55 protein-coding genes, 1 tRNA gene and 1 pseudogene (2 of these 57 only partly in view) are annotated in these 56,528 nt (G+C 60.2%); 23 read left to right on the forward strand and 34 right to left on the reverse strand.

The genetic code is table 11. The annotated features are described in order from the left end of the window. Window positions 1-238 carry the 3' end of a phosphate ABC transporter permease PstA gene (gene pstA, locus C0058_RS25425; protein WP_003209837.1) on the forward strand. 635 nt of this gene lie to the left of the window's left edge, so only the last 238 of its 873 coding nucleotides appear in the window; the start codon falls outside the window, past its left edge; it ends in the stop codon at window positions 236-238. Beyond that, window positions 238-1,017 (forward strand): phosphate ABC transporter ATP-binding protein PstB, encoded by a 780-nt coding sequence (gene pstB, locus C0058_RS25430; protein WP_003209835.1) that lies wholly within the window; start codon window positions 238-240, stop codon window positions 1,015-1,017. Before pstA ends, pstB begins: the two co-directional genes overlap by 1 nt. 118 nt (window positions 1,018-1,135) lie before the next feature. Here pstB and C0058_RS25435 read toward each other — a convergent pair. The 18 genes from C0058_RS25435 to C0058_RS25525 form a co-directional block, all read right to left on the reverse strand. Then, window positions 1,136-1,211: transfer RNA gene (locus tag C0058_RS25435), tRNA-Lys, on the reverse strand. Between the two features lie 63 nt (window positions 1,212-1,274). Continuing rightward, window positions 1,275-1,952: a 7-cyano-7-deazaguanine synthase QueC gene (queC, locus tag C0058_RS25440; RefSeq protein ID WP_043225928.1), complete on the reverse strand. Its 678-nt coding sequence runs from the start codon at window positions 1,950-1,952 to the stop codon at window positions 1,275-1,277. Window position 1,953: 1 nt separating this feature from the next. Then, the gene (queE, locus tag C0058_RS25445) at window positions 1,954-2,601 is read right to left on the reverse strand and encodes a 7-carboxy-7-deazaguanine synthase QueE (protein WP_102369782.1); all 648 of its coding nucleotides are present in this window, start codon (window positions 2,599-2,601) and stop codon (window positions 1,954-1,956) included. A 164-nt stretch (window positions 2,602-2,765) separates the two neighbouring features. Continuing rightward, window positions 2,766-3,599 (reverse strand): tol-pal system protein YbgF, encoded by an 834-nt coding sequence (gene ybgF, locus C0058_RS25450; protein ID WP_023659229.1) that lies wholly within the window; start codon window positions 3,597-3,599, stop codon window positions 2,766-2,768. Between the two features lie 6 nt (window positions 3,600-3,605). Then, complete coding sequence (pal, locus tag C0058_RS25455; protein ID WP_003209827.1) at window positions 3,606-4,106, reverse strand: peptidoglycan-associated lipoprotein Pal; 501 nt, start codon at window positions 4,104-4,106, stop codon at window positions 3,606-3,608. Between the two features lie 55 nt (window positions 4,107-4,161). Continuing rightward, on the reverse strand, window positions 4,162-5,442 hold the full coding sequence (gene tolB / locus C0058_RS25460) for a Tol-Pal system beta propeller repeat protein TolB (protein WP_032868196.1): 1,281 nt from the start codon (window positions 5,440-5,442) through the stop codon (window positions 4,162-4,164). Window positions 5,443-5,459: 17 nt separating this feature from the next. After that, entirely contained in the window at window positions 5,460-6,533 is a 1,074-nt protein-coding gene (gene tolA / locus C0058_RS25465) for a cell envelope integrity protein TolA (RefSeq protein ID WP_003209823.1), read from the reverse strand. Beyond that, window positions 6,533-6,985 (reverse strand): protein TolR, encoded by a 453-nt coding sequence (gene tolR, locus C0058_RS25470; RefSeq protein WP_161635741.1) that lies wholly within the window; start codon window positions 6,983-6,985, stop codon window positions 6,533-6,535. The genes tolA and tolR overlap by 1 nt, the downstream gene beginning before the upstream one ends. A gap of 23 nt (window positions 6,986-7,008) precedes the next feature. After that, a complete protein-coding gene (gene tolQ, locus C0058_RS25475) occupies window positions 7,009-7,704 on the reverse strand; it encodes a protein TolQ (protein WP_003209819.1) in 696 nt (231 codons plus the stop codon). A 1-nt stretch (window position 7,705) separates the two neighbouring features. Next, window positions 7,706-8,161, reverse strand: a complete 456-nt coding sequence (ybgC, locus tag C0058_RS25480; RefSeq protein WP_008432379.1) for a tol-pal system-associated acyl-CoA thioesterase — start codon at window positions 8,159-8,161, stop codon at window positions 7,706-7,708. A 138-nt stretch (window positions 8,162-8,299) separates the two neighbouring features. Further along, window positions 8,300-9,358, reverse strand: coding sequence for a Holliday junction branch migration DNA helicase RuvB (gene ruvB / locus C0058_RS25485; RefSeq protein ID WP_003209815.1), 1,059 nt, complete (start codon window positions 9,356-9,358; stop codon window positions 8,300-8,302). Further along, the gene (ruvA, locus tag C0058_RS25490) at window positions 9,359-9,970 is read right to left on the reverse strand and encodes a Holliday junction branch migration protein RuvA (RefSeq protein WP_003209814.1); all 612 of its coding nucleotides are present in this window, start codon (window positions 9,968-9,970) and stop codon (window positions 9,359-9,361) included. It abuts the gene before it with no gap. Between the two features lie 115 nt (window positions 9,971-10,085). After that, window positions 10,086-10,610: a crossover junction endodeoxyribonuclease RuvC gene (gene ruvC, locus C0058_RS25495; RefSeq protein ID WP_003209812.1), complete on the reverse strand. Its 525-nt coding sequence runs from the start codon at window positions 10,608-10,610 to the stop codon at window positions 10,086-10,088. Window positions 10,611-10,765: 155 nt separating this feature from the next. Beyond that, window positions 10,766-11,512, reverse strand: a complete 747-nt coding sequence (locus C0058_RS25505; protein ID WP_003209810.1) for a YebC/PmpR family DNA-binding transcriptional regulator — start codon at window positions 11,510-11,512, stop codon at window positions 10,766-10,768. Window positions 11,513-11,663: 151 nt separating this feature from the next. After that, the gene (gene aspS, locus C0058_RS25510; RefSeq protein WP_003209808.1) at window positions 11,664-13,439 is read right to left on the reverse strand and encodes an aspartate--tRNA ligase; all 1,776 of its coding nucleotides are present in this window, start codon (window positions 13,437-13,439) and stop codon (window positions 11,664-11,666) included. A gap of 108 nt (window positions 13,440-13,547) precedes the next feature. Then, the gene (locus C0058_RS25515; protein WP_003209804.1) at window positions 13,548-13,769 is read right to left on the reverse strand and encodes an FmdB family zinc ribbon protein; all 222 of its coding nucleotides are present in this window, start codon (window positions 13,767-13,769) and stop codon (window positions 13,548-13,550) included. Between the two features lie 218 nt (window positions 13,770-13,987). Then, on the reverse strand, window positions 13,988-14,341 hold the full coding sequence (locus C0058_RS25520; RefSeq protein WP_102369783.1) for a ribbon-helix-helix domain-containing protein: 354 nt from the start codon (window positions 14,339-14,341) through the stop codon (window positions 13,988-13,990). Between the two features lie 209 nt (window positions 14,342-14,550). After that, complete coding sequence (locus tag C0058_RS25525) at window positions 14,551-15,024, reverse strand: Dps family protein (protein WP_003209800.1); 474 nt, start codon at window positions 15,022-15,024, stop codon at window positions 14,551-14,553. A 428-nt stretch (window positions 15,025-15,452) separates the two neighbouring features. Here C0058_RS25525 and C0058_RS33170 point away from each other — a divergent pair, with 428 nt between their 5' ends. Further along, on the forward strand, window positions 15,453-16,055 hold the full coding sequence (locus C0058_RS33170; RefSeq protein ID WP_003209798.1) for a cold-shock protein: 603 nt from the start codon (window positions 15,453-15,455) through the stop codon (window positions 16,053-16,055). Window positions 16,056-16,140: 85 nt separating this feature from the next. Here C0058_RS33170 and C0058_RS25535 read toward each other — a convergent pair whose 3' ends face one another. Continuing rightward, window positions 16,141-16,347 carry a SlyX family protein gene (locus tag C0058_RS25535; RefSeq protein WP_003209796.1) on the reverse strand — a complete coding sequence of 69 codons (207 nt, stop codon included), beginning with the start codon at window positions 16,345-16,347 and terminating at the stop codon, window positions 16,141-16,143. Window positions 16,348-16,350: 3 nt separating this feature from the next. Continuing rightward, the gene (locus C0058_RS25540) at window positions 16,351-16,776 is read right to left on the reverse strand and encodes an HIT domain-containing protein (protein WP_102369784.1); all 426 of its coding nucleotides are present in this window, start codon (window positions 16,774-16,776) and stop codon (window positions 16,351-16,353) included. Window positions 16,777-17,659: 883 nt separating this feature from the next. On the opposite strand from C0058_RS25540, the gene C0058_RS25545 reads away from it, so the two are divergent. Then, complete coding sequence (locus C0058_RS25545; protein ID WP_003209790.1) at window positions 17,660-18,931, forward strand: OprD family porin; 1,272 nt, start codon at window positions 17,660-17,662, stop codon at window positions 18,929-18,931. A gap of 191 nt (window positions 18,932-19,122) precedes the next feature. Here C0058_RS25545 and C0058_RS25550 read toward each other — a convergent pair whose 3' ends face one another. Together C0058_RS25550 and C0058_RS25555 are read right to left on the reverse strand one after the other, a co-directional pair. Further along, window positions 19,123-19,965, reverse strand: coding sequence for a mechanosensitive ion channel family protein (locus tag C0058_RS25550; RefSeq protein ID WP_003209787.1), 843 nt, complete (start codon window positions 19,963-19,965; stop codon window positions 19,123-19,125). 134 nt (window positions 19,966-20,099) lie between these two features. Beyond that, the gene (locus tag C0058_RS25555; protein ID WP_003209785.1) at window positions 20,100-20,585 is read right to left on the reverse strand and encodes a YajQ family cyclic di-GMP-binding protein; all 486 of its coding nucleotides are present in this window, start codon (window positions 20,583-20,585) and stop codon (window positions 20,100-20,102) included. Between the two features lie 126 nt (window positions 20,586-20,711). Between C0058_RS25555 and C0058_RS25560 the strand changes: the two genes are divergently transcribed. Genes C0058_RS25560 through C0058_RS25570 form a run of 3 tightly spaced genes read left to right on the forward strand, consistent with a single transcriptional unit; the run spans window position 20,712 to window position 24,293 of the window. Beyond that, window positions 20,712-21,629, forward strand: a complete 918-nt coding sequence (locus C0058_RS25560; protein WP_102369785.1) for a putative 2-dehydropantoate 2-reductase — start codon at window positions 20,712-20,714, stop codon at window positions 21,627-21,629. Between the two features lie 46 nt (window positions 21,630-21,675). Further along, window positions 21,676-23,712: an ATP-binding protein gene (locus tag C0058_RS25565; RefSeq protein ID WP_102369786.1), complete on the forward strand. Its 2,037-nt coding sequence runs from the start codon at window positions 21,676-21,678 to the stop codon at window positions 23,710-23,712. A gap of 2 nt (window positions 23,713-23,714) precedes the next feature. Then, window positions 23,715-24,293: a cob(I)yrinic acid a,c-diamide adenosyltransferase gene (locus tag C0058_RS25570; RefSeq protein WP_008432363.1), complete on the forward strand. Its 579-nt coding sequence runs from the start codon at window positions 23,715-23,717 to the stop codon at window positions 24,291-24,293. A 148-nt stretch (window positions 24,294-24,441) separates the two neighbouring features. Here C0058_RS25570 and C0058_RS25575 read toward each other — a convergent pair whose 3' ends face one another. The 3 genes from C0058_RS25575 to secA form a co-directional block, all read right to left on the reverse strand. Beyond that, the gene (locus C0058_RS25575; protein WP_102369787.1) at window positions 24,442-25,386 is read right to left on the reverse strand and encodes a Nudix family hydrolase; all 945 of its coding nucleotides are present in this window, start codon (window positions 25,384-25,386) and stop codon (window positions 24,442-24,444) included. 41 nt (window positions 25,387-25,427) lie between these two features. Then, a complete protein-coding gene (argJ, locus tag C0058_RS25580; protein WP_102369788.1) occupies window positions 25,428-26,645 on the reverse strand; it encodes a bifunctional glutamate N-acetyltransferase/amino-acid acetyltransferase ArgJ in 1,218 nt (405 codons plus the stop codon). A 122-nt stretch (window positions 26,646-26,767) separates the two neighbouring features. Then, window positions 26,768-29,503: a preprotein translocase subunit SecA gene (gene secA, locus C0058_RS25585; RefSeq protein WP_003209775.1), complete on the reverse strand. Its 2,736-nt coding sequence runs from the start codon at window positions 29,501-29,503 to the stop codon at window positions 26,768-26,770. A gap of 305 nt (window positions 29,504-29,808) precedes the next feature. On the opposite strand from secA, the gene C0058_RS25590 reads away from it, so the two are divergent. Further along, window positions 29,809-30,264, forward strand: coding sequence for a DUF721 domain-containing protein (locus tag C0058_RS25590; RefSeq protein WP_008432358.1), 456 nt, complete (start codon window positions 29,809-29,811; stop codon window positions 30,262-30,264). A gap of 122 nt (window positions 30,265-30,386) precedes the next feature. On the opposite strand, the gene C0058_RS25600 is transcribed toward C0058_RS25590, so the two are convergent. Continuing rightward, window positions 30,387-31,865 (reverse strand): helicase HerA-like domain-containing protein, encoded by a 1,479-nt coding sequence (locus tag C0058_RS25600; protein WP_008432355.1) that lies wholly within the window; start codon window positions 31,863-31,865, stop codon window positions 30,387-30,389. Window positions 31,866-32,061: 196 nt separating this feature from the next. Between C0058_RS25600 and C0058_RS33315 the strand changes: the two are divergent. Both C0058_RS33315 and C0058_RS33320 read left to right on the forward strand, forming a co-directional pair. Further along, window positions 32,062-33,093 (forward strand): annotated as a pseudogene (locus C0058_RS33315) (cache domain-containing protein); the annotation flags it as partial. A 93-nt stretch (window positions 33,094-33,186) separates the two neighbouring features. Further along, window positions 33,187-33,951: a methyl-accepting chemotaxis protein gene (locus C0058_RS33320; RefSeq protein WP_371132408.1), complete on the forward strand. Its 765-nt coding sequence runs from the start codon at window positions 33,187-33,189 to the stop codon at window positions 33,949-33,951. A 10-nt stretch (window positions 33,952-33,961) separates the two neighbouring features. Here the strand turns inward: C0058_RS33320 and C0058_RS25610 are convergent, their stop codons facing one another. Beyond that, window positions 33,962-34,162 (reverse strand): hypothetical protein, encoded by a 201-nt coding sequence (locus C0058_RS25610; protein WP_102370299.1) that lies wholly within the window; start codon window positions 34,160-34,162, stop codon window positions 33,962-33,964. An 84-nt stretch (window positions 34,163-34,246) separates the two neighbouring features. Further along, window positions 34,247-35,095, reverse strand: coding sequence for a formyltetrahydrofolate deformylase (purU, locus tag C0058_RS25615; RefSeq protein WP_003209762.1), 849 nt, complete (start codon window positions 35,093-35,095; stop codon window positions 34,247-34,249). A gap of 349 nt (window positions 35,096-35,444) precedes the next feature. Between purU and mvaT the strand changes: the two genes are divergently transcribed. Then, a complete protein-coding gene (gene mvaT / locus C0058_RS25620) occupies window positions 35,445-35,819 on the forward strand; it encodes a histone-like nucleoid-structuring protein MvaT (RefSeq protein WP_003209760.1) in 375 nt (124 codons plus the stop codon). Between the two features lie 90 nt (window positions 35,820-35,909). Here the strand turns inward: mvaT and sbcB are convergent, their stop codons facing one another. Beyond that, window positions 35,910-37,337, reverse strand: coding sequence for an exodeoxyribonuclease I (gene sbcB / locus C0058_RS25625; protein ID WP_003214166.1), 1,428 nt, complete (start codon window positions 37,335-37,337; stop codon window positions 35,910-35,912). 189 nt (window positions 37,338-37,526) lie between these two features. Here sbcB and C0058_RS25630 point away from each other — a divergent pair, with 189 nt between their 5' ends. Genes C0058_RS25630 through C0058_RS25655 form a run of 6 tightly spaced genes read left to right on the forward strand, consistent with a single transcriptional unit; the run spans window position 37,527 to window position 44,182 of the window. Further along, complete coding sequence (locus tag C0058_RS25630; RefSeq protein WP_003214165.1) at window positions 37,527-38,219, forward strand: RDD family protein; 693 nt, start codon at window positions 37,527-37,529, stop codon at window positions 38,217-38,219. Beyond that, on the forward strand, window positions 38,216-39,196 hold the full coding sequence (locus C0058_RS25635; RefSeq protein ID WP_087694641.1) for a stage II sporulation protein M: 981 nt from the start codon (window positions 38,216-38,218) through the stop codon (window positions 39,194-39,196). Before C0058_RS25630 ends, C0058_RS25635 begins: the two co-directional genes overlap by 4 nt. Beyond that, on the forward strand, window positions 39,183-40,712 hold the full coding sequence (locus C0058_RS25640; RefSeq protein WP_102369790.1) for a DUF4129 domain-containing protein: 1,530 nt from the start codon (window positions 39,183-39,185) through the stop codon (window positions 40,710-40,712). Before C0058_RS25635 ends, C0058_RS25640 begins: the two co-directional genes overlap by 14 nt. Beyond that, complete coding sequence (locus C0058_RS25645) at window positions 40,709-41,866, forward strand: DUF4350 domain-containing protein (RefSeq protein ID WP_102369791.1); 1,158 nt, start codon at window positions 40,709-40,711, stop codon at window positions 41,864-41,866. The genes C0058_RS25640 and C0058_RS25645 overlap by 4 nt, the downstream gene beginning before the upstream one ends. Beyond that, on the forward strand, window positions 41,863-42,843 hold the full coding sequence (locus C0058_RS25650) for a MoxR family ATPase (protein WP_102369792.1): 981 nt from the start codon (window positions 41,863-41,865) through the stop codon (window positions 42,841-42,843). Before C0058_RS25645 ends, C0058_RS25650 begins: the two co-directional genes overlap by 4 nt. Before the next feature lie 7 nt (window positions 42,844-42,850). Further along, a complete protein-coding gene (locus C0058_RS25655; protein ID WP_102369793.1) occupies window positions 42,851-44,182 on the forward strand; it encodes a DUF58 domain-containing protein in 1,332 nt (443 codons plus the stop codon). 16 nt (window positions 44,183-44,198) lie between these two features. On the opposite strand, the gene C0058_RS25660 is transcribed toward C0058_RS25655, so the two are convergent. Then, complete coding sequence (locus C0058_RS25660; protein ID WP_008432342.1) at window positions 44,199-44,558, reverse strand: PilZ domain-containing protein; 360 nt, start codon at window positions 44,556-44,558, stop codon at window positions 44,199-44,201. Window positions 44,559-44,784: 226 nt separating this feature from the next. After that, window positions 44,785-45,159, reverse strand: a complete 375-nt coding sequence (locus tag C0058_RS25665) for a tol-pal system YbgF family protein (RefSeq protein WP_003214151.1) — start codon at window positions 45,157-45,159, stop codon at window positions 44,785-44,787. A 175-nt stretch (window positions 45,160-45,334) separates the two neighbouring features. Here C0058_RS25665 and pyk point away from each other — a divergent pair, with 175 nt between their 5' ends. After that, window positions 45,335-46,786 carry a pyruvate kinase gene (gene pyk, locus C0058_RS25670; RefSeq protein WP_003214149.1) on the forward strand — a complete coding sequence of 484 codons (1,452 nt, stop codon included), beginning with the start codon at window positions 45,335-45,337 and terminating at the stop codon, window positions 46,784-46,786. 199 nt (window positions 46,787-46,985) lie between these two features. Here pyk and C0058_RS25680 read toward each other — a convergent pair whose 3' ends face one another. Continuing rightward, complete coding sequence (locus tag C0058_RS25680) at window positions 46,986-47,735, reverse strand: enoyl-CoA hydratase-related protein (protein ID WP_003214147.1); 750 nt, start codon at window positions 47,733-47,735, stop codon at window positions 46,986-46,988. Window positions 47,736-47,765: 30 nt separating this feature from the next. Then, entirely contained in the window at window positions 47,766-48,698 is a 933-nt protein-coding gene (locus C0058_RS25685; protein ID WP_102369795.1) for an iron-sulfur-binding ferredoxin reductase, read from the reverse strand. A gap of 216 nt (window positions 48,699-48,914) precedes the next feature. Here C0058_RS25685 and C0058_RS25690 point away from each other — a divergent pair, with 216 nt between their 5' ends. The 4 genes from C0058_RS25690 to C0058_RS25710 all read left to right on the forward strand — a co-directional run bounded on the left by C0058_RS25690 (window position 48,915) and on the right by C0058_RS25710 (window position 55,350). After that, the gene (locus C0058_RS25690; RefSeq protein ID WP_003214142.1) at window positions 48,915-50,438 is read left to right on the forward strand and encodes a fumarate hydratase; all 1,524 of its coding nucleotides are present in this window, start codon (window positions 48,915-48,917) and stop codon (window positions 50,436-50,438) included. Window positions 50,439-50,655: 217 nt separating this feature from the next. Beyond that, on the forward strand, window positions 50,656-52,422 hold the full coding sequence (locus C0058_RS25695) for an ATP-binding protein (protein ID WP_003214141.1): 1,767 nt from the start codon (window positions 50,656-50,658) through the stop codon (window positions 52,420-52,422). After that, on the forward strand, window positions 52,416-53,741 hold the full coding sequence (locus C0058_RS25700) for a sigma-54 dependent transcriptional regulator (protein ID WP_102369796.1): 1,326 nt from the start codon (window positions 52,416-52,418) through the stop codon (window positions 53,739-53,741). The genes C0058_RS25695 and C0058_RS25700 overlap by 7 nt, the downstream gene beginning before the upstream one ends. 289 nt (window positions 53,742-54,030) lie before the next feature. Further along, window positions 54,031-55,350, forward strand: coding sequence for an MFS transporter (locus tag C0058_RS25710; protein WP_010169987.1), 1,320 nt, complete (start codon window positions 54,031-54,033; stop codon window positions 55,348-55,350). Between the two features lie 62 nt (window positions 55,351-55,412). Here the strand turns inward: C0058_RS25710 and C0058_RS25715 are convergent, their stop codons facing one another. Next, on the reverse strand, window positions 55,413-56,168 hold the full coding sequence (locus C0058_RS25715; RefSeq protein ID WP_102369798.1) for a hypothetical protein: 756 nt from the start codon (window positions 56,166-56,168) through the stop codon (window positions 55,413-55,415). 195 nt (window positions 56,169-56,363) lie between these two features. Here C0058_RS25715 and C0058_RS25720 point away from each other — a divergent pair, with 195 nt between their 5' ends. Then, on the forward strand, window positions 56,364-56,528 hold the 5' portion of the coding sequence (locus C0058_RS25720) for a flavin reductase family protein (RefSeq protein ID WP_102369799.1). Its footprint extends 468 nt past the window's final position; 165 of the gene's 633 nt are visible here — the first part of the coding sequence; its start codon is at window positions 56,364-56,366; the stop codon falls past the right edge of the window.

Consider the following 56,528-nt stretch of genomic DNA (forward strand, 5'->3'; position numbering starts at 1 on the left):
GGCGCGGATTACCGGGGAAACCGCGCCGCTGCTGTTCACCGCCTTCGGCAACCAGTTCTGGAGCAGCAACCTGCTCAAGCCGATTGCCAGCGTGCCGGTGGTTATTTTCCAGTACGCCATGAGCCCCTTCGATGACTGGCACTCCCTCGCATGGGCAGGCGCCTTGGTACTGACGATGTTCGTGCTGGTGCTGAGCTTGCTGTCTCGCCTGATTCTTTTGCGCAATAGGTCCCACTGATGCAATCGACCCGCCTTGATCCTGAAAAAACCAAAATCCGTGTCCGTGGGTTGGAGTTTTTCTACAACAACCAACGTTCGCTGAAATCCATCGACATCGACATTCCGGAAAAACGCATCACCGCGATCATCGGCCCATCGGGCTGCGGCAAGTCGACCTTGCTACGGGTGTTCAACCGTATCTACTCGATGTACCCGAAGCAGGAAGCCCGCGGTGAAGTGCTGCTCAATGGCGAAAACATCCTCGCCCCCGGCTATTCGATGAACCGCCTGCGCAGCCACGTCGGAATGGTCTTCCAGAAGCCGGTACCGTTCCCGATGTCGATCTACGACAACATCGCCTATGCCGTGCGTCACCACGAAAAGCTGTCGCGCCGGGAAATGGATGATCGAGTCGAGCAAGCCTTGCGCGGCGGCGCGCTGTGGGATGAGGTGAAGGACAAACTCAAACAAAGCGCCCAGAGTCTTTCCGGCGGACAACAGCAACGGCTGTGCATCGCCCGCACCATTGCGCTGCGCCCGCAAGTATTGTTGCTGGATGAACCGACCTCGGCGCTCGACCCGATTTCCACCGGGCGCATCGAGCAGTTGATCACCGAGCTGAAAGAGCAATACACGGTGATCATCGTGACCCACAACATGCAGCAGGCCGCCCGGGTGTCGGACAGCACGGCGTTCATGTTCATGGGCGAACTGATTGAGCATGGCAATACGGATGAGATCTTCACCAAGCCGAAGATGAAACAGACCGAGGACTACATCACCGGGCGGTTTGGCTAGCTTTAACAAAAAAGTCGATCACTCTCTGTCGCGAGAGTGATCGGCTTTTTACTGGGCAAAAAAAAACCCGGAAATCCTCACTTGCGTGGGCCTTCCGGATTTTCTAAACCGCCAAAAATGGTGGGTCGTGTGGGATTCGAACCTACGACCAATTGGTTAAAAGCCAACTGCTCTACCAACTGAGCTAACGACCCGCTGTGTGGTGGCGCGTATAATACTGATTTCTAAGGATTATTCAACACCTTATTTAAAATAAATCAGAAATAACGCGTTGGGTCAGTAATTCCGGCCGCTTGGAAGCCCTCTGCACGCAGTCTGCAGCTGTCGCATTTCCCACAAGCGCGACCATCAGTGTCTGCCTGATAGCAGGAAACAGTCAGCGAGTAATCGACGCCAAGTCCTACGCCTGCCTTCACGATATCGGCCTTGCTACGGTTCTGCAGTGGCGCCAGGATGCGAAAGCCCTGCCCTTCTACACCGGCCTTGGTCGCCAGGTTGGCCATGCGCTCGAACGACTCGATGTACTCGGGGCGGCAGTCCGGGTATCCGGCGTAGTCCAGGGCGTTGACGCCGATGAAGATGTCGCGGGCATTGAGCACCTCGGCCCAGCCGAGGGCCAGGGACAGGAAGACCGTGTTGCGTGCCGGCACGTAGGTCACCGGAATGCCTTCGCTGGGGCCTTGCGGCACGTCTATGGAGCTGTCGGTCAGCGCCGAGCCACCCATGCCGTCGAGATTCAGGCCGATCACCTTGTGCTCAACCGCGCCCAGGTCTCGGGCGACACGGGCGGCAGCGTTCAGTTCGGCACGGTGACGCTGGCCGTAGTCGAAGCTCATGGTGTAGCAGCTGTAGCCTTCTGCACGGGCCATGGCGACCACGGTCGCGGAGTCGAGGCCGCCGGACAGCAGGATCACCGCACGTTTTTGATCAGTCATCTCAGCGCCCCGGCTCATCGTTCCACAGGTACTTGTGCAGCTGCAGTTGCAGACGCACCGGAAGGTTGTCTGCAACGACCCAGTCGGCCAGGTCGCGAGCATTCAGGTCATGATGGCTGGGGGAAAACAGCACTTCGCCGGCCCGGCGGTCCAGGCCATACTGGATCAGCTTGGAGGTCGCCCAGTCGTAGTCTTCACGGGAACAGATGACGAACTTGACCTGATCGTTGGCCGTCAGCAGCTCAATGTTCTCGTAGCGGTTGCGGTGCACTTCCTTGGAGCCTGGGGTCTTGAGGTCGACGACTCGGCTGACCCGAGGGTCGACTGCAGAGATATCGAGGGCGCCGCTGGTTTCCAGGGACACCTCGTAACCGGCATCGCACAACTGCTTGAGCAAGGGAATGGCATTGGGCTGTGCCAGTGGCTCGCCACCCGTGACGCAGACATAACGCGGCTGGTAACCGGCCACCTGCTCAAGGATGTCTTCAAGGGTGCGCACGGTGCCGCCGCTGAAGGCGTAGGCGCTGTCGCAGTACTGGCAACGCAGCGGGCAACCGGTGAGGCGCACAAATACAGTGGGCAGCCCGGCAGTGCGCGTTTCACCCTGCAACGAGTAAAAAACTTCGGTGATACGTAATGTGTCTTGCATAGTCGCCACGGGCGTAACAGCTAAACAGGCTGTCCGCCTCCGTCAGGCACTTCAAGGAATTGCGCCAACGCGTAAACCCCAGGAAGCGTGTTTCATAAAAGGGCGTGGATTCTAACGAAAAAACCCGCGCAGGGCGCGGGTTTCTTCTGAACGGGTTGCGACGCTTACATGCGTTGCAGATCCCGCTGAGCCAACTGGGCCGCAGAGGTACCCGGATACTGGGCCACCACCTGCTGCAGAATGCCTTTGACCTTGTCGGTATGACCCAGGCGGCGTTCTACGTCAGCCAGTTTGTACAGCGAATCCGGCACCTTGGCGTGCTTGGGGTACAGCTGGCTGACCTTGGCAAATGCCTGGCCTGCGCCCTGCAGATCACCCTTGGCCAGGTTCACCTCACCCAACCAGTACTGGGCGTTGCCCGCGTACTGGCTGTTCGGGTATTTGCGCAGGAATGCGGTAAAAGCCTGGCTGGCCTTATCGAAATCCTTGGCTTTGATCAGGTCGAAGGCTGCATCGTAATACAGCTTTTCCTTCGCCGGATCACCCGGTTCGCTGCTGGCGGCAGGGGCTTGGCTGGCAGCCGCGGCCCCTGCCGCTGCACCACCGGCGGCGCTTGCGGCGCCACCGGCAGAAGAATTATCAGGAGTAGCGGCTGGTGTAACGCCGGCTCCAATGCGTCGATCAAGATCCTGGTAACGCTCCAGGCCTTCTTGCTTCAGCTGGTTCACTTGATTCTGCAGAACCTCAATCGTGCCTTGTTGCTGCGACAATTGATCCTGCATGCGTTGCAGCTGGTTGAACAGTTCGCCCTGTGCCGAAGGCGCGGCAGTTGCCGCGCCCCCGGCATAGGCGCCGTTCGTGCCATAACCCGCTGGCGGATAACTGCTCCCGCTATTGTTATAGCCAGAGTTGCTATCTTCCACAGGAACCGCAGCCCACACCGCAAGCGGTGCCAGGCTGAGAGCCAATACAGTTAGAGCACGACGGCACGTTCGCATGACGAATTACTTACGCAGTTCGACGCGACGGTTTTGAGCCCAGGACTGCTCGTCGTGGCCAGTAGCAACTGGACGCTCTTTACCGTAGGAAACCAGTTCCAGTTGGCCTGGAGCAACACCTTGCAGAACCAGGTAGCGCTGAACGGCTTTCGCACGACGCTCGCCCAGTGCCATGTTGTACTCACGAGTACCACGTTCGTCGGTGTTACCTTCCAGAACAACGCGAGCGCCGTTAGCTTTCAGGTCCTTCGCGTGAACGTCCAGAGCGCGCATGGCTTCTGGTTTCAGGTCCGAACTGTCGTATTCGAAGTAGAAAGTGGTGATAGCGCGCAGAGCAGCTTCTTCGCTCAGGGAGCCGTCAACTGCACCAGTGTTAGCGCCGTAACCAGCGTTTGGATCAACAGCTGCGCCTTCACCGGCATTGTCGCCGCCTTTAGACGAGCAACCAACGGCTACGGACAGAGCCAGAGCCAGAGCAGCAAACTTACCAAACTTCAGCATTTCCATCGTGAAACTCCTAATGAACCCCAGTGTGTTAAGTACTTCTTTTTGTAGCGCCGCGTCAGTTCAGGTAAGGGGACCAGGACGGTTCTCTGACTTCGCCTTGAGCGGTAGGAAGCGGGAGCCTTACGCGTCCATTAATGGACACGAGCATCAAGACTCCCCGGCCCTGCTGGCGGGTGGCGTAGATTACCATGGTGCCGTTGGGCGCAACAGTAGCTGACTCATCAAGGTTGGTATCTGTAAGGATTTTTACGGTTCCACGCTGCAAATCCTGGGCCGCAACCCGGAAATTAGTGAAACCATCCTGACGGTGAATCATCACCAACGTCTTTTCATCAGCCGAAAGCTTCGGTGCAGCGTTGTAGTTACCAATAAAGGTCACTCGTTCGGCGCCGCCGCCGTTGACGCTGGTTTTGTAGACTTGCGGCTTGCCGCCACGGTCGGAGGTGAAGTAGATGGTCGAGCCATCCTTGCCCCAGAACGGTTCGGTGTTGATGCCCGGGCCGCTGGTAACACGGCTCAGTTGGCGCGAAGCCATGTTCATCACGTAGATGTCCGGGTTGCCATCCTTGGACAATACGAATGCCAGGCGTGAACCGTCCGGCGACCAGGCTGGCGCGCCATTCAGGCCTTCGAAGTTGGTGATCTGCTCACGGCGACCGGTATCGATGTGCTGGACGAAGATCCGTGGACGCTTCTGTTCAAAGGACACGTAGGCGATACGCTTGCCATCTGGCGCGAAACGCGGCGACAGGATCGGCTCACGGGATTGCAGCAACGTCACTGCACGCGCGCCGTCATAGTCGGAACGCTGCAAAGTGTAACGAGTGTTGTCTACCGAAAAACGCTCGGCCGTTACATAGAGCAAGCGCGTGGAGAAGGCACCCTTGATCCCGGTCAGTTTTTCAAACGACTGGTCGGAGATGTAGTGCGCCATGTCCCGCAGCTGATCCGTGGTGCCCGACACGCTGCCGGTCAGCACTTGCTGCTCGGTCGCGACGTTGAACAGGGTGTACTGGATCTGCAGGCGACCGCCGGCGGGCGTGATGCTGCCCACCATCAGGTACTGGGCGTTCAGCGCTTTCCAGTCACGGAAGATGACTTCGCTGGCCTGGGTCGGCTGGCTGATCATGTTGCCTTTGTCGATCGGTGCGTAGTAGCCGGAGTTGCGCAGGTCATCGCTGATGATCTGCGACATGTCGTCCGGCAGCACGCTGCCGCCCTGCCAGCCAAACGGCACAACGGCGATCGGGGTGGCCCGATCGCTACCGCTGGTGACCAGGATGTTCTTTTCATCCGCCGCCGCTATCCCTGCCATGCAGCAAATAACGACAAGCATTCCTCGAAGAAGGTTTCTCACAAGGCTAGATCCTCAGGTGTGAATGTCATCTTGAATGAACGGTAGGGAGCGAAGTCGCTTGGTTTCATTCCCTGCATCTCGGTCAACCGGCCAATGTTCTTGACCGCTGCTACCGCCGAACTGTCGAACGAACCGTCGCCACTGGACTTGGCCACGCTGACCGAAGTCACCGTACCGTCCGGCAACATGCCGATCTGCAGCACTACTGTCATGCCTTTACGTGCCGAAGGAGGACGGGTCCACCCTTCCGCTGCCCGTGAACGAATCAGGTCGTCGAAACTGCCCGCGACTTCATCACCACGTTCATCGGCCAAGGCTTGCTGGCGCTGCGGCGTGTCGGAAAGCAAATCGGCCAAGGCCTGGGCCTTTTTGTCTTCGGTCGATTTACGCGCTGCTTCCTGGGCCTTTTTCTTGGAGGCATCGGCAGCAGCTTTCTTCTTCGCATCGTCGGCGATCTTCTTCTTCGCCTCGTCAGCTTCAGCTTTCTTCTTGGCGTCGTCCGCGGCTTTCTTCTTCGCGTCTTCGACTATCTTTTTCTTCGCGTCTTCAGCGGCCTTTTTCTTGGCCTCTTCTTCGGCAGCCTTCTTGGCTTCTTCTTCAGATTTCTTCTTGGCTATATCAGCCAATTGTTTCTCTTCAGCCTTCTTGGCTTCGGCAGCTTTATCGGCTTTCTTGGCTTCATCAGCCTTTTGCGCCTCTGCAGCTTTCTTCGCCTCGTCAGCCTTTTTCGATTCCTCGGCCTTTTGAGCCGCCTCTTCTTTCTTTTGTTCCGCAGCAGCCTTCACCGCTTCCTGCTCGACCTTCTTCTGTTCCATCTGCTCGACTTCAGTCTGGCGCGCAGCCGACTTCTGGGCCTCACCCGCAATCTTCTGATTGGTCTGGGTGGTGGCCTGGCTTTTCGATTTCAGCTGATACAGGGTCGCCTGCACGATCGGCTTGGCTGGCGGCAGGTCCGGGGTCATGGCAAAGCTGACGAACAGCATGCCAAACACCAGGACGTGCAGGGCAATTGCCCAGACGCTAGGCCAGAAGTAGCTTTCCGAGGCGGACGGCTCTCGCTGTTGGTGCATCAGGGCGCCTCGGTAATCAAGCCAACATTACCGACCCCGGCCTTCTGCAGCCCGCCCATGGCGCCCATGACGGAGCCGTAGTCGACGACCTTGTCGCCGCGAATGAACACCTGGGTGTGCTTGCCACCTTCGTTGCCGGCGCGAATGATCTTGGTCACGGCATCAGTCATCTGCGGCAAGGTCATGGCCTTGTCCTGCTGTTTCTGAGTGTCGACTTCGCTGCCAAGGTTCCAGTAATAGGTCTTGTCAGCCTTGATCGAAATGGTCAGGACCTGGGTGTTGTTGTCCTGCGGCAAGGCTTCGCTGGAAACCTTGGGCAGATCAACCTTCACGCCCTGATTGAGCATCGGCGCGGTCACCATGAAGATAACCAGCAGCACCAGCATCACGTCGATGTAAGGCACTACGTTCATCTCGGCGACCGGCTTGCGCTTTTTGCGAGCTCGAGCGATTAAAGCCATTGGGAATTACCTGCTTATTCTTCGCTGGTGTGCACTTTACGGTGCAGGATCGCCTGGAATTCATCGGCGAAGGTGTAGTAACGGCTGATCAAGGTTTCGCCACGAGCGGCAAAACGGTTGTAGGCGATTACTGCGGGAATAGCTGCGAACAGACCGATGGCGGTGGCGATCAGCGCTTCGGCGATACCCGGGGCCACGGTGGCCAGGGTCGCTTGCTGGGCCTGGGCCAGGCCGCGGAAGGAGTTCATGATCCCCCATACGGTACCGAACAGGCCGATATACGGGCTGACGGAACCTACGGTGGCGAGGAACGGCAGGCTTTGCTCAAGCTTTTCTTCTTCGCGGGAGATGGCGACGCGCATGGCACGGGCCACGCCTTCCATGACCGCTTCCGGGTCAACGCCTGGCTGCTGGCGCAGACGGGAGAATTCCTTGAAGCCGGCGCGGAAGATCTGCTCGACGCCCGAATCCGGGTCCGGGTTGCTGCCCGCCTGGCGGTACAGCTTGGACAGGTCGATACCCGACCAGAAGCGCTCTTCGAAGCTCTCCAGGGCACGTCGACCAGCACGCAGCAGGTTGCTGCGCTGAAAAATCATGACCCAAGAGGTAACCGATGCGGCTACCAGGACCAGCATCACCAGTTGAACCACGACACTGGCATTGCTGACCAGGCTCCACATGGAGGAATGGTCGACGACGGTAGGTTCCACGCTAAATCTCCTGCTCTGAATGTTTACCCGCGCCGCTCACGCCGGCAAAGGCCGCGCGTAGAGTTTCGGGAATGGCCCGGGGTTTCAAACTATTGGTGCGAACACAGGCCACCAGGAACTGCCCCTCACAGAGCAGCGTTGCATCCGTAGCCCGCCTGACCTGCTGTTTAAAGCGCAGGCTGGCACGGTTCAATTCGGTTATTTCTGCGCTGACCAGCAGCTCGTCGTCCAGTCGCGCCGGCGCGTGGTAACGCGCCTCGCTGGAATGCACGACAAACAACAGGTCCTCCCCTGCCAGCTGGGATTGGGCAAAGCCCAGCTCCCGTAGCCGCTCGGTTCGAGCCCGCTCCATGAACTTTAGGTAATTGACGTAATAAACGATGCCGCCAGCATCGGTGTCCTCGTAATAAACGCGACAGCGATGTGCGAACGACTGATCCCCGTTTTGCGCGCGCATACTCTAGTGCTTACTCCTCAGGTTGCCAATCCGGCCAGGCAACTGTTTTTCATTCTGTGGCACATTTCTAACGAAAGAATGACGACGCCAGCCACTAGGACAGCACAAACTCCGAATAAATCGAATCGCCAAGCGTTTTTAATCGTCTACTGCATCGAGGAATTCGTCTACTACGGGCATCTCGCCCAATCGTGACGGAATGTTTAACCCAAAGTGCAGATACGCATGCCGGGTGACCACACGCCCCCTTGGCGTGCGCATGATGTAGCCCTGCTGAATCAGATACGGCTCCAGTACATCCTCAATCGTATGCCGCTCTTCGCTGATGGCGGCGGCGAGGCTGTCCACGCCCACCGGGCCGCCGTCGAACTTCTCGATCATGGTCAACAGCAGGCGCCGGTCCTGGTGATCAAAGCCATGCTCATCCACATCCAACAGGTTCAGCGCCAGGTCTGCCACGGGCTTGGTGATATGCCCCTTGGCCCGCACTTCGGCAAAGTCGCGCACCCGGCGCAGCAGACGGTTGGCAATCCGCGGGGTACCACGGGCGCGGCGGGCGATTTCAAAGGCGCCTTCCGGGTCCAGGGGCAAGCCAAGGATGCTCGCCGAACGGCTGACGATGGTGGCCAGATCCGCCGTGCTATAGAACTCTAGACGTTGAACAATCCCGAAACGGTCTCGCAGCGGGTTGGTCAGCATGCCCGCACGGGTGGTCGCACCCACCAGCGTGAACGGTGGCAGGTCGAGCTTGATCGAGCGCGCCGCCGGGCCTTCACCGATCATGATGTCCAGCTGGAAGTCTTCCATGGCCGGGTACAGTACTTCCTCGACGATGGGTGAAAGCCGGTGGATCTCGTCGATAAACAGTACGTCGTGGGGCTCCAGGTTGGTCAGCAGCGCCGCCAGGTCGCCCGGGCGCTCCAGCACGGGGCCGGAGGTGGACTTGATCGACACGCCCATTTCCTGGGCGATGATGTTGGCCAGGGTGGTCTTGCCGAGCCCGGGCGGGCCGAAGATCAACGTGTGGTCCAGGGACTCGCTGCGCCCGCGCGCGGCCTGGATGAACAGCTCCATCTGCTCGCGCACGGTGGGCTGGCCGATGTATTCGGCAAGGCTCAGGGGGCGAATCGCCCGGTCCTGGATTTCTTCACGATCACGAGGCCCGGTGGCCGCGATCAGACGATCAGCTTCAATCACTTAAATCATTCCCTTCAGGGCGCGGCGGATCATGTCTTCGCTGCTCAGGTTCTTGTCCTTGATGGCTGACACGGCCTTGCTCGCCTCTTGCGGCTTGTAGCCCAGGGAGATCAGCGCGCTGACCGCATCGCTTTCAGCGCTGGCCACCGGCACACCCGGCGCATCAGGCTGGTTGGGCACCAGGGCAAACATGCTCGGCACAACCTCCCAGGCCTTGAAGCGGTCTTTGAGCTCCACCAGCAGGCGCTCGGCGGTTTTCTTGCCAACGCCCGGTACCTTGGTCAGCGCGGACGTGTCCTGGGCCGACACACAGCGCACCAATTCATCCACTTCCAGGCTCGACATCAGCGCCAGCGCCAGCTTCGGCCCCACGCCGTTGAGGCGGATCAGCTCACGGAAAAAATCCCGGTCACGCTTGCCAACGAACCCATAGAGCAATTGCGCGTCTTCGCGCACCACCAGGTGAGTGTGCAGGGTCAGCGGTTCACCGACCGACGGTAAGCGGTAGAGGGTGGTCATGGGCACTTCAAGCTCATAACCCAGCCCGTTTACATCCAGAATCAGGTGCGGTGGCTGTTTCTCAGCCAGGGTGCCGCGCAAGCGTCCAATCACGTTCGAATCCTTAAGAATCGGCTCAAATCAAGGCCTGGCCGGTAATAACGCGGGCATGCCGGCCGACAGCACAGGCCGTTCATGCACCCCACGCAGAATGAATGCGCTGATGCTATCAGAGACGCAGCCGGCCGCCACGACTGCGTGCGGTCCCCAAGCCATGGGGCATCAGGCTGGAACGGGTATGGGCATGGCAAATGGCAATGGCCAGGGCGTCGGAGGCATCGATTTGCGGTTTGGCGGTGAGTTTGAGCATGTGCATGACCATCATCATCACCTGCTCTTTATTGGCAGCACCGGTACCGACCACGGCTTGCTTGACCTGGGTCGCGGTGTATTCAGCGATCTCCATGCCCTCCTCGGCTCCGGCCACGATGGCCGCACCGCGGGCCTGGCCGAGCTTCAGGGCGGAGTCGGCGTTTTTCGCCATGAACACTTTTTCGATGCCCATGGTCACCGGCCCATAGGTCTGGATCACTTCACGCACGCCGCGATACACGATCTGCAAGCGTTCGGCCAACTCGCCGGCGCCGGTACGGATACAGCCCGACGCCACGTACACGCAGCCTCGCGGGGTCTGTTGGACCACGCCAAAGCCGGTGATTCGCGAACCGGGGTCGATACCTAGGATTAGAGTCATAACGCCTGCAGTTGGATAAAAAATTCTTGATATAGCCAAGATCAAAATGTGGGAGCGGGCTTGCTCGCGAAGGCGGTGTATCAGTCACCGTATCGACTGACTGACACGCCGCCTTCGCGAGCAAGCCCGCTCCCACATTAGATCTGCATCATCCTTCAGCCTAGCTGTTCAGCCACCGATTCCGGAATATCGGCATTGGAATAGACGTTCTGCACGTCATCCAGGTCTTCAAGCATGTCGAGCATCTTGAGTACCTTCTGCGCCCCGTCCAGGTCCAGCTCGGCGCTGGTGGTCGGCAGCATCACGATTTCCGCGTCGGTGCCTTTGAAACCAGCCGCTTCCAGGGCGTTACGCACCGAATAGAAGCCCGCGAACGAGGTGAACACGTCGATGGAACCGTCTTCGTTGGTCACCACGTCGTCGGCATCGGCCTCCATTGCCGCCTCAATCAGCGCATCTTCATCCACGCCAGGCGCGAAGGAAATCTGCCCCTTGCGCTCAAACAGGTAGGCCACCGAACCGTCAGTGCCGAGGTTGCCGCCACATTTGCTGAACGCATGGCGCACGGCAGCCGCGGTACGGTTGCGGTTGTCGGTCATGCACTCGACCATCACCGCCACGCCACCCGGGCCGTAGCCTTCGTAGCTCAACTCGACCATGTCGTCTGTATCGGCCGCACCGGCACCACGGGCCACGGCGCGGTCGATGATGTCGCGGCTCATGTTGGCGCCGAGGGCCTTGTCCAGGGCCAGGCGCAGGCGCGGGTTGGAACCCGGGTCACCGCCACCCTGGCGCGCGGCAACGGTCAGCTCGCGAATCCACTTGGTGAAGATCTTGCCTTTCTTGGCATCCTGACGCTCTTTGCGGTGCTTGATGTTCGCCCACTTGGAATGGCCAGCCATAACACAACTCCGAAATTCTGTAGAAACCTGTCGATCCCGCCCCAGGCGGGACTTCCCTCTTTAACGTGCAGCCCTTGTAACGCAAAGGCGCATCCGAAGATGCGCCCTTAGCTGACAATGTAAAACCTTATCGCGCTTTCACGCTGCGGCCTTACTCAGCCTTTGGTGTCTCGCGCAGACGGATATGCAGCTCGCGCAGTGCCTTGGCATCCACCACACCCGGCGCTTGCGTCATGACGTCGGCAGCACTTTGGGTTTTCGGGAAGGCAATCACTTCACGGATCGACTGGGCACCGGTCATCAGCATCACCAGACGGTCCAGGCCGAAGGCCAGGCCGCCATGGGGTGGCGCGCCGTATTTCAGGGCGTCAAGCAGGAAGCCGAACTTCTCTTGCTGCTCATCTTCGTTGATGCCCAGCAGGCGGAAGACCGATTGCTGCATTTCCTTGCGGTGGATACGGATCGAACCGCCACCCAGCTCGGTGCCGTTGAGCACCATGTCGTAGGCACGGGACAGAGCGCCAGCCGGGTTGGCTTCCAGCTCTTGCGGCGTGCACTTCGGCGCGGTGAACGGGTGGTGCAGTGCGCTGAAGCTGCCGTCGTCGTTTTCTTCGAACATCGGGAAGTCGACAACCCACATCGGCGCCCACTGGCAGGTCAGCAGGTTCAGGTCGTTGCCGACCTTGATCCGCAGTGCACCCAGCGCTTCGCTGACGATCTTCGACTTGTCGGCACCGAAGAACACGATGTCGCCGTCAACTGCGCCAACACGATCCAGGATCACATTGAGGTTGGCTTCAGGGATGTTCTTGACGATTGGCGACTGCAGGCCTTCAACGCCCTTGGCGCGCTCGTTGACCTTGATGTACGCCAGGCCCTTGGCACCGTAGATGCCAACGAACTTGGTGTAGTCGTCGATCTGCTTGCGCGGCATGCTCGCAGCGCCAGGCACGCGCAGTGCGGCGATACGGCATTTCGGGTCGTTGGCCGGGCCGCTGAACACCTTGAAGTCGACATCTTTCAGTTGGTCTTCAACGTCAACCAGTTCCAGCGGGTTACGCAGGTCTGGCTTGTCGGAACCGTAACGACGCATGGCTTCTTCGAAGGTCATGTGCGGGAATTCGCCGAACTCCAGGTTCAGCACTTCCTTGAACAGGTTGCGGATCATCTGCTCGGTGATGCCCATGATCTCTTTTTCATCGAGGAAACTGGTCTCGATGTCGATCTGGGTGAATTCCGGCTGGCGGTCGGCCCGCAGGTCTTCGTCACGGAAGCACTTGGCGATCTGGTAGTAACGGTCGAAGCCGGCGACCATCAGCAGTTGCTTGAACAGCTGTGGCGATTGCGGCAAGGCGAAGAAGGAACCGGCGTGGGTACGGCTCGGCACCAGGTAGTCGCGAGCGCCTTCCGGGGTAGCACGGGTCAGGATCGGCGTCTCGACGTCGAGGAAGCCGTTCTCGTCCAGGAAACGGCGGATGCTGGTGGTCATGCGCGAACGCAGGCGCAGCTTCTCGGCCATTTCCGGGCGACGCAGGTCCAGGAAGCGATACCGCAGGCGGGTTTCTTCGCCAACGTCGGAGAACTCGTTCAGTGGGAACGGCGGGGTTTCCGACTCGTTCAGCACTTCCAGTTCGTAACCCAGCACTTCGATCATGCCCGACGCCATGTTGGCGTTGGTGGCACCGGCCGGACGCAGGCGAACCTTGCCGGTGATCTTCACGACGTACTCGCTGCGCACGCGATCGGCGGCGGCGAAGCTCTCGGCGCGGTCCGGATCGAACACCACCTGGGCCAGACCATCACGATCACGGATATCGAGGAAGATCACCCCGCCATGGTCGCGGCGACGGTGAACCCATCCGCAAAGGGTGATTTCCTGACCTTCCAGGGTCTCGTTCAGTTGGCCGCAATAGTGGCTGCGCATCATGATAGTGGTTTCGCTTCTCGTAATTCGAAATTCGGTGGAGGTCTGCCTCATCACCGTACAGCTAAGTCAGGTGACGGATAATGCAGGAGCCTGCGCGTAGAGTTCAACTCAGTCTGCTTTGTCGCCGCCGGCCAGATTCTTCTTCGAACCGGTCTTGAAATCGGTCTCGTACCAACCGTTGCCACTCAGGCGAAAGCCCGGCATGGACAACATCTTCTTGAGCTCCGGAGCCTGGCAGGCAGGGCAATCGACCAGCGGCGCGGCGCTGATCTTTTGAATGGCTTCCAACTGATGACCACAGGAAGCGCATTGATAGTCGTACATGGGCATGGAGATGTCTCGGCGATCAGATCATTACTGCGCCACGCCCTGCCCTGGCTCTATCCTGTGGGAAAGTCCCGGCATGCGCAGCAAAGCCCGGGATTATATCTGGTAAATCGAGGCTGTGCAGCCGTAGCGGCGCGCTGCTCTTTATATAGATGACTGCAGCAGGCTTCTGCCGGGCGCCCGACCCGGGGCAATCCCGGGACGGGCGCCCGGCACAAGGTTCATACAGGGTCCGGCTGGACACTGGGCGCGACAAGCCGCCCTTTCAATACATGCACCACGCAAACTACCCTGACCAGACCGCTGAAGTTCTTTACACCGCCATAACGCAAGTGCACTTCCCGGTCCACGTAAGACAGCAGCGCACTGACCGAACACGTATTAATCCTGGCGATCTCCGCGAGGATATTCCAATACACCTCTTCGAGCCGCAAACACGTCGAAAAACCATTAAGCCGAACTGATCGGGACAATGGCCTGGCCAAGTTCATATCGAACCCCTTGGCAAAGGGATCTACCTTTATCTTGTGCAATCCGCACGTTTCCATAACTCCATTACCTGCTCCGCGTGACATACACTTGACACTCCATTGCCTGACGGCCACTCATGTTCTCGTTGGCCGTTGAGCTATAAAACATCAAGACGACAAGTGCAGCCAGAAGACAGGGAGCCGATCACCGTAGGACAAGCCAACGCGCGTATCAGGAAGCTCGCGGAATCGCGGAAATCGCCGGAAAGCAGGCATGCGAGGGGCGTCAGCTCGACGCCCTCCCGCCACCGGTGTTATTTGTTTTCGAGCAGGGAACGCAACATCCATGCGGTCTTTTCATGCACTTGCATACGCTGGGTCAGCAAGTCCGCCGTCGGTTCATCACTGACTTTATCCAACAACGGGAAGATACCCCGGGCTGTGCGAGTCACCGCTTCCTGGCCTTCGACCAGTTGCTTGATCATGTCTTCAGCGCTTGGCACACCCTCTTCTTCCTTGATCGAAGAAAGTCGCGCATACACCGAGTAGGCACCCGGTGCGGGAAAGCCCAGGGCACGAATACGCTCTGCGATTGAATCCACCGCCAGCGCCAGTTCGTTGTACTGCTCTTCAAACATCAAGTGCAGTGTACGAAACATGGGCCCCGTTACGTTCCAATGGAAGTTGTGGGTCTTCAGGTAAAGTACATAGGTATCGGAAAGCAGTCGCGAAAGTCCATCAACGATTGATTTACGGTCTTCTTCACTGATACCAATATCGATTGCCATGTGTTTCCCCTTCAATTGATAAAAATTCATTGATCAGGTGCAGGACCACTCTAGCAAGAGTGCCGGCCGTGCGCAGCCTGGCTGACCCTTTCGAGGTGCGGCAAATCGCCCCTTGCAGAGCGGGCTTGCCCGACAGGCAAGGCTTCAACAGCTACCGGAAAAATTACCCAGCGCCTGCGAAAAAGCCTGCACCTGTCTAGGACAAGTGTTTGACGCAGAAATGCCGTGCCCCTTGTAACAGCCTGAAATGCTTGATTTGAGTAGGCACAGGCTTTGCTGTTAAATAGGCAGCGTGTCGCCGCCGATATTTTTCGCGGCAAGCGGCATAGGCTGATACCCGTGCACGTGCCCAACGCCTCCCATTGTTCAGAAGCGAACCGTGCCCGTCAGCTCTTCCTTGTGATCCGTCTTAACGTGAGTTAATCAAAATGTTGAAAATCGTCCACCTGCTAACGGGCGCTGCAGCTTTGCTGCTGTCCTTTATCCCCAGCCTGCGATCAGAGACCCTGCCTTACCTGCAGCAACCTGACGCTCTCTACCTGACCTTCTTTGGTCTTCTTAACCTGACACTGGCTCCAGTCATTCCATACTGGAACAAAGGCCCGCGTCATCAACTGCAAAACCTGGTCAGCGCCCTGCTGGTCCTGGCTGTTGTCGTGCAAACCCTCACCCTGCTGGCGCCTATGCCTGAAGTGGGTGGCCACCCGGCCGTCCTGCTCAGCCTGGCAATCGCACTGGTCGCCATCGTTCTTCATCTGGCCATCAGTTTTTACCGCTCCTCCCCGGCCGCTGCGTCGCAAAGCTACGACATGACCAACCGGGATACCGGGACCGTCAAGTGGTTCAACACCTCCAAGGGCTTCGGCTTTATTTCCCGGGATTCGGGCGACGATATCTTCGTCCACTTCCGGGCGATTCGCGGCGAAGGCCATCGCGTACTGGTGGAAGGCCAGCGCGTGGAGTTCTCCGTCATGAACCGTGACAAGGGGCTGCAAGCTGAAGATGTGATCGCCGCATTGCCGCGTCGCTGATTCCAGCACCCCGAAAAAAAGAAACCGCGATGCAGCCTGGCTGCATCGCGGTTTTTTTATGCCCGGGGGTTCAACCCCTGCCTTATTAATAATGAGGCGGCGGCGCCTCTTCCTCGGACGACTCGAACTGGCCGCCCATTTCTTCCTGGCGCTTGAGCAACGCAGTCATCTGCAACTGCAGGCGTTCCACGGCACGCTGCTGGGTGACCAGGATGTCATTCAGGGTCTCGATGGTGTCGTCCTGAAAGGCCAGGCGGCTTTCCAGGTCGGTCACGCGGGCTTGAAGATCCATGGCTCAAGCCTCCAGGAACGTGAAGTCGGCCGGCAGGATCTCGCGCAGGCGCGTACGAAGTGCCACCACTTGCTCGTCACTGTAGGGCCTCGCCGGGTGCTTGCCCCAGACCGGCGCAGGCCAGGCCGCGTCGTCGCGCTTGCGTACGATCACATGCACGTGCAGTTGGCTGACCACATTACCCAAGGCACCGATATTCATTTTGTCGGCGCCGAACCCTTCGTTCAGCCACTGTGCCAGTGCCGTGCTTTCCTGCCACACCCGCTGCTGGTCGGCGACATCCAGTTGAAACACTTCGCTGATACCGTCAATGCGCGGCACCAGGATGAACCAGGGGTAATTCGAGTCATTGGAAAGCAGCAGCCGACACAGGGGGAAATCCCCGATAGGCAAGGTGTCTTGTTGAAGACGTGGATCTAAGGCGAACACAGCAGTCACTCCCGTTCGGCGGGTCAGGTTTCAGGCGCCCAGCATACCTGCGAATGCCAGTCGCTTCACGGCGAATGCGCGTGGCCGAATACGCGCCCAAACAGGACGCCACGAAAAAAAGCGCACCATTTCGAGACAGGCCAATATTTCAGCTACGCTAAATGACCAATGTATCCAATTCTGGTCAAAGTCGGGACGCGGAACATGCTTCAAGACCTTGAGCCAGACGGCTTTCAAAAGGCGAAGGCTGAACGGGAGCAGAAACGCAGTCAGTAAAGCACTGCACCAAAATGACCCATTTGTGCTTCAAAGGGATCCGCCAACTACCCACCGAACGGGGTGAACCGGTAACGTTTTGCTCTGGTACAGGTTTTATGCGCCACCGAACCGGAGTGCGGCAGGCGCGTCAAGGCCAAACCAAACGGCGTAAAAAGCCCGTGCTTATGCGGTTTTTACAGGCCGTTGACACTTTTCACGAAAAAATCACATTCGGTTACGGGTTTGTGCACGCTTGTTGCATTCACACCCATATCGTCGACAACGGCACCGGCGGGAAGCAGGTGTTTCGCGACGGAAAATAACAGCGGTTCAATGCCTGACAGGGATGAGTTGAAACTTTCAGGGGTGACTTTTCCACCCCGCTTCCAAGGTTTTAAAACAGCATTGAAGTTGTCAGTCCGGTTACAAGTGGACTGTGAATTTGCGACATGGAGCTAGCAATTTACGACAGGCCCGTAAAGAAGCTGAAAGGATAGATGTGCAAGTATCGTCAATAATGTCTGCGTGATATAACTTTGCGCCGACACAAAAAAGAAAGAGCCGCCCAGACAAAAATATAGGTGGGACGGCAGTACTCTTCCTAAAACCAAAGGAGCAAATCACGATGCGCGTGATGAAGTGGAGCATGATCGCCCTGGCTGTTTCAGCAGGCACCTCGCAGTTCGCAATGGCGTCCTCCCAGGACGATTCCAAGGGCTTTGTTGAAGACAGTACTTTCAGCATCAACACTCGCCTCCTGAACTTTAGCCGCGACTTCCGTAACAATGACACCGGCAAGAGCCGCGTCGACGAAACCGGTCTGGGCTTCAACGGCCTGTACCAGTCGGGCTTCACCCAAGGCACCATCGGTGTGGGTGTCGACGTCATCGGTCTGTTGGGCGTCAAACTGGACAGCGGCAAGGGTCGTTCCGGCACTGGCCTGTTTCCAACTGGCTCCGACGGTCGCGCTCAGGATGATTACTCCAAGGGCGGCGGCGCAGTTAAGTTCCGTATCTCCGATACGGTCCTGAAAATCGGCGACCAGTACACCACCGCGCCTGTATTCGCTTCCGATGACAGCCGTCTGCTGCCTGAATTGCCACAGGGTATCTCGCTGACCAGCAACGAGATCAAAGGCCTGAAACTTGAAGGCGGTCACTTCACTTCGAGCGTGGCACAAGCCCAGACCTACCGCGACAGCCTGGGCCTGACAAAAACCGACTTCATCGGTGGTGTCTACGCCCTGACTCCAGAAGTCAGCGCCAGCCTCTACTACGCGAAGACCGAAGACTACTGGAAAAAAACCTACGCCAACCTGAACTGGACCCATGCGCTCAGCAATGAGCAGTCCCTGGCGGTCGACTTCAACATCTACAGCACCAAAAGTGATGGCGCTGGCCTGCAACGGGCTGAGAAAGACGGCACCACCAAACTGGACAACCGTGCCTACAGCTTGCAAGGCGCGTACACCATCCAGGCTCACACCTTTACCCTGGCCTACCAGAAGGTCAGCGGTGACGGTGACTACGGCTACGGCGTAGACGGCGGCGGCACGATCTTCCTTGCCAACTCCATCGCTCGTTCCGACTTCAACGCTGAAGACGAGAAGTCGTTCCAGGCTCGCTACGACCTGAACATGGCGACTTTCGGCGTACCAGGCCTGAGCTTCATGACTCGCTACGTCAAAGGTACCGGCGCCAACACCGCCGACACCTCGAACGGCAAAGAGTGGGAACGTGACATCGAAGCCAAGTACGTGATCCAGAGCGGCCCGGCAAAAGACCTGAGCCTGCGCGTGCGTCAAGCCACTTATCGCTCCAGCGATGGTGTGTACTACGGTTCGGCGTCCATCGACGAACTGCGTCTGATCGCGCAATACCCGCTGAACATCTTGTAATTGGCAGTTTGATTACAACGATGACTTAGGGTTTCGGCCCTAACTAAAAAGCCGCTCACTTGTTCGCAAGTGAGCGGCTTTTTTATTGCAACTTAATCTCAACAACCCGATAACTAGCAAGCTAACTATCTAGTTTAATCCTGCGTAACAAACCTGACACATCGGCCAGGTTTAATCATCCAGTCACACTATTACTTCCCAGCACTTTCCTGCATGACGCGAATAACCCGTTGTGGAAACGGAATATCAATCCCCGCCGCTTTCAAACGGTCACGTGCCAGTTCATTGAACATGAACATCACATCCCAGTAATCCGAAGTCTTGGTCCAGACTCGCAGGGATACCGTGATCGAACTGTCGCCCAAGGTCGAAACTACCGCTGCCGGCGCAGGATCAGCCAATACACGTGGATCCTTGGCCAGTTCCAGCAGCACTTCACGTGCTTTCTGCAGGTCGGCTTCATAGTCGACCCCCACGTCAAACACCACCTTGCGGGTCGGCTGACGGTTGGTGTTGGTGATGAGGCCGTTGGACAGGCTGCCGTTCGGGATGATCACCGTCTTGTTGTCGCCGGTGCGCAACACGGTGTGGAAGATCTGGATGCTGTCGACGGTACCGGAAGTGCCCTGGGCTTCGATCCAGTCACCGATGCGGAACGGACGGAACAACAGAATCAGCACGCCGCCGGCGAAGTTCGCCAGGCTGCCTTGCAAGGCCAGGCCGATGGCCAGGGTGGCGGCGCCGATCGCGGCAACGAACGAGGTGGTTGCGACGCCGATCATCGAGGCCACGTTGACCACCAGCATGACCTTGAGCGCAATGTTCGCAAGGCTGGTAATGAAGTGTTGCAGCGCCAGGTCAGCATTACGCAATGCCAGCAAACGCCCTACCCGGTGGGTCAAGACGTTGATCAGCCACCAACCGATGGCCAGGGTGACCACTGCCAGCAAAAATCGGCTGCCGTATTCCATGATCATCGGTAACCACGACTCCGAGGTCTTGATCAAGTGATCCACTTCAGCGTTCAAGTCCATCTACATTCTCCTGTTTGCCGGATGTGCGGCCTTATCAATCCCCACATAACAAATGAGCCCCGAAGGGCTCAATCGTTTCTGCAGGTTCTGGGCGTGGGACGTCAAAAACGTCCACAGGTTCCCGAGGGGTCCACTCAGTCGCGGAAGTTATTGAACTGCAGCGGCATGTCGAAGGTCTTGGCGCGCAGGGCAGCAATGGCCTCCTGCAAATCGTCACGCTTCTTGCCGGTGATACGCACCTGCTCGCCCTGGATGGCGGCCTGGACCTTGAGCTTGGCGTCCTTGACGTGGGCGACGATTTTCTTCGCCAGCTCCTTGTCGATGCCTTCCTTGAGCACGGCTTCCTGCTTCATCAGCTTGCCGGACGCATAGGCATCCTTGATTTCGAGGCATTGCGCGTCGATCTTGCGCTTGACCAGAGACAGCTTGAGGATCTCAATCATCGCTTCCAGCTGGAAGTCGGCTTCCGCGGTCAGGTTGACGGTCAGCTCTTTTTCCTTGAACTCGAAGCTGCCCTTGCCCTTCAAGTCATAGCGGCGATCCAGCTCCTTGACGGCGTTCTCGACGGCGTTGGTGACTTCATGTTTGTCCAGTTCGGATACCACGTCGAACGACGGCATGTAATTTCTCCAATAAAAAAGGGGCGCGGCTCAGTAGAGATGGAGCACGCCCGGGCTAAAATGCCCGGGCATTATAGCGGTTCTTTCGCCTCGTTCACTGCGGGCAGCCTTACGGAGTAAAAACTGATGTCGACCACCTGGCACGTCCTCGGCGCCGGCAGCCTCGGAACACTGTGGGCCGCCCGCCTGGCCCGCGCCGGGCTGCCCGTGCGCCTGATCCTGCGGGATCCCGGGCGGTTGGCGAGCTATCAGACGGCCAATGGCCTGACCCTGGTCGAGCAAGGCGTGGCTCAAACCTACCCGGTCGTCGGCGAAACCTCCGACAGCCCTGGGCAAATTCATCGCCTGCTGGTGGCATGCAAGGCCTACGACGCCCAGGAAGCCGTCGCACAGCTGGAACATCGACTGGTGCCGGACGCCGAACTGATCCTGTTGCAAAACGGGCTGGGCAGCCAGGACGCAGTCGCCGCCCAACTGCCCCAGGCACGCTGCATCTTCGCCTCCAGCACCGAAGGCGCGTTTCGCGAGAGTGACTGGCGAGTAGTGTTTGCCGGCCATGGCTACACCTGGCTGGGGGATGCTCGGCACCCTACTCCGCCGCTGTGGCTGGATGACCTGCAAGCCGCCGGCATTCCCCATGAGTGGAGCACCGACATCCTCACCCGCCTGTGGCGCAAACTGGCCCTGAACTGCGCCATCAACCCGCTGACCGTGCTTTACCAGTGTCGCAATGGCGAGCTGCAAGCCCATCAGTGCGAAGTGGCCACCCTGTGCGCCGAACTCGCCGACCTGCTGGAATGCTGCGGCCAACCCGCTGCCGCAGAGGATTTGCACAGCGAAGTGGAACGGGTAATCCAGGCCACGGCGGCCAATTACTCCTCGATGTACCAGGACGTGGCCAGTGCCCGACGCACCGAAATCAGCTATTTGCTGGGCTATGCCTGCCAGGCGGCCGCCCGCCACCAACTGAGCTTGCCGCACCTGCAACAACTCCAGGCGCGCCTGGTACGGCAACTGTCTGCACGCGGATTGCCCAGCGACTGAAGCACGCGCTACCCTGCCTGCTTGTTCCTTTGCAGCGAAAACCTTGATGCCACTGCGCCAGCGTCTCGAAAATCTACCGGTTGGGCAGAAACTGCTGGCGGCCCTGCTGGTTTTGTTGACCACCGTCTTGCTGGTGGCCAACCTGACCTTTATCAGCGCCGCCTACTGGATCTCCCAGGAAAGCATGGCACCCCAGGCCTTGCAGGCCATCGGTCGGCTGGTGTCCAACCCGTCGCTCGCCGCCGAGTCCCTGGACTCATCGCTCAAGGCGCAAACCCTGCTGGATGAACTGACCAGCTACTCGCCATTGCGGGCCGCGGCCTTATACGACGGAGATGGCACGCGCCTGGCCCAGCTGCAACATGCCAATCGCCTGCACCTGCCAGATAATTTCCGGGACATTGAAACCTGGCGTACCACCGAATTTCGCAGCAACCAGGTGATCACCCTGCCCCGTGCCGGCAAACCGTCCGGGCACTTGCTGTTGGTGGCCAGCAGCGAACTGCCGGTGGCTTTCTATACCGGGACCTTCACCGCCAGCCTGGGTATCCTGATCTTCAGCGTGCTGCTGTGGCTGGTGATCGCCCGGCAGATCAAGCGCCTGATTACCCGGCCGATCCACGAACTGGAAGAATTGTCGCGCCAGGTCACCCGGGAAGAGAACTACGCCCTGCGCGCCGGGCGCGGCAATCATGATGAAATCGGCAGCCTCGCCGAAGCTTTCAACACCATGCTTTCGCGCATTGAAGCCCGTGAGCAGCAACTCAAGCGCGCGCGAGACGATTCCCAGGCCGCCTACGATCAAGCCCAGGGCCTGGCGGAAGAAACCCGCCACACCAACCGCAAGCTGGAACTGGAAGTCCAGGTGCGCAGCAAGATCGAGAAAAAGCTCACCGGCTTCCAGAACTACCTCAACAGCATCATCGACTCGATGCCCTCGGCGCTGATCGCCCTCGACGAACAACTCTACGTCACCCAGTGGAACCAGGAAGCCAGCGCACTTTCCGGGACCCGCCTGGACGAGGCGCTGAACCAGCCGATCTTCCTCGCCTTCCAGCCGCTCAAGCCGTTCCTGCCGCAGATCAAGGCCACGGTAGAGCAACACACCGTAGAGCGGATCGAGCGCGTTACCTGGGTCAAGGATGACGAACCCAAGCACTACGCCCTGACCTTCTACCCGTTGATGGGCGGTGCCGGGCGCGGCGTGGTGATCCGGATCGACGACATCACCCAGCGCTTGTCCCTGGAAGAAATGATGGTGCAGTCAGAGAAAATGCTCTCGGTCGGTGGCCTGGCCGCCGGCATGGCGCACGAAATCAACAACCCGTTGGGAGCGATCCTGCATAACGTGCAGAACATTCGCCGCCGGTTGTCTAACGAACTGCCGAAAAACCTCGAGCACGCCGAACAGGCGGGCATCGACCTGGACTCGGTCAACCGCTACCTGCAAAGCCGCGAAGTGCCACAGTTGCTCGACGGCATCCAGCAAGCTGGCGCCCGGGCGGCGAAAATCGTCACCCACATGCTCAGCTTCAGCCGCCGCAGCAACCGGCAGATGGCGCCGTGCGACTTGCCGGCCTTGATCGACCAGGCCGTGGAAATTGCCGGCAACGACTTCGACCTCACCGTCGGCTTCGACTTCAAGGGCCAGGCGATCATCCGCCAGTTCGACCCGCAACTGGGCCCGGTCCCCGGCACCGCCAACGAACTGGAGCAAGTACTGCTCAACCTGCTGAAAAACGCCGCCCAGGCGATTCATCAGCGCGAAGACGGCAGCGAGCCCGGCCGGATCATCCTGCGCACCCGGCTCAACCCGCCGTGGGCAGAAATCCAGGTGGAAGACAACGGCATCGGTATGAGCGAGAACGTGCGCAAACGCACGTTTGAGCCGTTCTTCACCACCAAGGAAATCGGCCAGGGCACCGGGCTTGGGTTGTCGGTTTCGTATTTCATCATCACCAACAATCACAAGGGGCAGATGGAAGTGCATTCGACCCTTGGCCAGGGTACCTGCTTCACCTTGCGCCTGCCCCTGGCGGGCAGCCAATTGCCACCCAACGAACTCACTCAACTGGAGCGCTAACCATGGGCTTTCGCCTGTCGAAAATTTACACCCGTACCGGCGACAAGGGCGAAACCGGCCTGGGCGACGGCCGCCGCGTGCCCAAGGACCATCCACGGGTGGAGGCGATTGGCGAGGTGGATGCGCTGAACAGCCAGTTGGGTTTGTTGCTGGCGGGATTGGAGGAACAAAGCGGGCAGCATCCAGCGTTGAAGGATGTGATCGAGGTGCTGACACCTTGCCAGCATCGTCTGTTTGACTTGGGCGGCGAATTGGCGATGCCGGTGTACAAGGCGCTGAACGCGGCGGAAGTCGACCGGCTTGAGGCGGCGATCGATCGCTGGAATGAAGAGGTCGGGCCGCTGGAGAACTTCATTCTGCCGGGTGGTTCGGCGTTGATTGCCCAGGCCCATGTATGCCGAAGCCTGGCTCGCAGTGCGGAGCGCCGGTGTCAGCACCTGAATGCAGAGGAACCGCTGGAAGGCGTCGGGTTGGCGTACATCAACCGGCTGTCGGACTTGCTCTTTGTGGCAGCCAGGGTGATTGCCAAGCGCCAGGGCGTTGCAGAGATCTTGTGGCAGGCGGCGGCAAAGCCGCACTGACGCTTACTGACCGATTGCAACCTGTGGCGAGGGAGCTTGCTCCCGCTGGAGTGCGCAGCGCTCCCAATATTTTGGGTCTGCTACGCAGCCCAACGGGAGCAAGCTCCCTCGCCACAACATCTCCCCTGGCCACTCGCCAGGGTTATGCCTAAACCTCAGGCCAGAACGCCCGAATCCCCGCCACACCTTGAGCACCAGCCTCCCAGGCCTTTTCCCGCTCAGCAGGACCCACCCCACCGAGCAAGAACACCGGCTTGCTGAACCCACTGATCAACTGCTGTGCCTGCTCCCAGCCCAACGGCTCGGCATCAGGATGAGTCTGGGTCGGCTGCACCGGCGACAAGGTGACGAAATCCACGTCCATCAACTCCGCCAAGGCTAATTCCTCAGCATTGTGGCAAGACGCCGCCAACCAGCGATCCTTCGGCAAAGGACGTCCCTTGCTGGCGTACTTGCGCAGTTGCGCCGAGGTCATATGCCAGCCGGCCGCGGGAAAATCCCCCAGCCATTCAAACGGCCCCTTGAGCATCAGTTGCGCCTTGCCCGCACACAGGCCCACGGCGTCCACCGCCAGGTCACGGTACTTGGGGTCGTAACCGTTGGGGGCACGCAGCTGAACCAGCTTGATGCCACCAGCGATGGCTTTTTGAATACCGCGCAGCAGGACGGGTGTCTCCAGCTCGCCCGGAGTGATCAAGTAGTCAGCCGGTAAACGCGCCGCCGCAACGATCGGCGCATTGGCTGCCGGAAACTCATAGTTCGGCAGGTCCCGCTGGGCCACCCACTCAAGGGGTTGGCCTTCGGCACCGTGGGGCTCGCCGGTAAAGGCCGAGACTTCCCAGACATCCAGCAACACCTGTTTGTCCGGGTAATCATGCTGCACCTTGATCAACGGGCGAGCCGCCGTGACCTGGATGCCCAGCTCCTCCTGCAATTCACGGGACAGCGCGGTAGCGACCGACTCATCGGCCTCCACCTTGCCACCGGGAAACTCCCAGAGGCCGCCCTGATGCTGGGTATCGGCGCGGCGCGCCAGCAGAATCCTGCCGTCGACACCCCGGATGACCGCTGCTGCTACATGAACTCGTTTCACCGCACTATTTCCTCTGAATCGGTTTGAAGACCTGCCTGGTATCAGGTGCGGTATTCCGCGTTGATCTTCACGTACTCGTGGGACAGGTCGGTGGTCCAGATGGTTTCGCTGCACTCACCGCGACCCAATTCGATACGGATGGTGATTTCTTCCTGCTGCATCACCGCCGAACCCTGGGCTTCGGTGTACGTCTCGGCCCGGGCGCCACGGCTGGCGATGCACACTTCGCCGAGGAACACGTCGATCTTGCTCACGTCCAGGTTCGGCACGCCGGCACGGCCCACAGCGGCCAGGATACGGCCCCAGTTCGGGTCGGAGGCAAACAGCGCGGTCTTGATCAGCGGCGAGTGAGCCACGGTGTAACCGACATCCAGGCATTCCTGGTGGTTACCGCCGCTGTTGACTTCAACCGTCACAAACTTGGTGGCGCCTTCGCCGTCGCGCACGATGGCCTGGGCCACGTCCATGCACACTTCGAACACGGCCTGCTTCAACGCTGCGAAATACGCGCCGTTGGACGAGGTGATTTCCGGCAGGTCAGCCTGGCCGGTGGCGATCAACATGCAGCAATCGTTGGTCGAGGTGTCGCCGTCGATGGTGATGCGGTTGAAGGACTTGTTGGCGCCGTCGAGCATCAGGTTTTGCAGCACGTCACGGGAGACTTTGGCGTCGGTGGCGATATAGCCCAGCATGGTCGCCATGTTCGGGCGAATCATGCCGGCGCCTTTGCTGATGCCCGTGACGGTAACGGTCACGCCTTCGTGCACAAACTGACGGCTGGCGCCTTTTGGCAGAGTATCGGTGGTCATGATCCCGGTAGCCGCAGCCGCCCAGTTATCCACCGACAGGTCATCCAGCGCTGCTTGCAACGCGCCTTCGATTTTCTCTACCGGCAGCGGCTCACCGATCACACCGGTGGAGTACGGCAGCACCTGGCTGGCGTCTACGCCGGTCAGCTCCGCCAGCTTGGCGCAGGTGCGGGCAGCGGCGGCCAGGCCAGGCTCGCCGGTCCCGGCGTTGGCATTGCCGGTGTTGGTCAACAGGTAACGCACCGGGCCTTCGACACGCTGCTTGGCCAGAATCACGGGCGCGGCGCAAAACGCGTTCAGGGTGAACACACCCGCGACGGTCGAGCCTTCGGCACAGCGCATCACCACCACATCCTTGCGCCCCGGGCGCTTGATGCCCGCCGAAGCGATACCGAGTTCAAAACCGGCAACCGGGTGCAACGTGGGCAAAGGACCAAGACCAACAGCCATGAATGCGCTCCTAAAAATATTGGGTGTGTACCCCGTCGCTATCGACGGTAACGAAATGGCAAAACGCCGCGACGGCTGATGCCGGTCGCGGCGCGGGGGTGTTGCAGCGTCAGGCGAAAATCTTAGTTGATTTCGCCGTGGCAGTGTTTGAACTTCTTGCCCGAACCGCACCAGCACAGTTCGTTGCGGCCCAGCTTCTGTTCGTTGCGCACCGGGGCCTGGGCCAGGGCCACATCGACCTCTTCGCCCAATACTTCCGGAGCCTCAAGACCAGGCGCTTCGTCGTGCTGGAACTGCATGCGCGCAGCCAGTGCCTCGGCTTCCTGACGCAGGCGGGCTTCTTCCTCGATCGGGTCTTCGCGACGCACCTGAACGTGGGACAGCACACGAATCGAATCGCGCTTGATCGAATCCAGCAGTTCGGAGAACAGCGTAAACGACTCGCGCTTGTACTCCTGCTTCGGGTTCTTCTGGGCGTAGCCACGCAAGTGGATGCCGTGACGCAGGTGGTCCATGGTCGACAGGTGGTCTTTCCACAGGTCGTCCAGCACGCGCAGTACGATTTGCTTCTCGAAGGTGCGCAGTGCTTCGGCACTCGCCTGCTCTTCTTTCTCGTTGTACGCGGCCAGCAGCTCGGTCATGAGCTTCTCGCGCAGGGTTTCTTCGTACAGGTGGTCGTCTTCGTCGAGCCATTGCTGGACCGGCAAATCGACACCGAAGTCGCTCTTCAACGCAGCTTCCAGGCCGGCAACATCCCACTGCTCAGGCAGGGACTGTGGCGGGATATGGGCGCTGACGGTGGCGTTGAGCACGTCCTGGCGGAAATCGGCAATGGTCTCGCCGATGTTGGTGGCGGCCAACAAACTGTTACGCATGTGATAAATCACTTTACGCTGTTCGTTGTTGACGTCATCGAACTCGAGCAGTTGCTTACGAATGTCGAAGTTACGGCCTTCTACCTTGCGCTGGGCCTTCTCGATGGCGTTGGTCACCATGCGGTGTTCAATCGCCTCACCGGACTGCATGCCCAGGGCTTTCATGAAGTTCTTCACCCGATCCGAGGCGAAGATGCGCATCAGGCTGTCTTCCAGGGACAGGTAGAAACGGCTGGAACCGGCGTCACCCTGACGACCGGCACGACCACGCAACTGGTTGTCGATACGGCGCGATTCGTGACGCTCGGACGCGATCACCTGCAAGCCGCCGGACTCCAGCACTTGCTGGTGGCGCTTCTGCCAGTCGGCCTTGATCTGCGCGATCTGCTCAGGGGTCGGGTTGTCCAGGGACGCAACTTCCACTTCCCAGTTACCGCCCAACAGGATGTCGGTACCACGACCGGCCATGTTGGTGGCGATGGTCAGTGCGCCCGGGCGACCGGCCTGGGCAATGATCTCGGCTTCTTTTTCGTGGAACTTGGCGTTGAGGACCTTGTGCTCGATGCCTTCCTTGGCCAGCAAGCTGGACATGTGCTCGGAAGTTTCGATGGTGGCAGTACCCACCAGCACTGGACGGCCCTGGGCCATGCATTCCTTGATGTCGGCGACGATTGCAGCGTATTTCTCGTCGGCGGTCAGGAACACCAGGTCGTTGAAGTCTTTACGCGCCAGCGGCTTGTTCGGCGGGATAACCATCACCGACAGACCGTAGATCTGGTGGAATTCGAACGCTTCGGTGTCGGCTGTACCGGTCATGCCGGACAGTTTGTTGTACAGACGGAAGTAGTTCTGGAAGGTGGTCGAGGCCAGGGTCTGGCTTTCAGCCTGGATGTTCAGGGCTTCCTTGGCTTCGATCGCCTGGTGCAGACCTTCCGACAAACGGCGACCCGGCATGGTACGACCGGTGTGTTCGTCGACCAGTACGACCTGGCCGTCCTGCACGATGTATTCAACGTTGCGATGGAACAGCTTGTGAGCACGCAGGCCCGCATATACGTGGGTCAACAGGCCCAGGTTGTGCGCCGAGTACAGGCTCTCGCCTTCGGCCAGCAGGCCGATCTGGGTCAGCATGTCTTCGACGAACTGGTGACCGGCTTCGTTGAGTTCGACCTGGCGGGTCTTCTCGTCGATGGTGAAGTGACCTTCTTTGGTCACCACGCCTTCCACTTCCTCGATGTGTTGCTCAAGGCGCGGGATCAGCTTGTTGATTTCGGTGTACAGGCGCGAGCTGTCCTCGGCCTGGCCGGAAATGATCAGCGGGGTACGGGCTTCGTCGATCAGGATGGAGTCGACTTCGTCGATCACGGCAAAGTTGAGTTCGCGCTGGAATTTTTCTTCCATGCTGAACGCCATGTTGTCGCGCAGGTAGTCGAAACCGAATTCGTTGTTGGTACCGTAGGTGATGTCGGCAGCGTAGGCGGCGCGCTTCTCTTCCGGCGGCTGGAACGGCGTGACAACGCCGACGGTCAGGCCGAGGAATTCGTACAGCGGACGCATCCAGTTGGCATCCCGGCGGGCGAGGTAGTCGTTCACCGTCACAACGTGCACGCCCTTGCCGGACAATGCGTTGAGGTAAACGCCCAGGGTAGCTACCAGGGTCTTGCCTTCACCGGTACGCATTTCGGCAATCATGCCTTCATGCAAGGTCATGCCGCCGATCAACTGGACGTCGAAGTGGCGCATGCCCATGACACGCTTACCGGCTTCACGGGCGACCGCAAAGGCTTCGGGAAGCAGCTTGTCGAGGGTTTCACCTTTGGCTATGCGGGCCTTGAACTCTTCGGTCTTGGCGCGCAATTGCTCGTCCGAAAGGGCAACCATCTGCTCTTCGAAGGCATTGACCAGCTGCACCGTCTTGAGCATGCGTTTGACTTCGCGCTCATTCTTGCTTCCAAAAAGTTTCTTTAACAAAGGCGCAAACATATCGGCAGGTTCTTCCACACATAGGGATGGAGGGCGCCCCGTGAGTCGCCCGAGCAGCCCTCACGGCCGCATGCGAACGAGCATTCTACCCGGAAACGTGGGTGAGGAAAGTGGCGTTATTCCACGATGCTGGCACGGCGCTCTTGGAGGGCTTGTTTAAAATAAGGGCTTTTTGCTGAACTTCAACCCATTCGGGTAATAAGTTACTCGTTGATTTAATGGATAAACTGCCGGTAATGCAATGGCGGCGGTGTCGCAGACGCTTTCTGCTACCATGGCCTCTCTGTTACTTAAGGTGTCTAGTCATGGCATTTCGCCCTCTTACGGCCCGAGCTCCCGCCGTGTTGCTTCGCGAAGCCAAGCCTTTAAAAGCCATCTTCGGCCATGCGCAACGCCTTGGTCATCTGCAACGCCTGGTAGAAAGCCAACTGCAGCCCGCCGCCCGCGAACACTGCCATGTGGCCTCGTGGCGCGAGGGCAATCTGCTGCTGATCGTCACCGACGGCCATTGGGCGACGCGCCTGCGCTACCAGCAGAAACGTTTGCAGCGCCAATTGATGGCCTTCGACGAATTCGCCAGCCTGACGCGCATCCAGTTCAAGGTGCAACCGCCGACCGTGCCGCAAGGTGCGGTGGGGCACACGATGGATTTGTCGGAAATCGCCGCCGAAACCATTCAGGCCACGGCAGACGGGATTACCGATCCGAACTTACGCGCTGCGCTGGAGCGGCTGGCCGCTCACGCCAAACCCAAAACCTGAGACCCGGCGCAGAACCAAGTGTGGGAGCGGGCTTGCTCGCGAAGGTGGCGTGTCAGTCACTGGATATATTGACTGATCCACCGCTTTCGCGAGCAAGCCCGCTCCCACATTTGATCCCATCGTTATTTACGTTTGCTGCCGCCTAACAAAGACCCCAGTAACCCGCGCACCAACTGCCGGCCCATCTGATTGGCCGCCTGTTGCATCGCCGATTTCAGTGCCTTGCCTGCCGTAGTACCGAGGAACGCACCGGCCTTGTCGGTAAAGCTTGGCTCTTCAGCGGCGGGCGTCGAATCCTCTTGCGGGCCCAAGTCCTTGCGCGCCATCAGCACTTCGTACGCCGACTCACGGTCAATCGGCTTGTCATAACGCCCCTGCAATGGCGAACTGGCAATCAGTGCTGCCCGCTCAGCTTCGCTCAGTGGCCCGATCCGCGATTGCGGCGGTGCTACCAGTACGCGTTGGACTACTTCAGGCGTCCCCTTTTCCTGCAAGGTTCCCACCAATGCCTCACCTGTACCCAACTCGGTCAGCACCGCCAGCGCATCAAATGCCGGATTGGGCCGGAAACCATCGGCCACCGCCCGCAGGGACTTCTGCTCCTTGGTGGTGAACGCCCGCAGCCCGTGCTGGATGCGCAAGCCGAGTTGCGCCAGCACGGTGTCCGGCAAGTCCCCGGGAGACTGGGTGACGAAATACACACCGACGCCTTTCGAGCGAATCAGCCGCACCACTTGCTCCAGGCGATCCTGCAGGGCCTTGGGGGTGTCGGCAAACAACAGATGCGCCTCATCGAAAAACAGCGCCAGCAGCGGCTTGTCGGCATCGCCACGTTCCGGCAGTTGCTCGAACAGTTCGGCCAACAGCCAAAGCAGGAAGGTCGCGTAGACCTTCGGCGCCTCATGCACCAACCGGCTGGCGTCCAATAGATGAATACGCCCGCGGCCGTCACTGGCCGGTTGCAGGATGTCTTCGAGTTGCAGCGCCGGCTCGCCGAACAACGCTTCGGCACCCTGCTGCTCCAGCACCGCCAGGCGCCGCAACAGCGCCTGGCTGGAACCGGTGGTCATCAGGGCCGCGTCTTCCCCGAGCAACTCCGGGTGATAGCGCAAATGGTTCAGCAGCGCCTTGAGATCCTTGAGGTCCAGCAGTAACAGGCCTTCACGATCGGCCACCTTGAAGGCTGCGTAGAGGGCCGATTGCTGGCTGTCGGTGAGCTCCAACAGGCTGCCGAGCAACAGCGGGCCCATTTCACTCATGGTGGTGCGCAACGGATGACCGGACTGGCCGTGGATATCCCACAACGTCACCGGATACGCCTTGGGCGTGTAATTAAGGAAAGGCATGCCGGCTATGCGCTCGGCGACCTTGCCCTGAGGGTTGGCCGCAGCGCCCAGGCCACACAGGTCACCCTTGATATCGGCGGCAAATACCGCGACCCCGGCGTCGCTGAAAGCTTCCGCCAGGCGCTGCAAGGTCACGGTCTTGCCGGTGCCGGTGGCGCCTGCAATCAGGCCGTGGCGGTTGGCCAGGCGCATCGACTGGGCAATCGGCTGGCCCTGAAGATCTGCACCAATAATGAGTTGCGAGGAGTCAGGCATTTTGTCACCCATGGTTAATCTTTGGCGCTGAATGGTCGATACAGATAAAGCGAGAGACCCAAAAAGTCTTGGAAAAACAGGCCGGATAATTCCTGCAGGAGCAGATGGAAATATCACACTTTTTTTGACGCAGCCATTCCGCGCGTCCCAGAAGGACGTGCATCGGATATTAAGACCATAGCGGACCCCACAAGCCATGAATAAAAATCTGCGTTTCAGCCATAAAATCCTGCTTGCCGCCGCTCTTGTCGTCATTGCCGCCTTTGCGTTGTTTACCCTCTACAACGACTACTTGCAGCGTAATGCGATTCGCGACGACCTGAACAACTACCTGCATGAAATGGGCGATGTCACTGCCAGCAACATCCAGACCTGGCTTACCGGGCGCATAGTGCTGATAGAAAGCGCCGCACAGAACATCGCCATCAACCCGGATTCAACCAGCGTCGCCAGCCTTCTGGAACAGAAGGCCCTGACGTCCTCGTTCATGGCCACATACCTTGGCGACAGCAAGGGCGGCTTCGTCATCCGCCCCGATACCAAGATGCCCGACGGCTTCGACCCACGGGTACGCCCCTGGTACAAGGGCGCGCAGGGCAGCAACGGCTCAACCCTGACCGAACCCTACATTGACGCGGCCACCGGCCAGTTGATCATCTCCATCGCAACCCCCAGCAGCAAGGCCGGCCAGAGTGTCGGCGTGGTGGGCGGCGACCTGAGCCTGCAAACCCTGGTAGACAACATCGGTGCCCTGAACTTCGGCGGCATGGGTTATGCCTTCCTGGTCAGTGCCGACGGCAAAGTGCTGGTACACCCGGACAAGAGCCTGGTGATGAAAACCCTGGCCGACGTGTATCCGAACAACACCCCCCGAATCAGCAGCGACTTCAGTGAAGTCGAGGTAAACGGCAAGACACGTATCGTCACCTTTACCCCGATCAAGGGCCTGCCCTCAGTGAACTGGTACCTCGGCCTGTCGGTGGATAAAGATAAATCCTTCGCCATGCTCAGCGAATTCCGCACCTCGGCGATCATCGCCACGATCATCGCCGTGGTCATCATCATCGCCCTGCTGGGCATGCTGATTCGCATCCTCCTGCAGCCACTGCACGTCATGACCCGCGCCATGGAAGACATCGCCGACGGTGAAGGCGACCTGACCCGCCGCCTGACCATCCAGAACCACGACGAATTCGGCGTGCTTGGCAGCGCTTTCAATCGTTTCGTGGAGCGGATTCACACCTCGATTCGCGAAGTTTCCTCGGCCACCGAGCAGGTCAATGAAGTGGCCCTGCGGGTGGTCAGCGCCTCCAATTCCTCGATGGTCAATTCCGACGAGCAGGCCAACCGGACCAACAGCGTCGCGGCCGCGATCAACGAGCTGGGGGCCGCCGCCCAGGAAATCGCCCGCAACGCCGCACAGGCCTCCAACCAGGCCAGCGATGCCCGGCACTTGGCCGAAGACGGTCAGCAAGTGGTGGAACGCAATATCAAGGCGATGAACCAGTTGTCGCAGATGATCAGCGCCTCCAGCACCAATATCGAAGCGCTAAACAGCAAGACAGTGAACATCGGGCAGATTCTGGAAGTGATCACCAGCATTTCCCAGCAAACCAACCTGCTGGCCCTCAACGCGGCGATTGAAGCCGCACGGGCCGGGGAAGCCGGGCGCGGCTTTGCGGTGGTGGCCGATGAAGTGCGCAACCTGGCGCACCGCACCCAGGAGTCGGCGCAGCAGGTGCAGAAGATGATCGAGGAGCTGCAAGTCGGCGCCCGGGATTCGGTCAGCACCATGAGCGAAAGCCAGCGGCACAGCCAGGACAGTGTGGAAATCGCCAACCTGGCGGGCGAGCGCCTGAACAGCGTGACCCAGCGTATCGGCGAAATTGACGGGATGAACCAGTCGGTAGCCACCGCTACCGAGGAACAGACCTCGGTGGTGGAGTCAATCAACATGGACATCACCGAGATCAACACCCTCAATCAGGAAGGTGTGGAAAACCTGCAATCAACCTTGCGGGCCTGTTCCGACCTGGAACAGCAAGCGGCGCGCTTGAAACAACTGGTGGGTAGTTTCCGGATTTGATCCCGCCGGGTCAGCGGCTGCCTTGCACAGCCGCTGACGCCTTTTCTACAGGCAATTCGGATGTGTCCTGCAATTGTTCCCACAACTCGGCGGCGCCTGGAAACTCGGTGCCGTCCTCACTGCTCAGGTCATCCGGGTCATATCGACTCAAACAACCCTCTCCCAGCGTCGCGGGGGCTTTGGAAGTCGCCTTGTCCAGTGGATCGCTCATGCTCCAGTCCTCACCCGCGCTCAAAAAAAGGGCCTGTAGCGATTTAACGCCCAGGCCCTTCATTCTTCAATCAAAACACTTCAATCAGAACACGACAGTCTTGTTGCCGTGCACCAGTACCCGGTCTTCCAGGTGATAGCGCAGGCCGCGAGCCAGCACCATCTTCTCGACGTCACGGCCAAAACGGACCATGTCTTCGATGCTGTCGCTATGGCTGACACGCACCACGTCCTGCTCGATGATGGGACCGGCGTCCAACTCTTCGGTGACGTAGTGGCACGTTGCACCGATCAGCTTCACGCCACGCAGGGATGCCTGGTGATACGGCTTGGCACCCACAAACGATGGCAGGAAACTGTGGTGAATATTGATCACCTTGCCAGCGTATTCACTGCACAACTCCGGCGGCAGAATCTGCATGTAGCGCGCCAGTACCACGACGTCCGCATCGTGCTGCTTGACCAGGCGCGAGACCTCGGCAAAGGCCGGCTCCTTGTCCTGCGGGTTGACCGGGACGTGGTAGTACGGAATGCCATGCCACTCGACCATGCTGCGCAGGTCGTCGTGATTGGAGATCACGCAGGAGATCTCGCAGTCCAGTTCATCGCTGTGCCAGCGGTGCAGCAGGTCTGCCAGGCAGTGGGACTCACGACTGGCCATCAGGACCACGCGTTTTTTCTGTTCCGTGTCGGTGATGCGCCAGGTCATCGAGAACTCTTCAGCGATCGGCGCAAATGCCTCGCGAAATGCCTCTAGACCAAAGGGCAGCGTATCGGCACGAATTTCGTGACGCATGAAAAACCAGCCGCTGAGATTGTCCGAGTGATGGCTCGCTTCGGTGATCCAACCGTTGTGGGAAGCCAGAAAGTTACTGACCTTGGCAACGATGCCAACCCGGTCCGGGCAAGCAATCACCAGCCGAAAAGTGCGCATTAGGGGGAAACTCCAGAACTTCGCAAAGGCCGCCATTCTAGCGATTGCGCAGAAAAACTGCAGTATTCCTCAACGCTTATTCTGATCGGCTGCGTCAACCCTGCCCCTTAATAGCGTAAGGTTTTTCCCCACTATGTGTGCAAACGCGTGGACTCCGGCAGTAAGCCAAGACTTAACCAGAGTATCTTTAGGCCATCCCCCTTACTAATTAACTCAATTCCACGCTTTTGCCACAAACAACCAAAGTAAATTACATAAATGCGGTCTTAAATGTTTACTTGGGCAAACTGTCTGACTATTATTGAGCCACTATCCCCTTTCACCCAGCGCCCTGCATAAGGTAGTCCCCATGTCCCTGATCAACGAATATCGCGCCACCGAAGAAGCTATCAAAGAGCTGCAAGCCCGTTTGAAGAACCTGTCCCAAGACGACAAACTGCAAACCGAGCTGGAATTCGAAGGCAAATTGCGCACCCTGATGGGCGAATACTCCAAATCCCTGCGTGACATCATCGCGCTGCTGGATCCGGATTCGAAAGTTAAGGCTCCACGTGGCGCCGTAAAAGCTACCGGCACCAAGCGTGCACGCAAGGTTAAACAATACAAAAACCCGCACAACGGCGAAGTGATTGAAACCAAAGGTGGCAACCACAAGACTCTGAAAGAGTGGAAAGCCAAGTGGGGCGGCGACGTGGTTGAAGGCTGGGCTACCCTGCTGGGCTAAGCCTCGCCAGGACGCTGCGTGATACGCAACGCAATAAAAAACGCCAGCTTGCTGGCGTTTTTTATTGTCCGTATTTTACCGGGAAGCTGATTACAGACTCATTCGAGTCGCTAAGGCATCAACATACTCCTGCCATTCATCAAGCACCTGGCGCTGAAACGGTGTGGCACTAACAGCCAACTCAAGACACGCCTGCTTAAAACCCTCAAGGGTGTTTGGCGCGCCCCATTGAGGGTCTGACAAACGTTGCTGACAGAAAACTCTCCAGCGTTGTTGCTCTTCACTATTCAAGGTGTCTGGAAAGTTGCGTGCACGATAGCGAAATAATAATTCAGGCAAACGTTCATCATCGAAAGGCCATTGCTGGCGCGCTAGTTGCGCCGGCTCGGCGACTCTCACTTGCTCACATAAACGTCGATCACGATCCCCGATAAAACCATCGTATAGCTGCTGCTCGGGATCGGCGCTTGGCGCAAAATCTTCCTCGGCGTAAATCGCCGCCAGTTTATCGCGCCATAGTTCCTGTGCGTCGCTTAGCCGCAGGGCCCGCGCATCACACTCATCCATATCCAGCTGCAAACGCTCGCGGTCTTGCGGCCGAAGCACGCTCAACGGTGCGACCACCGGGCAACGATTGATGTGCAGCAACTTGAGCGGTACCGGCAACTCACCTTCGGCCAGTTCGTCGCGGCGAGTATATAAGCGCCGGCGCAAGGTATCGGCGTCCTCGTCCAACAGCCCTTGCGGATCGAGACCCAGGTCGCAGACGATCAATGCATTGCGATTGCGCGGGTGCCACGCCAGCGGCAGCACCACCCCCAGGTAATGACGCTCGGCAGAAAAACGACCGGAAATATGCACCATCGGCTGCAACAACCGCACCTGGTCCATGACCCGTTGTTTGCTACGCAGTTGAAACAGCCAGTCATAGAGCTTGGGTTGCTTCTCGCGGATCAACCGGGCCAGGGCGATGGTGGCGCGCACATCGGACAAGGCGTCGTGGGCCTGGCCGTGGTCGATGCCGTTGGCGGCCGTCAAGCGCTCAAGCTTGAGGGTGACGCGCCCGTCCTGTTCCGGCCAGACGATCCCGTCAGGGCGCAGGGCGTAGGCAGTGCGCACCACGTCGATCAGGTCCCAGCGGCTGTTGCCGCCCTGCCATTCCCGGGCATAGGGATCGAAGAAATTGCGGTACAAGCTGTAGCGCGTCATCTCATCGTCAAAACGCAAGGTGTTGTAGCCGGCCCCGCAAGTGCCCGGGGTGGCCAGCTCGGCGTGCACCCGGGTCATGAAGTCGGCTTCGGCCAGGCCTTTTTCCGCCAGCACGCCGGGAGTGATGCCAGTGATCGCGCACGCTGCCGGATGCGGCAGGATATCGTCGCTGGGGTGGCAGTAGAGATTGACCGGCGGCCCGACCTCGTTAAGCTCGAGGTCGGTGCGAATACCGGCTACCTGCAGCGGGCGGTCGGTACGCGGATTGATGCCGGTGGTTTCATAGTCGTACCAGAAAATGGTGGTCACGGGCTATTCCTGTGCTGAAGACCGGCAAAGTCTAGGCGCTTGCAGGCATCGGGGGCCAGCGCTGTCTTCCCTGTACAAACATTCAGTAAATCGTTGAGTGGTTGCTTCCACCGTCGACACTGCTAGCATCGGTCTTTCCAACCCCGCCGCTGCCGCCCAGGCGCCAGCGCCGCACTGCCAAGGACCGCGATGCCACCTGCGCCACTGGATACCCGCTACCAGATCGAGACCCCGGAGGGTATCGACCTGCCCCTGCGCCCGGCCGGCCTGCTGGTACGCTCACTGGCCTTTGCCTTCGACCTGGGTTTGCGCGGCCTGATTCTCGGCATCCTGTTTATCGCATTGGCCTTTCTCGGCAACCTGGGCATTGGCCTGGGTTCGCTGCTGCTGTTCCTCGTCAGTTGGTGGTACATGGTGCTTTTCGAAGTGCTCAACCAGGGCTGCTCGCCCGGCAAGCAGGTCATGGGCCTGCGGGTGGTACAGGACGACGGCACGCCCATCGGCTGGTCCGCCTCGCTGATCCGTAACCTGCTGCGTTTTGTCGACATGCTGCCCTTCGGCTATTTCCTCGGCGCCATCAGTTGCCTGCAACACCCCAACTTCAAGCGCCTGGGCGACCTGGCGGCCGGGACCCTGGTGATCTACCGCGAACAACCGCTTTCCCGCCCGCAAGTGCCCCAGGCCCCGGCGCTGCGCCTGCCGTTCGCCCTTGAGCTGAACGAACAACGGGCGATTCTCAGCTTCGCCGAACGCCAGGGCGAACTGTCGGCCGAACGGGTCAACGAACTGGCCGCTATCCTGGCCACGCCCCTGCAGGTCTCCCCTGCCCGCGCCGTGGCAGAACTCAACGGTGTGGCCCGCGGATTGTTGGGGCCAGCATGAAACAGAGTCTTTTCGAAAGCCGTCATCAGCCACAATGGCAAGCCTTTGCCGAGCAGTTGACGCAGTTGGAGAAAGGCAAAGCCAAAGGCGCCGACTTCGTCGACTTCCCTCATCAATACCGGCAGTTGTGCCAGCACCTGGCCCTGGCCCAGGAGCGCGGCTACAGCAGCTACCTGGTGGACCCGTTGCAGCAGCTTGCCTTGCGCGGCCATCAACAGTTGTATCGTCATCGCAGCCGGATGGGGGCAAACGTGCTGAGCTTCCTGCTGGCCGATTTCCCCAGGCTGGTTCGCGCGCAATGGCCATTTGTGCTGGCTGCCGGCCTGCTGTTCTTTGGCAGCCTGCTCGGCATTGCCTTGCTGGTGTACCTGTTTCCGGACTTGATCTACAGCATCGTCAGCCCTCGGCAGGTGGCCGAGATGCAGTCCATGTACAACCCCGATGCCAGCCGCCTGGGCCGGGCAGCCGAGCGCGCTTCCAGCGAAGACTGGATGATGTTCGGCTACTACGTGATGCACAACATCGGTATCGCCTTCCAGACCTTTGCCGCCGGGTTGCTGTTCGGCCTGGGCAGCGTATTTTTCCTGTTCTTCAATGGCCTGATCATTGGCGCCGTTGCCGGGCACCTGACGCAAATCGGCTACGGGCAAACGTTCTGGTCATTTGTCATCGGCCATGGCGCCTTCGAGCTCAGCGCAATTGCCCTGGCTGGCGCGGCTGGCCTGCAACTGGGCTGGGCGCTGATTGCACCGGGGCCCCTCACCAGAGGCGAATCCCTGCGCCTGGCCGCGCGCAAAAGTGTGCAAATGATTTGTGGTGTGATGGTGTTCCTGCTGATCGCCGCGTTTATCGAGGCGTACTGGTCGTCCACCAATGCCGTGGCGCCGTGGGTCAAGTACCTGGTCGGCACCGCCCTGTGGTTGCTGATGGCGGCCTACCTGCTGTTTGCCGGACGGAATCGCCATGCGCCTGAGTGATGCCAGCGTCGTGATCCGCCCGCGTACCTCCTGGGAGGCCATGGACCTCGGCATCCTGCTGGCCCGGGAACATCGACTGCTGTTGATGAGCAGTTGGGCCATCGTGACCTTGCCGGTCTTCGCCCTGTTCAGCGTGCTGCTGTGGAATCACCCCACCACGGCGCTGTTGCTGTTCTGGTGGTTGAAACCCGCCTTCGACCGCCTGCCACTGTATATCCTGTCCAAGGCCCTGTTCGGCGAAACACCCAGCCTGAAACAAGCGCTGCGCCAATCGCCGCGGCTGCTCAAGGGCCAACTGCTGGCCAGCCTGACCTGGCGGCGCTTCAGCCTCAGCCGTAGCTTCGAGATGCCGGTGGTCCAGCTCGAAGGGCTGCAAGGCCAGGCGCGCCAACAACGTCTCGGGGTGTTGCAGCAGCGCAACGCAGGCGCCGCGCGCTGGCTGACCCTGATCGGGGTGCACCTGGAAATCGCCCTGTGGTTCGGGTTGATGGCCGTGTTCTATTTCTTCCTGCCGCAAGAGGTCGAACGCGACTGGGATTGGCAGCAACTGGTGCTCACCGCCGGCCACGACTGGCGTTGGCTGGAGCACCTGACCAACATGTTCTACGCCTTGATCCTGGTGTTCTGGGAGCCGATCTATGTCGCCTGTGGCTTCAGCCTTTACCTGAACCGCCGCACGGTGCTGGAAGCCTGGGACCTGGAACTGGTGTTCCGCCGAATGCGCCAGCGCCTGAGCGGTGTGGCGTCGCTGCTGTTGCTGGTGGCCGGGCTGACGCTGATTCCGCCGATCCCATCGGCATGGGCTGATGAACCGGTTCCCCAAACGCCGCTGACTACACAATCGGCCAGTCACTCGATCAAGACGCTGTTGGAGCAGCCACCGTTCAAGAACCCGGAAACGCTCACTCGCTACCGCTTCGGCGAGGATAAAGCAGCCGACAAAAACAAAGCGGCAGGTGATGCCAAGCTGCCAGCCTGGCTGGAATCATTGCTGAAAAACCTCAACAGTGATTCGTTCAAGCACATCGCCAAGGGCCTTGAAGTACTGCTCTGGGGATTGCTGGCAGGTGGCCTGGCACTGGTGATCTGGCGCTACCGCGACTGGCTGCATGCCTTTGTCAGCCGCCGCAGCCCGCGCAAACCCAAGGCTGCCAAACCCGTGCCTTCGCAGCTGTTCGGCCTTGAACTGGGGGCTGACACCTTGCCCGAAGACATCGCAGACGCCGCCGAACAGCTGTGGGCAACACAGCCCCGGGAAGCCCTCGGCCTGCTCTACCGTGGGTTGCTCAGCCGCTTGCTGCACGACTTCAACCTGCCGCTGAAAAGTGCCGACACGGAAGGTGAAGTCCTGGAACGTATCCGCCAACTGCAACAACCGCAGCTGCTGGCATTCAGCGGTGAGCTGACCCGTTACTGGCAAAACCTTGCCTATGGCCATCGCCTGCCGCCTGCCTTGGCGCAACAACAGCTATGCAGCGATTGGCGAACCCTGTTCGGTTCGGGAGCGGCGCAATGAACCGGCCGTTGCTGTGGGTCGGGCTGCTGGTCGCGGGCTTGCTGGCAGCCGGCGGTTTTTATGCCTGGCACAAGGCGATTCCTTATCAGGAAGTGGTCGATCGCGGCCCTTCACCCGAAGCCCTGGCCAACCCCTACCTGGCAGCTGAACACTTTCTGCGCCAGCAGGGCCTGGTGGTGGAACATGCCAACAGCCTCGAACGGCTGGCCAGCCTTTCGCCCAAGGGCAACAGCCTGCTGTTGCTGGGCGAGCGCAGCAACATGAGCCCGCCCCAGGTTGATCAATTGCTGCAGTGGACCCGGGCTGGCGGCCATCTGCTGCTGGTAGCCGAAGCGCTGTGGGATGAGGACACCGGTGAAAGTGGCGACCTGTTGCTGGATCGTGTGCAGATACACCAATCCTTCAGTGAAGAATTCGACGCTCCGGCACCCGCGCGTAAAAAGAAAACGCCGGACCTGACCAAACTCTATGTGGACAACGAAACAGCGCCGGCCTATTTCAGCTTCGACACCGACTTCAACCTCACCGACCCCAGGCACCTGGCACAATTCTCGGCCAACAGCGCCCGGTCGACGCACCTGATGCAGGTCAACCTCGGGCAAGGGCGTGTGACCGTGGTCACCGACAGCGACCTGTGGAAAAACCCGGGCATCGGCCTGCACGATAACGCGTGGCTGCTCTGGTACCTGAGCCAGGGCACCCAGGTCACACTGCTATTCAACACTGATGTCGAGGACCTGTTCAGCCTGTTGTTGCGCTACTTCCCCCAGGCACTGGTGGCACTTGCCGCACTGATCGCCCTGGGCCTCTGGCACGCCAGCCTGCGCCAGGGTCCGATCCGGCAACCGGCGCCCAAGGCACGGCGGCAATTGCAGGAACACTTGAACGCCAGTGCCGACTTCCTGTTGCGCCGCAGCGGGCAAGACAGCTTGCTGCAAGCTTTGCAGCGCGACATCCAGCGCACCGCTCGGCGCCGTCATCCCGGGTTCGAACACCTCGATACAGCCGAACAATTGCGGGTGCTTGAACGCCTGACCCGCCAACCCTCCCTTGTTATCAGCCAGGCCCTTGGCCCACCTGCGACGAAACGGCTCTCCAGCGCCGATTTCAGCCGCCAGGTGGCCTGCCTGCAAACCCTCAGGAATGCCCTATGAGCGAATTTCCCGCCACTGACCCGATTCAGCGCGCCAGCCAACTGGCCCAGGCCTTGCGCGTCGAACTGCGCAAGGCGGTTATCGGTCAGGACCCGGTGATCGATGACGTGCTCACGGCGTTGATCGCGGGCGGCCATGTGTTGCTTGAGGGGGTTCCCGGCCTGGGCAAGACCTTGCTGGTACGCGCGCTGGCACGCTGTTTTGGAGGCGAGTTCGCGCGCATCCAGTTCACCCCGGACCTGATGCCCAGCGACGTGACCGGCCATGCCGTATACGACCTGCATACCGAACAGTTCAAGCTGCGCAAGGGACCGTTGTTCACCAACCTGCTGTTGGCTGACGAGATCAACCGTGCCCCGGCGAAAACCCAGGCAGCGTTGCTGGAAGCCATGCAGGAACGCCAGGTAACCCTTGAAGGCGAGGCGCTGCCCATCGGCCAGCCGTTCATGGTACTGGCCACCCAGAACCCCATCGAGCAGGAAGGTACTTACCCGTTGCCCGAAGCCGAACTGGACCGTTTCATGCTCAAGGTGCGCATGGACTATCCCGAGGCACGGCAGGAACTGGACATGGTGCGCGAAGTCACCCGCTCGTCCCGAGCCGACATGCTCGACGTACAGCCGCTGCGCACGGTGCTGCAAGCCGAAGACGTGCTGCTGTTGCAACAGATTGCCAGCGAGTTGGCGCTGGATGAGCAGGTGCTCGACTACGCCGTGCGCTTGGCCCGCACTACGCGCAGTTGGCCGGGCCTGACCATCGGCGCCGGGCCCCGGGCCTCCATCGCCCTGGTTCGCGGTGCACGGGCGCGGGCCTTGCTGCGCGGGGGCGAGTTCGTGACCCCGGACGACATCAAGGGCTGCGCCCTGGCAGTGTTGCGCCATCGGGTGCGTATTGCCCCGGAGCTGGATATCGACGGGTTGGAAGTCGACCAGGTGCTCCGGCAATTGCTGGACCAGGTCCCGGCGCCACGCCAATGAGACGCCCATGAGACCAACCCGCCTGCTGTTGACCTGGCTCGGTGTACTGCTGGGCCTGAGTATCCTGCTCGGCGCACTGGTGGCGCTACAGGTCAAGGTGCCAGACGCCCTGCACTCAGTGACGTGGGGCCTGCTGCTGGCCCTGTTGCTGCTGGCCCTGCTGGATGCCAGCCGCCTGCGCCGCCGGCCGTCCCCGCGCGTGCGACGGCAGATGCCCGGCAGCCTGGCACTGGGGCGCTGGGGGGAAGTGCGGGTAAGCCTGGAGCACGATTATCCCCAGCCGTTGGCGGTCCAGGTATTCGATCATGTGCCTGACGGCCTGGCGGTGGAGGACCTGCCGCAGTCCATCGAACTGCGGCCCGGCGAGCACAGTGAACTGGGTTATCGGCTAAGGCCCCAAAGGCGCGGGCATTTCAGCTTTACCCGCTGTGAAGTGCATCTGCCCAGCGCCCTGGGGCTATGGTCGGCCCGGCGCCTGATCGACGTCAGCGACGCCACCCGGGTCTACCCGGACTTCGCACGCCTGTATGGCGCGCAGTTGCTGGCGGTGGACAACTGGCTCAACCAGCTGGGCGTACGCCAGCGGCAACGGCGTGGGCTGGGCCTGGAGTTTCACCAGCTGCGTGAGTTTCGCGAAGGTGACAGCCTGCGCCAGATCGACTGGAAAGCCACCGCCCGGCAACGCACGCCCATTGCCAGGGAGTACCAGGACGAGCGCGACCAGCAGATCATGTTCATGCTCGATTGTGGCCGGCGCATGCGCAGCCAGGACGCCGAATTGTCGCACTTCGACCACGCCCTCAACGCTTGCCTGCTGCTCAGCTATGTCGCCCTGCGCCAAGGTGATGCCGTGGGGCTCTGCACGTTTGCCTGCGACCAGCCGCGCTACCTGGCCCCTGTCAAGGGCAGCGGCCAGCTCAACCTGCTGCTGAATGCGGTATATGACCTGGACACTTCCCGGCGTACCGCCGATTACCAGGCAGCCGCCAACCAACTGCTGGCTCGACAGAAACGCCGTTCGTTAGTGATCGTAGTGACCAATTTGCGCGATGAGGATGATGAAGAATTGCTGAGCGCCGTTAAACGCCTCAGTCGCCAGCATCGGGTACTGGTTGCCAGCCTGCGGGAGGAGGTCCTTGACCAGTTGCGCCAGGCCCCCGTGCAAACCCTGCCCGAAGCCCTGGCCTATTGCGGGAATGTCGACTATCTCAACACCCGGGACGAACTCCACGACCGCTTGAACGCCCACGGGCTGTCGGTACTGGACACACTGCCTTCGGACCTGGGTGCCGCCCTGGTGACCCGCTACCTGGGCTGGAAAAAAGCCGGCGCGCTATGAACGCCGGATGCAGCACCTAGGCAGAGGCCTGCAACGGATCAAAGCTGAAGTAATCCAGCAGCGCGCTGATCACCTCCCCATATTCGGCAGGGGCCTGGGATATGCTGAACCCGGAATCGTAATGCTGGGGGTTTATATCCTCATGACACCACAGGCAGGTGGCCGTGAGGTCTACCGCCTGCACCTCACCCTCAGGCCCGGGGATCTTCAAGCGCAGCTCGAACTCCACATCGACCATCATGGGTAACTGGCTGATCAACATCAGGCCCTGCTCGGAAACATTGCCCAGATAGCCGATTGGCTTGTCCGTCAGGCGGTTGAACACTTGAAGGAAGCAAGGTAACTGATGCCGCTCGATCCGTCGGTGAGTAAACATGATGAGGTCGCCATCCAATAGCCATATATGTGGCCGCTCCAGTGATTCGAAACGAGCCTGAAGGCCCGCTCTCCCCGGATATCGGTGCGACAACCGCAAACGGGTTGCCACTTTTACAGCTGCCAAATCCGGGAACGCCATCCGTTTGAATAGAAACTTATACAAACTGACATTCAAAGATTAGCCCAAGACTGGCAACGAGCCAGCTATGGCATGACAAATATCATCACAACGACGCCGGCCGCGGCTGAGCAACGCTCGCGCCGGGGTAATGCCCCAGTTGCTGCAGGGTATCCAAACGGGCACGGGCACGGAATGCGTACTCGCTCGCCGGGTACTGGCTGATGATGAACTGATAGGTTTGCGCCGCATCGACAAACAGCTTCTCGCGCTCCAGGCACTGCCCGCGCAACATCGAGACTTCCGGTTGCACGTAGCGCCGGGAACGGCTTTCACGGTCGACCTGGGACAACTCAAGGGTGACCCGCTGGCAATCGCCCACACCGTAGGCGCGGTACGCATTGTTCAAATGATGGTCCATCGACCAACGGGTGCAGCCGACAACACTGACGGCCAGGGCAGCAATGATCACGATTCGCATGGGGGTTCTCCTGTCTTGTGCAGTGTATCGACCCTTCATCGAAAATCTTCAAGGTTGTTCATCTGTTCATGCAGAGTGAAAACAAGCGAATCATCGATAAGTAGTGCAAACGAACAATGACTACAACCAAAGAGCATAGTAGCCTTCCCCAGCGCTTGAACTCAGGAGTCCGTGCATGTCCGTCCGTCGTACCAAAATCGTCGCCACCCTTGGCCCGGCCAGTAACTCGCCGGAAGTCCTCGAACAGCTGATTCTGGCTGGCCTGGACGTTGCCCGTCTGAACTTCTCCCACGGCACCCCGGACGAGCACAAGGCTCGCGCCAAGCTGGTGCGTGACCTGGCCGCCAAGCATGGCCGCTTCGTGGCGTTGCTGGGTGACCTGCAAGGCCCGAAAATCCGTATCGCCAAATTTGCCAACAAGCGGATCGAGCTGAAGATCGGTGACCAGTTCACCTTCTCCACCAGCCATCCCCTGACCGAAGGCAACCAGCAAGTCGTGGGTATCGACTACCCGGACCTGGTGAAAGACTGCGGCGTGGGCGACGAACTGCTGCTGGACGACGGTCGTGTGGTAATGCGCGTCGACACCGCCACCCCGACCGAACTGAATTGCACCGTGATCATCGGCGGCCCGCTGTCGGACCACAAAGGCATCAACCGTCGCGGCGGTGGCCTGACTGCCCCGGCCCTGACTGAAAAAGACAAGGCCGACATCAAGCTCGCCGCCGAAATGGAAGTGGACTACCTCGCGGTATCCTTCCCGCGCGACGCCGCCGACATGGAATACGCCCGTAAACTGCGCGACGAAGCCGGCGGCACTGCCTGGCTGGTGGCGAAGATCGAACGCGCCGAAGCCGTAGCCGATGACGAAACCCTCGACGGCCTGATCAAGGCTTCCGACGCCGTGATGGTTGCCCGTGGCGACCTGGGTGTGGAAATCGGTGACGCCGAGCTGATCGGTATCCAGAAGAAAATCATCCTGCACGCACGTCGCCACAACAAGGCGGTGATCGTTGCGACCCAGATGATGGAGTCGATGATCCAGAACCCGATGCCAACCCGTGCCGAAGTGTCCGACGTGGCCAACGCCGTGCTCGACTACACCGACGCCGTGATGCTTTCAGCTGAAAGTGCGGCTGGCCCGTACCCGCTGGAAGCCGTGCAGGCCATGGCACGCATCTGCGTCGGCGCTGAAAAGCACCCGACCAGCAAGACCTCCAGCCACCGTATCGGCAAGGTCTTCGAAAGCTGCGACCAGAGCATCGCCCTGGCGGCCATGTACACCGCCAACCACTTCCCGGGGGTGAAAGCGATCATCGCCCTGACCGAAAGTGGCTACACGCCGTTGATCATGTCGCGCATCCGTTCCTCGATCCCGATCTACGCGTTCTCCCCGCACCGCGAAACCCAGGCCCGTGCGGCCATGTTCCGCGGCGTCTACACCGTACCGTTCGACCCGGCATCGCTGCCGCCTGAGCAAGTCAGCCAGGCCGCGATCGACGAGTTGCTCAAGCGCGGCGTCGTGGAGAAAGGCGACTGGGTCATCCTGACCAAGGGTGACAGCTACCACACCATCGGCGGCACCAACGGCATGAAGATCCTGCACGTTGGCGACCCAATGGTCTGAGTGACCGCTCGCTGAAAAACAAAAGCCCCGCCATGTGAATGGCGGGGCTTTTTGCATTGCAAATTGGCTTGTGTGTTGGCTTTACTGGCCTATTCGCGAGCAAGCCCGCTCCCACATTTGATCGCGTACATCCTGAAGAAACACGGTCGAATGTGGGAGCGGGCTTGCTCGCGAAGACGGCCGACCAGTCAACGCTCATTCATCTCCGAGTGATAAACCCCGACAACGCCGCAATCGCCTCCGGCGACTTCAACCTCTGGGTAAACAACGCCCCCTCCTCCTCGATCACCTTGCGCAACTGCTCGCGATCAACGCTTTTCATCAGATGCTTGCTGACTTGCACCGCGCCCGGCGCCAGGGTCTCAAACCGTCCAGCAATTTCCCGTGCCTTGGCCAGGGCCGATTCACCGCTGCCCAATGCCTCGGTGGCAATGCCCCAGGCGGCAGCCTGTTCGCCGGTAAACCCTTCACCCAACAGCAGCAACTCCGCCGCCTTGGCATGCCCCAGCAAGCGCGGGAGGATCAAGCTGGACCCAAACTCCGGACACAGCCCCAGGTTGACGAACGGCATGCGCAACCGTGCATCCCGGCTGACATACACCAGGTCACAATGCAGCAGCAGCGTCGTGCCAATTCCCACCGCCACGCCCGCCACCGCCGCAATCACCGGCTTGCGGCAGTTGAGCAAGCTGCGCATGAAATTGAAGACCGGGCTGTCGAGATCCGCCGGCGGTTGTTCGAGGAAGTCGCCAATATCGTTACCGGCGGTGAAGCACTCGCTGCTGCCCTGGATCAGCACGGCATTCACGCTGGTATCGGCATCCGCCTGCTCCAGCGCCTCGGCCAATTGGCTGTACATGGCGCGGGTCAGGGCATTTTTCTTGTCCGGGCGATTGAGCTGCAAAATCAGCAACCCGCGTTCGCGTTGCTGCAGGATGGCATCGGTCATGACAAATCTCGCGGCTGGGAAATTCAGCGCTCAACCACGGGGCAGGAACACATCGGCCAGCAGTTGATTGCGCGGCAGTCCGGCCAGGAACAGGCGCTTGGAAAAGGCCTCGACACTGGCCGGGTGCCCGCAGAGTAAAGCCAGAGTTTGCCGGGAAACAAGCCGCAGTTGCGCCAACGCCTGCGTCACCTCAGCCGCTGTCCATAGCTCAACGGTCACGTTCGGATGCGCACCAGCCAGCTGGGCCAATGGCCCGGCGAGGTAATGACCGCCCGCGTCATGGGCCAGGTGAATGACCCGGATGGCGCCCTGGTGATCCTGGCGCAAGGCCTCGCGCAACACGCCCCATAGCGGGCCGAGTCCGGTGCCCGAGGCCAGCAGCCAGAGCGGCCGCGATTGCCAGTCGGGGTCGTACTGCAACGCGCCGCCCCGCAATTCGCCCAGGCGCAGGCTGTCACCGGCCTTGAATTGGCGGGCGGCGTCGCTGAATTCGCCGGGCAGGCGGCAATCGATGTGAAATTCGAGAAACGGATCTTCCTGGGGCAGGCTGGCCAATGAATAAGGCCGCGCAACGCTGCCGGCCCACAACACCAGATGCTGCCCCGCCCGGTAGCGCAAGCCGCGTTCGGGTTGCAGCCGCAGGCGCAGTACACTCGGGTTCAACCAATCGACGCTCAGCACCGTCGCCGGCAACCCGTCACGCAGCGGGTCGAAGGCTTCGACCTGCAAGTCACCTGCGACCTGGCACTGGCACGCCAGGCGCCAGCCATCCTGGCGCTGCGCCGGGCTCAGGGCATCCGGCTGGTTGTCCTGGATATCACCCTGGCAACGCACCAGGCAGGCATGGCAGCTGCCGGCGCGGCAACTATAAGGCACGGCCACGCCCGCCTGGTTCAGGGCATCCAGCAGGTTGCTGCCGGCGGCTACCGACCAGTGGCGTTCACCGACGTGAAGTTCAGGCATCAAGGGTCTCGGATCAAAAAGGCGTCTACAGGGAATCACGCCCGGTAGAGTTTGACCATAGTCGGGTGTATCGGCCACCGTGGCGGGTTATACTGCCGCGCCTTTTTAGCGTCGCGCCTGCACCACTTTGGCGTGCCTTGGAAAGGTGGCTTCAGCCGACCGATGCAACACTGACGCCACCTTTATTGAATGTTCCCTTATAGAGGAGCGCGACTCATGACCGTGATCAAGCAAGACGACCTGATTCAGAGCGTTGCCGACGCCCTGCAATTCATTTCCTACTACCATCCCGTTGACTTCATCCAGGCGATGCACGAGGCCTACCTGCGCGAAGAATCGCCAGCGGCCCGTGACTCCATGGCTCAGATCCTGATCAACTCGCGCATGTGTGCCACCGGCCACCGCCCGATCTGCCAGGACACCGGGATTGTCACCGTATTTGTACGTGTAGGCATGGACGTGCGCTGGGATGGCGCCACCATGAGCCTGGACGACATGATCAACCAAGGCGTGCGCCAGGCCTACAACCTGCCGGAAAACGTCCTGCGGGCTTCGATCCTCGCCGACCCGGCCGGTGCGCGTAAAAACACCAAGGACAACACCCCTGCCGTGATCCACTACTCCATCGTCCCGGGTAACACCGTGGAAGTGGACGTGGCCGCCAAGGGCGGTGGTTCCGAGAACAAGTCGAAAATGGCCATGCTCAACCCGTCCGACTCGATCGTCGACTGGGTGCTCAAGACCGTTCCGACCATGGGCGCCGGCTGGTGCCCACCGGGCATGCTTGGCATCGGCATCGGCGGCACCGCCGAGAAAGCCGCGGTAATGGCCAAGGAAGTGTTGATGGAATCCATCGACATCCACGAGCTGAAGAAGCGCGGCCCGTCCAACCGTATCGAAGAGATGCGCCTGGAGCTGTTCGAGAAGGTCAACCAACTGGGCATCGGCGCCCAGGGCCTGGGTGGCCTGACCACCGTGCTCGACGTGAAAATCATGGACTACCCGACCCACGCGGCTTCGCTGCCGGTGTGCATGATCCCCAACTGCGCCGCCACCCGTCACGCGCACTTCGTGCTCGACGGTTCGGGCCCTGCATCGCTCGAAGCGCCACCGCTGGACGCCTACCCGGAAATCGTCTGGGAAGCCGGCCCGTCGGCCCGTCGCGTCAACCTCGACACCCTGACCCCGGAAGACGTGCAGAGCTGGAAGCCGGGCGAAACCGTGTTGCTCAACGGCAAGATGCTCACCGGTCGCGACGCCGCGCACAAGCGCATGGTCGAGATGCTGAACAAGGGCGAAACCCTGCCGGTGGACCTCAAGGGTCGCTTCATCTACTACGTCGGCCCGGTTGATCCGGTGCGCGAAGAAGTGGTGGGGCCTGCCGGTCCGACCACCGCCACGCGGATGGACAAGTTCACCCGCCAGATCCTCGAGCAAACCGGCCTGTTGGGCATGATCGGCAAATCCGAGCGCGGCCCGACCGCTATCGAAGCGATCAAGGACCACAAGGCGGTTTACCTGATGGCAGTGGGCGGCGCGGCTTACCTGGTGGCCCAGGCCATCAAGAAATCCCGCGTCGTGGCGTTCGCCGAGCTGGGCATGGAAGCGATCTACGAGTTCGACGTGAAAGACATGCCGGTCACCGTTGCCGTTGATAGCAAGGGCGAGTCGGTACACATCACCGGTCCTGCCATCTGGCAGAAAAAGATCAGTGAAAGCCTGGCGGTTGAAGTGCAGTAAGCATTTCCCCTGCAAGGATAAAAGGCGACCACTACGGTCGCCTTTTTTTGTTTCATGCACCTCTCACTGTGGCGAGGGAGCTTGCTCCCGCTCCAGTGCGCAGCGCTCCCATTTTTTTGGGGCCGCTACGCGCCCCAGCGGGAGCAAGCTCCCTCGCCACAACAGCCATGCGCCTCATGCTATGGTGCTCGCCCCCAATTGCACTGTTCATCCTCGAATGATCGCGATTCCCCGGCCTTTGCGTTTGACCTTCTACTCCCTGCTGATCATCGCCGGTGCGATGCTGGCTGCCGCCCTGGCCACCCGCCACGCCGAACGCCTGGCCCTGGTGGATGACGCCGCCCGCGCCAATCAGCAGCTCATGCTTTATGGCAACTCCCTGCACACCCTGATCGAACGTTACCGCGCCCTGCCCGCCGTGCTGGCCCTGGACTCGGAAATGATCAGCGCCCTGAAGGGCCCGCTGGACACCGCCACCCAGGATTTGCTCAACCGCAAGCTGGAGCGCATCAACGGCGCCGCCCAGTCCTCGACCCTGGAACTGATGGACCGCAACGGCCTGGCCGTGGCCGCCAGCAACTGGAACCTGCCCAGCAGTTATGTGGGGCACAACTACGCGTTTCGTCCCTACTTCAGCCAAACCCTGAGCCAGGGCACCGGGCGTTTTTATGCAGTGGGCGTGACCACCGGGATTCCGGGGTATTTCCTCTCCAGCGCGGTGGTCGGCGAGAACGAGCAGTTCCTCGGCGCCATGGTGGTCAAGCTTGAGTTCCCGGAACTGGAGCGCGAGTGGGCCCAGGGCAATGACTTGCTGCTGGTCAGCGATGCCCGGGGCATTGTGTTTATCGCCAATCAGCCGGGCTGGCGCTACCGCGCGCTGCGTCCGTTGTCGGACAGCGACCACGCCGAACTCAAGGCCACCCGCCAATACGACAAGAAACAATTGCTGCCGCTGGACACTGAAGCCTTGCAACGCTTTGACGAAAACAGCCACCTGATGCGCGTCGACGGCCCCGATGGCAAGGCCAATTACATTTGGGAGTCCCTGCCGCTGAAGGCCGAAGGCTGGACCTTGCACCTGTTGCGCAAGCCACAGTTTGCCTTTGAAGACCAACGCAACGCCGGCCTCGCCGCCGCCGGCTCGTGGCTGGCGCTGGTGTTCCTGGTGCTGTTCCTGACCCAGCGCTGGCGCCTCGCCCGCTTGCGCCAGCGCAGCCGCGAAGAACTTGAACAACTGGTGGAAGAACGCACCCGCGCCCTGCGTACTGCCCAGGATGGCCTGGTGCAATCCGCCAAACTGGCAGCGCTGGGGCAGATGTCTGCCGCCCTCGCTCACGAAATCAACCAGCCATTGACCGCCCAGCGCATGCAGTTGGCGACTCTGCGGCTGCTGCTGGACCATGGCCGGGTGGACGACGCCTACCAGGCCCTGACCCCGCTGGACGACATGCTCACACGCATGGCCGCGCTCACCGGCCACCTCAAGACCTTCGCCCGCAAGAGCCCCAGCGGCCTGCGCGAACGCCTCGACCTGGCGACGGTGGTGGACCAGTCCCTGCACTTGCTCGATGCGCGCCTGCGGGACGAAGCCATCGGCACCGTACTGGACCTGACCCGCCCGGCCTGGGTACGCGGCGACGCGATCCGCCTCGAACAGGTGCTGATCAACCTGCTGCGCAACGCCCTCGACGCCATGGCCGACAAGCCACGCAAGCGCCTGGAGATCCGTCTGCACGCCGATCAGCAGCTATGGCACCTGACCGTCAGCGACAGCGGCGGCGGGATCGCCGAGGAAAACCTCAACAGCGTGTTCGACCCGTTCTTCACCACCAAGCCGGTGGGCGACGGGCTCGGCTTGGGGCTCGCCGTGTCGTACGCTATCGTCCACGAACTTGGCGGGCGCCTGAGCGCCGGCAATCAAGGTGACGGGGCGATCTTTACCCTGACCTTGCCCATCGCACTGGAGACGCCAGACCTATGTTGAATGCGGTGATTGTGGTCGACGACGAAGCCAGCATTCGCACGGCCGTCGAGCAATGGCTGAGCCTGTCGGGCTTTGAGGTGCAGTTGTTCAGCCGCGCCGAAGAATGCCTGGCGAAATTGCCCCGGGACTTTCCCGGGGTGATCCTGAGCGACGTGCGCATGCCCGGCCTCAGCGGCCTGGAGTTGCTGGCTGAAGTGCAGCGGCGTGACGCCGACCTGCCGGTGATTCTGCTCACCGGCCACGGCGATGTGCCGATGGCCGTCGAGGCCATGCGCGACGGCGCCTACGACTTCCTCGAAAAACCCTTCAGCCCCGAGGCCCTGCTCAGCAGCCTGCGCCGGGCGCTGGACAAGCGCGGGCTGGTGCTGGAAAACCGCCGCTTGCATCAGCAGGCCGATCACCGGGCCCAACTGGAATCGAGCCTGCTGGGGGTGTCCCGGGGTTTGCAGAACCTGCGCCGGCAAGTCCTGGACCTGGCCGGCTTGCCGGTCAATGTGTTGATTCGCGGCGAAACCGGCAGCGGCAAGGAGCTGGTCGCCCGTTGCCTGCATGATTTCGGCCCCCGGGCGAAGAAGCCGTTTGTGGCGCTGAACTGCGCGGCGATTCCCGAGCAGCTGTTTGAAGCCGAGCTGTTCGGCCATGAAAGTGGCGCGTTCACCGGCGCCCAGGGCAAGCGCATCGGCAAGCTGGAATACGCCAATGGCGGCACGCTGTTTCTCGATGAGATCGAAAGCATGCCGCTGGCCCAGCAGGTGAAATTGCTGCGGGTGTTGCAGGAGCAAAAACTCGAACGGCTCGGTTCCAATCAAAGCATCAAGGTGGACTTGCGGATCATCGCCGCCACCAAACCCGACCTGCTGGACGAAGCTCGCGCCGGGCGTTTTCGCGAGGACTTGGCCTATCGCCTGACCGTCGCACAACTGCGCCTGCCACCGCTGCGGGAACGCCGGGAAGACATTCCCCTGCTGTTCGAGCACTTTGCACAAAGCGCCGCCGAGCGCCTGGGCCGCAACTTCGCGCCGCTGAGCGGACCCGCGCTGGGGCGCCTGCTCAGCCATGACTGGCCGGGGAATGTGCGGGAGCTGGCCAATGCCGCGGAACGCCAGGTGCTGGGGCTGGGTGAACCGGAGCCGGAAGGCATCGAAGCCGGGCAATCGTTGGCGGCGCAGCAGGAAGCATTTGAAGCCCATTGCCTGAAAGCCGCGCTGACCCGGCACAAAGGCGATATCAAGGCGGTGCTGGCCGAGCTGCAACTGCCACGGCGCACCTTCAATGAAAAAATGCAGCGCCATGGCCTGGCGCGGGATACGTTCCTCTAACCCGATCGTTCCCACGCTCCGCGTGGGGATGCAGCTCTGGGCGCTCCGCGTCCGCCCTTAAAATCGTGACGCGGAGCGTCACAGGATGCGCTCCCACGCAGAGCGTGGGAGCGATCTTCGTCGGCGGTTTTCCGCTCATCCCCCTTGATTCATCAGCAATTTTCCGCTCAAAAATTTCCGCAAACCCTTCTAGACCGGGCCTTCATCGGCTTGGCACAGCTCCTGCTATAGCCCAGCCAGGCTGCACTACCGCGCGCTCCACAAAAACAATTAGATGAAGGATCCTTAAATGGATAACTCCAACTCCCTGCCTCTGGGGTCGGCGGCTGCGCCGGCAAAAGAACGCACCACCTCCAGCCGTATCAGGTCGATCTTCAGCGGATCGGTCGGCAACATGGTCGAGTGGTACGACTGGTACGTCTACGCGGCTTTCTCCCTGTATTTCGCCAAGACCTTTTTCCCGAAAGGCGACACCACCGCCCAACTCCTGAACACCGCCGCGATCTTCGCCGTGGGCTTCCTGATGCGCCCGATCGGTGGCTGGTTGATGGGCCTGTACGCTGACAAGGTCGGACGTAAAAAGGCCTTGATGGCCTCGGTGTACCTGATGTGCTTCGGCTCTTTGCTGATTGCCCTGAGCCCGGGCTATGAAGCCATTGGTATCGGTGCGCCGATCCTGCTGGTATTCGCCCGCTTACTGCAGGGGCTGTCGGTCGGCGGTGAATACGGCACCTCCGCCACTTACCTCAGCGAAATGGCGACCAAGGAACGTCGGGGCTTCTACTCCAGCTTCCAGTACGTGACCCTGATCTCCGGCCAGCTCATCGCCCTGGCGGTATTGATCGTGCTGCAACAATTGCTGACCACCGAACAACTGTACGACTGGGGCTGGCGTATCCCGTTCGCCATCGGCGCGCTGTGCGCGGTAGTGGCGCTGTACCTGCGTCGTGGCATGGAAGAAACCGAGTCGTTCACCAAGAAAGAAAAGGCCAAGGAAAGCGCAATGCGCACCTTGATGCGCCACCCCAAGGAACTGATGACCGTGGTCGGCCTGACCATGGGCGGCACCCTGGCGTTCTACACCTACACCACCTACATGCAGAAATACCTGGTGAACACCGTCGGCATGAGCATCTCCGACTCCACCACCATTTCGGCGGCCACGCTGTTCCTGTTCATGTGCCTGCAACCCATCATCGGCGGGCTGTCGGACAAGGTTGGCCGCCGGCCGATCCTGATCGCCTTCGGCGTCCTCGGCACCCTGTTCACCGTGCCGATCCTCACCACCCTGCACACCATCCAGACCTGGTGGGGCGCGTTCTTCCTGATCATGGCGGCGCTGATCATCGTCAGCGGCTACACCTCGATCAACGCCGTGGTGAAGGCCGAATTGTTCCCCACCGAAATCCGCGCCCTGGGCGTTGGCTTGCCCTATGCACTGACCGTGTCGATCTTCGGCGGCACCGCTGAATACATCGCGCTGTGGTTCAAGAGCATTGGTATGGAAACCGGTTACTACTGGTACGTCACCGCGTGTATTGCGGTGTCGCTGTTGGTGTATGTGACCATGAAGGACACCCGCAAGCATTCGCGGATTACTACGGACTAAGGGTTCGGCAGGCGTAAAAAAAGGGCCATGTCAGTCAATGACACGGCCCTTTTTCATTGCCCTCAAGACAGCTCGGCAGCCGCCTGGCGTCCATACCGACGCTGGGCATACGCCGCCCCGGCAATCATCACCACCAGCACCGCCGCCAACACGGCCGACGAGCCGATGGTGCCAAAGTCCAGCCCGCCCTTTTCATGGGGTTTGGTCAGGAAGTCACCCAGGGTTGCGCCGAACGGCCGGGTCAACACAAACGCCACCCAGAACAGCAGCACCGACGAAATCCGCGTGAGGTATTTAAGCAACACCACCACCGCGATACTCGCCCCGATCAGCAACGCGCCACCAGCGAACCCCAGCCCGGAATCATCCGCGAGGAAATCCCCCAGCGCCGTGCCCAGGGTGTTGGAGAACAGGATCGCCATCCAGTAGAACAGCTCACCGCGAAAGGTCTGCACCTTGTTCACGTTCAGCGAGTCGCCGCTGATACGCCACAGGGCAAAGATCGCCACCAGGATCGACACCAGAATCATCGAGCCCGTGGCATAACCCAGCCCCAGCGTGCGGTCCATAAAGTCCGACATGGTGGTGCCGGCGGTGCTGGTGGACAGGATCACGATCCAGTACAGCACCGGGTTGTAGGTTTTCGACCAGAGTTGCGTCACCAGAGTGACCAGGAACACGCTGATCAGGATCATCGAGCTGATGGCGTAACCGACATTCAAGGTCATCGACAGCAAGTCCCCGGCGGTTTCGCCCAGGGTCGTGGCGCAGATTTTCATGACCCAGAACGCCAGGGTGATCTGAGGAAGTTTGTTCATTGTGCAGAAGGCTCCAAAGGCTCAGTCGTTCAATCGGTCGACTTACAGGGGGTGTCGACCTGGCGCGCAGACTGACCCGGGAGCTGTGAAAAATAGGTGGGGGCTGTATGAAAATTCCATATGGATGATAGAAATCCGCCGCGCCGGATTGCACTATGATGCCCTCCCCAGAACCGCGCAGCAGGAACCCCGGCCATGTCCGACGATATTCATTTCTACGAACCCGCCAACGGCCACGGCCTGCCCCATGACCCATTCAACGCGATCGTCGGCCCGCGCCCGATTGGCTGGATTTCGTCACACGACAGCCAGGGCCGCCTGAACCTGGCGCCCTACAGTTTCTTTAACGCGTTCAACTAC

This window comes from Pseudomonas sp. NC02, assembly GCF_002874965.1.
Lineage (GTDB): Bacteria > Pseudomonadota > Gammaproteobacteria > Pseudomonadales > Pseudomonadaceae > Aquipseudomonas.

Bases quoted from the DNA above. Each gene is read 5' to 3' on its own strand.
- pstB (WP_003209835.1), top strand. From the start codon at position 238: ATGCAATCGACCCGCCTTGATCCTGAAAAAACCAAAATCCGTGTCCGT.
- queC (WP_043225928.1), bottom strand. From the start codon at position 1,952: ATGACTGATCAAAAACGTGCGGTGATCCTGCTGTCCGGCGGCCTCGAC.
- queE (WP_102369782.1), bottom strand. From the start codon at position 2,601: ATGCAAGACACATTACGTATCACCGAAGTTTTTTACTCGTTGCAGGGT.
- ybgF (WP_023659229.1), bottom strand. From the start codon at position 3,599: ATGCGAACGTGCCGTCGTGCTCTAACTGTATTGGCTCTCAGCCTGGCA.
- pal (WP_003209827.1), bottom strand. From the start codon at position 4,106: ATGGAAATGCTGAAGTTTGGTAAGTTTGCTGCTCTGGCTCTGGCTCTG.
- tolB (WP_032868196.1), bottom strand. From the start codon at position 5,442: ATGCTTGTCGTTATTTGCTGCATGGCAGGGATAGCGGCGGCGGATGAA.
- tolA (WP_003209823.1), bottom strand. From the start codon at position 6,533: ATGCACCAACAGCGAGAGCCGTCCGCCTCGGAAAGCTACTTCTGGCCT.
- ybgC (WP_008432379.1), bottom strand. From the start codon at position 8,161: ATGCGCGCGCAAAACGGGGATCAGTCGTTCGCACATCGCTGTCGCGTT.
- ruvC (WP_003209812.1), bottom strand. From the start codon at position 10,610: ATGACTCTAATCCTAGGTATCGACCCCGGTTCGCGAATCACCGGCTTT.
- C0058_RS25505 (WP_003209810.1), bottom strand. From the start codon at position 11,512: ATGGCTGGCCATTCCAAGTGGGCGAACATCAAGCACCGCAAAGAGCGT.
- aspS (WP_003209808.1), bottom strand. From the start codon at position 13,439: ATGATGCGCAGCCACTATTGCGGCCAACTGAACGAGACCCTGGAAGGT.
- C0058_RS25515 (WP_003209804.1), bottom strand. From the start codon at position 13,769: ATGCCCATGTACGACTATCAATGCGCTTCCTGTGGTCATCAGTTGGAA.
- C0058_RS25520 (WP_102369783.1), bottom strand. From the start codon at position 14,341: ATGTCACGCGGAGCAGGTAATGGAGTTATGGAAACGTGCGGATTGCAC.
- C0058_RS25525 (WP_003209800.1), bottom strand. From the start codon at position 15,024: ATGGCAATCGATATTGGTATCAGTGAAGAAGACCGTAAATCAATCGTT.
- C0058_RS33170 (WP_003209798.1), top strand. From the start codon at position 15,453: ATGTTGAAAATCGTCCACCTGCTAACGGGCGCTGCAGCTTTGCTGCTG.
- C0058_RS25535 (WP_003209796.1), bottom strand. From the start codon at position 16,347: ATGGATCTTCAAGCCCGCGTGACCGACCTGGAAAGCCGCCTGGCCTTT.
- C0058_RS25545 (WP_003209790.1), top strand. From the start codon at position 17,660: ATGCGCGTGATGAAGTGGAGCATGATCGCCCTGGCTGTTTCAGCAGGC.
- C0058_RS25550 (WP_003209787.1), bottom strand. From the start codon at position 19,965: ATGGACTTGAACGCTGAAGTGGATCACTTGATCAAGACCTCGGAGTCG.
- C0058_RS25555 (WP_003209785.1), bottom strand. From the start codon at position 20,585: ATGCCGTCGTTCGACGTGGTATCCGAACTGGACAAACATGAAGTCACC.
- C0058_RS25560 (WP_102369785.1), top strand. From the start codon at position 20,712: ATGTCGACCACCTGGCACGTCCTCGGCGCCGGCAGCCTCGGAACACTG.
- C0058_RS25565 (WP_102369786.1), top strand. From the start codon at position 21,676: ATGCCACTGCGCCAGCGTCTCGAAAATCTACCGGTTGGGCAGAAACTG.
- C0058_RS25570 (WP_008432363.1), top strand. From the start codon at position 23,715: ATGGGCTTTCGCCTGTCGAAAATTTACACCCGTACCGGCGACAAGGGC.
- argJ (WP_102369788.1), bottom strand. From the start codon at position 26,645: ATGGCTGTTGGTCTTGGTCCTTTGCCCACGTTGCACCCGGTTGCCGGT.
- secA (WP_003209775.1), bottom strand. From the start codon at position 29,503: ATGTTTGCGCCTTTGTTAAAGAAACTTTTTGGAAGCAAGAATGAGCGC.
- C0058_RS25590 (WP_008432358.1), top strand. From the start codon at position 29,809: ATGGCATTTCGCCCTCTTACGGCCCGAGCTCCCGCCGTGTTGCTTCGC.
- C0058_RS25600 (WP_008432355.1), bottom strand. From the start codon at position 31,865: ATGCCTGACTCCTCGCAACTCATTATTGGTGCAGATCTTCAGGGCCAG.
- C0058_RS33320 (WP_371132408.1), top strand. From the start codon at position 33,187: ATGGTCAATTCCGACGAGCAGGCCAACCGGACCAACAGCGTCGCGGCC.
- C0058_RS25610 (WP_102370299.1), bottom strand. From the start codon at position 34,162: ATGAGCGATCCACTGGACAAGGCGACTTCCAAAGCCCCCGCGACGCTG.
- purU (WP_003209762.1), bottom strand. From the start codon at position 35,095: ATGCGCACTTTTCGGCTGGTGATTGCTTGCCCGGACCGGGTTGGCATC.
- mvaT (WP_003209760.1), top strand. From the start codon at position 35,445: ATGTCCCTGATCAACGAATATCGCGCCACCGAAGAAGCTATCAAAGAG.
- C0058_RS25630 (WP_003214165.1), top strand. From the start codon at position 37,527: ATGCCACCTGCGCCACTGGATACCCGCTACCAGATCGAGACCCCGGAG.
- C0058_RS25635 (WP_087694641.1), top strand. From the start codon at position 38,216: ATGAAACAGAGTCTTTTCGAAAGCCGTCATCAGCCACAATGGCAAGCC.
- C0058_RS25640 (WP_102369790.1), top strand. From the start codon at position 39,183: ATGCGCCTGAGTGATGCCAGCGTCGTGATCCGCCCGCGTACCTCCTGG.
- C0058_RS25645 (WP_102369791.1), top strand. From the start codon at position 40,709: ATGAACCGGCCGTTGCTGTGGGTCGGGCTGCTGGTCGCGGGCTTGCTG.
- C0058_RS25650 (WP_102369792.1), top strand. From the start codon at position 41,863: ATGAGCGAATTTCCCGCCACTGACCCGATTCAGCGCGCCAGCCAACTG.
- C0058_RS25655 (WP_102369793.1), top strand. From the start codon at position 42,851: ATGAGACCAACCCGCCTGCTGTTGACCTGGCTCGGTGTACTGCTGGGC.
- C0058_RS25660 (WP_008432342.1), bottom strand. From the start codon at position 44,558: ATGTTTACTCACCGACGGATCGAGCGGCATCAGTTACCTTGCTTCCTT.
- C0058_RS25665 (WP_003214151.1), bottom strand. From the start codon at position 45,159: ATGCGAATCGTGATCATTGCTGCCCTGGCCGTCAGTGTTGTCGGCTGC.
- pyk (WP_003214149.1), top strand. From the start codon at position 45,335: ATGTCCGTCCGTCGTACCAAAATCGTCGCCACCCTTGGCCCGGCCAGT.
- C0058_RS25680 (WP_003214147.1), bottom strand. From the start codon at position 47,735: ATGACCGATGCCATCCTGCAGCAACGCGAACGCGGGTTGCTGATTTTG.
- C0058_RS25685 (WP_102369795.1), bottom strand. From the start codon at position 48,698: ATGCCTGAACTTCACGTCGGTGAACGCCACTGGTCGGTAGCCGCCGGC.
- C0058_RS25690 (WP_003214142.1), top strand. From the start codon at position 48,915: ATGACCGTGATCAAGCAAGACGACCTGATTCAGAGCGTTGCCGACGCC.
- C0058_RS25695 (WP_003214141.1), top strand. From the start codon at position 50,656: ATGATCGCGATTCCCCGGCCTTTGCGTTTGACCTTCTACTCCCTGCTG.
- C0058_RS25700 (WP_102369796.1), top strand. From the start codon at position 52,416: ATGTTGAATGCGGTGATTGTGGTCGACGACGAAGCCAGCATTCGCACG.
- C0058_RS25710 (WP_010169987.1), top strand. From the start codon at position 54,031: ATGGATAACTCCAACTCCCTGCCTCTGGGGTCGGCGGCTGCGCCGGCA.
- C0058_RS25715 (WP_102369798.1), bottom strand. From the start codon at position 56,168: ATGAACAAACTTCCTCAGATCACCCTGGCGTTCTGGGTCATGAAAATC.